The 57,671-nt window shown below is 65.9% G+C and carries 50 protein-coding genes (2 of these 50 running past the window's edge); 25 read left to right on the top strand and 25 right to left on the bottom strand.

Features of this window, described 5'->3' with window-relative positions:
• Positions 1 to 1,981, bottom strand: partial view of an NAD-glutamate dehydrogenase gene (locus A0W70_RS03825; RefSeq protein ID WP_217495382.1) — the start only. It extends 3,098 nt beyond the left edge of the window; 1,981 of the gene's 5,079 nt are visible here — the first part of the coding sequence; the start codon lies at positions 1,979 to 1,981; its stop codon lies beyond the left edge, outside the window.
• A 138-nt stretch (positions 1,982 to 2,119) separates the two neighbouring features.
• Between A0W70_RS03825 and A0W70_RS03820 the strand changes: the two genes are divergently transcribed.
• Entirely contained in the window at positions 2,120 to 2,776 is a 657-nt protein-coding gene (locus A0W70_RS03820) for a VOC family protein (protein WP_217495381.1), read from the top strand.
• Between the two features lie 85 nt (positions 2,777 to 2,861).
• The gene (locus A0W70_RS16950) at positions 2,862 to 3,017 is read left to right on the top strand and encodes a hypothetical protein (RefSeq protein ID WP_175443061.1); all 156 of its coding nucleotides are present in this window, start codon (positions 2,862 to 2,864) and stop codon (positions 3,015 to 3,017) included.
• 253 nt (positions 3,018 to 3,270) lie between these two features.
• Here A0W70_RS16950 and A0W70_RS03815 read toward each other — a convergent pair whose 3' ends face one another.
• Positions 3,271 to 3,999 (bottom strand): SDR family NAD(P)-dependent oxidoreductase, encoded by a 729-nt coding sequence (locus A0W70_RS03815; RefSeq protein WP_067560710.1) that lies wholly within the window; start codon positions 3,997 to 3,999, stop codon positions 3,271 to 3,273.
• Positions 4,000 to 4,180: 181 nt separating this feature from the next.
• Between A0W70_RS03815 and A0W70_RS03810 the strand changes: the two genes are divergently transcribed.
• The gene (locus A0W70_RS03810; RefSeq protein ID WP_067560708.1) at positions 4,181 to 5,950 is read left to right on the top strand and encodes an SLC13 family permease; all 1,770 of its coding nucleotides are present in this window, start codon (positions 4,181 to 4,183) and stop codon (positions 5,948 to 5,950) included.
• Positions 5,951 to 6,237: 287 nt separating this feature from the next.
• Here the strand turns inward: A0W70_RS03810 and trmFO are convergent, their stop codons facing one another.
• From trmFO to A0W70_RS03795, 3 genes are all read right to left on the bottom strand, one after another.
• Complete coding sequence (trmFO, locus tag A0W70_RS03805; RefSeq protein ID WP_067560706.1) at positions 6,238 to 7,629, bottom strand: methylenetetrahydrofolate--tRNA-(uracil(54)-C(5))-methyltransferase (FADH(2)-oxidizing) TrmFO; 1,392 nt, start codon at positions 7,627 to 7,629, stop codon at positions 6,238 to 6,240.
• Positions 7,630 to 8,166: 537 nt separating this feature from the next.
• Entirely contained in the window at positions 8,167 to 9,525 is a 1,359-nt protein-coding gene (gene nirK, locus A0W70_RS03800) for a copper-containing nitrite reductase (protein ID WP_067560704.1), read from the bottom strand.
• A gap of 121 nt (positions 9,526 to 9,646) precedes the next feature.
• On the bottom strand, positions 9,647 to 10,342 hold the full coding sequence (locus A0W70_RS03795; RefSeq protein ID WP_083330756.1) for an MliC family protein: 696 nt from the start codon (positions 10,340 to 10,342) through the stop codon (positions 9,647 to 9,649).
• A 201-nt stretch (positions 10,343 to 10,543) separates the two neighbouring features.
• Between A0W70_RS03795 and A0W70_RS03790 the strand changes: the two genes are divergently transcribed.
• From A0W70_RS03790 to A0W70_RS03780, 3 genes are all read left to right on the top strand, one after another.
• Positions 10,544 to 11,083, top strand: a complete 540-nt coding sequence (locus tag A0W70_RS03790) for a DUF2062 domain-containing protein (protein ID WP_067560700.1) — start codon at positions 10,544 to 10,546, stop codon at positions 11,081 to 11,083.
• A 298-nt stretch (positions 11,084 to 11,381) separates the two neighbouring features.
• The gene (locus A0W70_RS03785) at positions 11,382 to 14,594 is read left to right on the top strand and encodes a sensor domain-containing protein (RefSeq protein ID WP_175443060.1); all 3,213 of its coding nucleotides are present in this window, start codon (positions 11,382 to 11,384) and stop codon (positions 14,592 to 14,594) included.
• A gap of 85 nt (positions 14,595 to 14,679) precedes the next feature.
• Positions 14,680 to 15,567: an aldo/keto reductase gene (locus A0W70_RS03780; protein WP_070988304.1), complete on the top strand. Its 888-nt coding sequence runs from the start codon at positions 14,680 to 14,682 to the stop codon at positions 15,565 to 15,567.
• 18 nt (positions 15,568 to 15,585) lie between these two features.
• On the opposite strand, the gene A0W70_RS03775 is transcribed toward A0W70_RS03780, so the two are convergent.
• Positions 15,586 to 16,497, bottom strand: coding sequence for a MipA/OmpV family protein (locus A0W70_RS03775; protein WP_067560696.1), 912 nt, complete (start codon positions 16,495 to 16,497; stop codon positions 15,586 to 15,588).
• Between the two features lie 127 nt (positions 16,498 to 16,624).
• Between A0W70_RS03775 and A0W70_RS03770 the strand changes: the two genes are divergently transcribed.
• The gene (locus A0W70_RS03770) at positions 16,625 to 17,890 is read left to right on the top strand and encodes a peptidase MATCAP family protein (RefSeq protein WP_067560694.1); all 1,266 of its coding nucleotides are present in this window, start codon (positions 16,625 to 16,627) and stop codon (positions 17,888 to 17,890) included.
• Between the two features lie 51 nt (positions 17,891 to 17,941).
• On the opposite strand, the gene A0W70_RS03765 is transcribed toward A0W70_RS03770, so the two are convergent.
• Complete coding sequence (locus A0W70_RS03765) at positions 17,942 to 19,204, bottom strand: hypothetical protein (protein ID WP_067560692.1); 1,263 nt, start codon at positions 19,202 to 19,204, stop codon at positions 17,942 to 17,944.
• Positions 19,205 to 19,465: 261 nt separating this feature from the next.
• Between A0W70_RS03765 and A0W70_RS03760 the strand changes: the two genes are divergently transcribed.
• The 9 genes from A0W70_RS03760 to A0W70_RS03720 all read left to right on the top strand — a co-directional run bounded on the left by A0W70_RS03760 (position 19,466) and on the right by A0W70_RS03720 (position 29,993).
• Positions 19,466 to 19,708 carry an HP1242/YdcH family protein gene (locus tag A0W70_RS03760; protein ID WP_067560690.1) on the top strand — a complete coding sequence of 81 codons (243 nt, stop codon included), beginning with the start codon at positions 19,466 to 19,468 and terminating at the stop codon, positions 19,706 to 19,708.
• 180 nt (positions 19,709 to 19,888) lie between these two features.
• Complete coding sequence (locus A0W70_RS03755) at positions 19,889 to 21,328, top strand: sensor domain-containing diguanylate cyclase (protein WP_067560688.1); 1,440 nt, start codon at positions 19,889 to 19,891, stop codon at positions 21,326 to 21,328.
• Between the two features lie 136 nt (positions 21,329 to 21,464).
• Positions 21,465 to 21,947 (top strand): bacterioferritin, encoded by a 483-nt coding sequence (gene bfr, locus A0W70_RS03750; protein ID WP_067560686.1) that lies wholly within the window; start codon positions 21,465 to 21,467, stop codon positions 21,945 to 21,947.
• Positions 21,948 to 22,242: 295 nt separating this feature from the next.
• Positions 22,243 to 23,091 (top strand): cyanophycinase, encoded by an 849-nt coding sequence (locus tag A0W70_RS03745; RefSeq protein ID WP_067560683.1) that lies wholly within the window; start codon positions 22,243 to 22,245, stop codon positions 23,089 to 23,091.
• A complete protein-coding gene (gene cphA / locus A0W70_RS03740) occupies positions 23,088 to 25,706 on the top strand; it encodes a cyanophycin synthetase (protein WP_067560681.1) in 2,619 nt (872 codons plus the stop codon). Before A0W70_RS03745 ends, cphA begins: the two co-directional genes overlap by 4 nt.
• A gap of 146 nt (positions 25,707 to 25,852) precedes the next feature.
• Positions 25,853 to 27,016, top strand: a complete 1,164-nt coding sequence (iadA, locus tag A0W70_RS03735; RefSeq protein WP_067560678.1) for a beta-aspartyl-peptidase — start codon at positions 25,853 to 25,855, stop codon at positions 27,014 to 27,016.
• 42 nt (positions 27,017 to 27,058) lie between these two features.
• On the top strand, positions 27,059 to 27,916 hold the full coding sequence (locus tag A0W70_RS03730) for an alpha/beta fold hydrolase (RefSeq protein WP_067560677.1): 858 nt from the start codon (positions 27,059 to 27,061) through the stop codon (positions 27,914 to 27,916).
• Positions 27,917 to 28,230: 314 nt separating this feature from the next.
• Positions 28,231 to 29,541, top strand: coding sequence for a DNA (cytosine-5-)-methyltransferase (gene dcm, locus A0W70_RS03725; RefSeq protein WP_067560675.1), 1,311 nt, complete (start codon positions 28,231 to 28,233; stop codon positions 29,539 to 29,541).
• On the top strand, positions 29,538 to 29,993 hold the full coding sequence (locus A0W70_RS03720; RefSeq protein WP_067560673.1) for a very short patch repair endonuclease: 456 nt from the start codon (positions 29,538 to 29,540) through the stop codon (positions 29,991 to 29,993). Before dcm ends, A0W70_RS03720 begins: the two co-directional genes overlap by 4 nt.
• Before the next feature lie 271 nt (positions 29,994 to 30,264).
• On the opposite strand, the gene A0W70_RS03715 is transcribed toward A0W70_RS03720, so the two are convergent.
• Positions 30,265 to 32,544, bottom strand: coding sequence for a mechanosensitive ion channel domain-containing protein (locus tag A0W70_RS03715; protein ID WP_067560671.1), 2,280 nt, complete (start codon positions 32,542 to 32,544; stop codon positions 30,265 to 30,267).
• A 352-nt stretch (positions 32,545 to 32,896) separates the two neighbouring features.
• On the opposite strand from A0W70_RS03715, the gene A0W70_RS03710 reads away from it, so the two are divergent.
• Positions 32,897 to 33,157: a DUF5062 family protein gene (locus tag A0W70_RS03710; protein WP_067560669.1), complete on the top strand. Its 261-nt coding sequence runs from the start codon at positions 32,897 to 32,899 to the stop codon at positions 33,155 to 33,157.
• Between the two features lie 27 nt (positions 33,158 to 33,184).
• Positions 33,185 to 33,598 (top strand): alternative ribosome rescue aminoacyl-tRNA hydrolase ArfB, encoded by a 414-nt coding sequence (gene arfB / locus A0W70_RS03705; protein ID WP_067560668.1) that lies wholly within the window; start codon positions 33,185 to 33,187, stop codon positions 33,596 to 33,598.
• Positions 33,599 to 33,601: 3 nt separating this feature from the next.
• Here arfB and A0W70_RS03700 read toward each other — a convergent pair whose 3' ends face one another.
• Together A0W70_RS03700 and A0W70_RS03695 are read right to left on the bottom strand one after the other, a co-directional pair.
• On the bottom strand, positions 33,602 to 34,531 hold the full coding sequence (locus tag A0W70_RS03700) for a glycerophosphodiester phosphodiesterase (protein WP_067560667.1): 930 nt from the start codon (positions 34,529 to 34,531) through the stop codon (positions 33,602 to 33,604).
• Between the two features lie 71 nt (positions 34,532 to 34,602).
• Positions 34,603 to 35,049 (bottom strand): DMT family transporter, encoded by a 447-nt coding sequence (locus A0W70_RS03695; RefSeq protein ID WP_067560666.1) that lies wholly within the window; start codon positions 35,047 to 35,049, stop codon positions 34,603 to 34,605.
• 295 nt (positions 35,050 to 35,344) lie between these two features.
• Here A0W70_RS03695 and A0W70_RS03690 point away from each other — a divergent pair, with 295 nt between their 5' ends.
• On the top strand, positions 35,345 to 36,700 hold the full coding sequence (locus tag A0W70_RS03690; protein ID WP_067560665.1) for an alanine/glycine:cation symporter family protein: 1,356 nt from the start codon (positions 35,345 to 35,347) through the stop codon (positions 36,698 to 36,700).
• Between the two features lie 141 nt (positions 36,701 to 36,841).
• Here A0W70_RS03690 and A0W70_RS03685 read toward each other — a convergent pair whose 3' ends face one another.
• Positions 36,842 to 37,447: a CPBP family intramembrane glutamic endopeptidase gene (locus A0W70_RS03685; protein WP_067560664.1), complete on the bottom strand. Its 606-nt coding sequence runs from the start codon at positions 37,445 to 37,447 to the stop codon at positions 36,842 to 36,844.
• 294 nt (positions 37,448 to 37,741) lie between these two features.
• Here A0W70_RS03685 and A0W70_RS03680 point away from each other — a divergent pair, with 294 nt between their 5' ends.
• Positions 37,742 to 38,989: a sensor domain-containing diguanylate cyclase gene (locus A0W70_RS03680; RefSeq protein WP_067560662.1), complete on the top strand. Its 1,248-nt coding sequence runs from the start codon at positions 37,742 to 37,744 to the stop codon at positions 38,987 to 38,989.
• Between the two features lie 133 nt (positions 38,990 to 39,122).
• On the opposite strand, the gene A0W70_RS16945 is transcribed toward A0W70_RS03680, so the two are convergent.
• Positions 39,123 to 39,479, bottom strand: a complete 357-nt coding sequence (locus A0W70_RS16945) for a DUF4168 domain-containing protein (RefSeq protein WP_067560660.1) — start codon at positions 39,477 to 39,479, stop codon at positions 39,123 to 39,125.
• A 235-nt stretch (positions 39,480 to 39,714) separates the two neighbouring features.
• On the opposite strand from A0W70_RS16945, the gene A0W70_RS03670 reads away from it, so the two are divergent.
• Complete coding sequence (locus A0W70_RS03670) at positions 39,715 to 40,563, top strand: bifunctional nuclease domain-containing protein (protein WP_067560658.1); 849 nt, start codon at positions 39,715 to 39,717, stop codon at positions 40,561 to 40,563.
• Between the two features lie 4 nt (positions 40,564 to 40,567).
• Positions 40,568 to 41,176, top strand: coding sequence for a hypothetical protein (locus A0W70_RS03665; RefSeq protein ID WP_083330752.1), 609 nt, complete (start codon positions 40,568 to 40,570; stop codon positions 41,174 to 41,176).
• A gap of 31 nt (positions 41,177 to 41,207) precedes the next feature.
• On the opposite strand, the gene corA is transcribed toward A0W70_RS03665, so the two are convergent.
• Positions 41,208 to 42,383 carry a magnesium/cobalt transporter CorA gene (gene corA / locus A0W70_RS03660; RefSeq protein WP_067560654.1) on the bottom strand — a complete coding sequence of 392 codons (1,176 nt, stop codon included), beginning with the start codon at positions 42,381 to 42,383 and terminating at the stop codon, positions 41,208 to 41,210.
• A 216-nt stretch (positions 42,384 to 42,599) separates the two neighbouring features.
• Here corA and A0W70_RS03655 point away from each other — a divergent pair, with 216 nt between their 5' ends.
• Positions 42,600 to 43,070: a CopD family protein gene (locus A0W70_RS03655; protein WP_067560651.1), complete on the top strand. Its 471-nt coding sequence runs from the start codon at positions 42,600 to 42,602 to the stop codon at positions 43,068 to 43,070.
• A 51-nt stretch (positions 43,071 to 43,121) separates the two neighbouring features.
• On the opposite strand, the gene A0W70_RS03650 is transcribed toward A0W70_RS03655, so the two are convergent.
• The 9 genes from A0W70_RS03650 to A0W70_RS03610 form a co-directional block, all read right to left on the bottom strand.
• Positions 43,122 to 45,194 carry a HelD family protein gene (locus A0W70_RS03650; RefSeq protein ID WP_067560649.1) on the bottom strand — a complete coding sequence of 691 codons (2,073 nt, stop codon included), beginning with the start codon at positions 45,192 to 45,194 and terminating at the stop codon, positions 43,122 to 43,124.
• A 601-nt stretch (positions 45,195 to 45,795) separates the two neighbouring features.
• Positions 45,796 to 46,809, bottom strand: a complete 1,014-nt coding sequence (locus A0W70_RS03645) for an acetamidase/formamidase family protein (RefSeq protein WP_217495380.1) — start codon at positions 46,807 to 46,809, stop codon at positions 45,796 to 45,798.
• Between the two features lie 18 nt (positions 46,810 to 46,827).
• A complete protein-coding gene (locus A0W70_RS03640; RefSeq protein WP_067560646.1) occupies positions 46,828 to 47,901 on the bottom strand; it encodes a branched-chain amino acid ABC transporter permease in 1,074 nt (357 codons plus the stop codon).
• 32 nt (positions 47,902 to 47,933) lie between these two features.
• Positions 47,934 to 48,806: a branched-chain amino acid ABC transporter permease gene (locus A0W70_RS03635; RefSeq protein WP_075109827.1), complete on the bottom strand. Its 873-nt coding sequence runs from the start codon at positions 48,804 to 48,806 to the stop codon at positions 47,934 to 47,936.
• A complete protein-coding gene (locus A0W70_RS03630) occupies positions 48,799 to 49,545 on the bottom strand; it encodes an ABC transporter ATP-binding protein (RefSeq protein ID WP_217495379.1) in 747 nt (248 codons plus the stop codon). The genes A0W70_RS03635 and A0W70_RS03630 overlap by 8 nt, the downstream gene beginning before the upstream one ends.
• The gene (locus tag A0W70_RS03625; protein ID WP_217495378.1) at positions 49,529 to 50,242 is read right to left on the bottom strand and encodes an ABC transporter ATP-binding protein; all 714 of its coding nucleotides are present in this window, start codon (positions 50,240 to 50,242) and stop codon (positions 49,529 to 49,531) included. Before A0W70_RS03625 ends, A0W70_RS03630 begins: the two co-directional genes overlap by 17 nt.
• Before the next feature lie 142 nt (positions 50,243 to 50,384).
• The gene (locus tag A0W70_RS03620) at positions 50,385 to 51,635 is read right to left on the bottom strand and encodes an ABC transporter substrate-binding protein (protein ID WP_083330751.1); all 1,251 of its coding nucleotides are present in this window, start codon (positions 51,633 to 51,635) and stop codon (positions 50,385 to 50,387) included.
• Complete coding sequence (locus tag A0W70_RS03615; RefSeq protein ID WP_067560640.1) at positions 51,632 to 52,363, bottom strand: helix-turn-helix domain-containing protein; 732 nt, start codon at positions 52,361 to 52,363, stop codon at positions 51,632 to 51,634. The genes A0W70_RS03620 and A0W70_RS03615 overlap by 4 nt, the downstream gene beginning before the upstream one ends.
• A 688-nt stretch (positions 52,364 to 53,051) precedes the next feature.
• The gene (locus A0W70_RS03610) at positions 53,052 to 53,756 is read right to left on the bottom strand and encodes a helix-turn-helix transcriptional regulator (RefSeq protein WP_067560638.1); all 705 of its coding nucleotides are present in this window, start codon (positions 53,754 to 53,756) and stop codon (positions 53,052 to 53,054) included.
• A 173-nt stretch (positions 53,757 to 53,929) separates the two neighbouring features.
• On the opposite strand from A0W70_RS03610, the gene A0W70_RS03605 reads away from it, so the two are divergent.
• Positions 53,930 to 54,190 carry a hypothetical protein gene (locus A0W70_RS03605; RefSeq protein WP_139150692.1) on the top strand — a complete coding sequence of 87 codons (261 nt, stop codon included), beginning with the start codon at positions 53,930 to 53,932 and terminating at the stop codon, positions 54,188 to 54,190.
• Between the two features lie 225 nt (positions 54,191 to 54,415).
• Here the strand turns inward: A0W70_RS03605 and A0W70_RS03600 are convergent, their stop codons facing one another.
• The gene (locus A0W70_RS03600) at positions 54,416 to 55,066 is read right to left on the bottom strand and encodes a protein-L-isoaspartate(D-aspartate) O-methyltransferase (protein ID WP_245675803.1); all 651 of its coding nucleotides are present in this window, start codon (positions 55,064 to 55,066) and stop codon (positions 54,416 to 54,418) included.
• A gap of 213 nt (positions 55,067 to 55,279) precedes the next feature.
• Between A0W70_RS03600 and A0W70_RS03595 the strand changes: the two genes are divergently transcribed.
• Positions 55,280 to 55,777, top strand: coding sequence for a hypothetical protein (locus tag A0W70_RS03595; RefSeq protein WP_067560634.1), 498 nt, complete (start codon positions 55,280 to 55,282; stop codon positions 55,775 to 55,777).
• Positions 55,778 to 55,833: 56 nt separating this feature from the next.
• Here the strand turns inward: A0W70_RS03595 and A0W70_RS03590 are convergent, their stop codons facing one another.
• Both A0W70_RS03590 and A0W70_RS03585 read right to left on the bottom strand, forming a co-directional pair.
• On the bottom strand, positions 55,834 to 56,694 hold the full coding sequence (locus A0W70_RS03590; RefSeq protein WP_067560632.1) for an alpha/beta fold hydrolase: 861 nt from the start codon (positions 56,692 to 56,694) through the stop codon (positions 55,834 to 55,836).
• 265 nt (positions 56,695 to 56,959) lie between these two features.
• Positions 56,960 to 57,671, bottom strand: partial view of a hypothetical protein gene (locus tag A0W70_RS03585; protein ID WP_067560631.1) — the final stretch only. 1,265 nt of this gene lie beyond the right edge of the window; the window shows 712 of its 1,977 coding nt (coding positions 1,266-1,977); its start codon lies beyond the right edge, outside the window — the gene reads right to left on this strand; its stop codon occupies positions 56,960 to 56,962.

Here is a 57,671-nt window from a genome sequence, read left to right as displayed (position 1 = left end):
TGAACGCGGCCACCAGGTCGAGGTCCTGGATACAGATGTGATCGCCGTTTGGCATCCGGATGTCGTACGGCCCCCACTCGGATACCGCCCTAAGGCCCATGCGTTCGAGCATCGGCATCGCGTCGGAGAGCGGGATCGTGTGGTCGTGCTTGAATACTTTGAACCGGACGATGCCGGTGTCGTCGTCGACCGGGCGATAGAGGCTCAGGCCGATATCGTCGGGGCCGCCGAGACTGTCGATCTTCTCGACATCGAACGCCGCCACCGACGGCAGTACCTCGTCCATGTAGGCCGGGGGCATCGCCTGGCTGAACCGTTTGGCGAGTTCCATGCCCGGACGCTCGCCATGGCGCTCGATCAGGACCTCACGCAGGTCATCCTGCCAGGAGCGAACCGCGGCGACGATCCGCTGCTCGATCTCGCCGACATCGAAGTTCTCGATGCAGGGTCCGTCGGGGCGGACGATGAAATGCACCCGCACCATGCCGGACTCGCCGAACTGCAGCGTATAGTCCTCGCGCGCGCCACCGAGGGCGTCGCGCAGGATCGCCTGGACGGCCATCCGCACGTCCGTGTTGAAGCGTTCGCGCGGTATGAATACGAGGCAGGAGAAGAACTGGGCGACGTGGTCGCGCCGCACGAACAGGCGCGTGCGATTGCGCTCCTCCAGGTCCAGCACGCCGAGCGCGGTATCCAGCAGCTCACCGACCGTGCTCTGGAACAGTTCATCGCGCGGCAGGCTCTCGAGGATGTTCACGAGCGCCTTGCCGTCATGGCTGTCCGACGGGATCCCCGAGCGCTCCATGACGCTGTTGGCCTTGCCGCGGATGAACGGGATATCCCACGCGGAACGATGATAGGTGCCCGATGTGTACAGACCGACGAAACGGCACTCGCCGATGATATTGCCCTTCTCGTCGTAGCGGAGCACACCGATGTAATCCATATGCCCGCGCCGATGCACGGTCGAACGCGCGTCGGTCTTGGTGAATACCAGCGGCACCGGCGTATCCGCGAAATCCTTCAGCCTTTTCTCCAGCGCCGAGACGCTGCGCGTGCGGCCCTTCTTGCGCTGCTCGCGCAGAATCCCGAGCCCACTCTTCGCGTCGAGCTTCAGCACCCGGTCGCCATCGCTCTTGCCGACGCGGTACTCGCGATAACCGAGGAAGGTGAAGTGGTTGTCGATCAGCCATTCGAGGAATTCCCGCACTTCGCGGCTGTCTTCCTCGGGCATCGCGACCGGCGGATTCGCGTACTCTTCGATCAGTGCACGGGCACGCGCCCGCATGGGCTCGAAATCACTGACCGCGGAATCGACATCCTCCAGGGCGGTATTGATCGCGCTGACGAGCCGATTGGAAAGGGCTTCGGTTACCGGGCGCTCGACCCAGAACAGCATCAGTGATTCGGGCAGCGCCTCCTCGGACACATCCGGCGTGTAGTTGCGGCCCAGCAGTTGAGTTACACGCCCGCGCTGATCGCGCCAGGCCACCAGCTGCGGGTGCATCACCAGCTCGACCGAGACCTCGTTCTCCACCAGCGCCATGCGGATGGAATCGACCAGGAACGGGCGGTCGTCGGTGACGACGGCCACGAGGGCGTACGGCAGTTCCCAGCCCTCGCGCTCCGTGGTCGGCTCGAGGATCCGGACCTTGGATTCGCCCGGCGGACGCTCGAGATAGAAATCGTGCGCCCACTGCAGCATCGCGTTGAGGGTCTGCGACGACTGGCGCGAGAACTCTTCGGGGATGCCGCGATGGAACAGCAGCCGGGCCAGCGGCTCGAGCAGATCGACATTCCGGCTGCCGGCGTTTTCGCGGAGGTATTTGATCAGCGCGCCGAACGCGCCAGCGGCTTGCCTGCGATTCGTGGTAGTAATGACACGACTCCCTTTTCTTATGCCTGCAGCGGCCCGCACCGGAAGACCGATCGAATACGCCCGCGAGCGGGCGCCGCCTCCGGATGGCCCTTCGGGTTCCACGATAGCCCCACAATGCGGTCCTCGCCACCCCTCGCGGCGGTGGATTCGATGCGGGCCCGGGGCGCCAGCCCGGACAGGATCGACGCATCATTGCATCCGCGCGGTATGATGCCTGGCCATATCCGCCAGGGGGAGCACGTGGGGGTACACGCGGAATTCGATCACCTTGTCGTCGCCGCCGACACGCTGGAGCGCGGAACCGCCCACGTCGAGCGCTGCCTCGGCGTACGCTGCGTGCCCGGCGGACGGCATCCGAAACTGAGTACGCACAACACCCTGGTCGCACTCGGCGGCGATCGCTACATCGAAGTGATCGCGATCGATCCCCGGGCGGAGACGCCCGCCACACCGCGCTGGTTCGGCCTCGATGACCCCGCGGTCCACGCGGCGCTCCGGGAACGGCCGCGCCTGCTCACCTGGGTGGCCCGCAGCGATGATCTCGACGCCGCGGCGACCGCCTGCGTGCATGACCCCGGCCCGCCACGGCCGATGCAGCGCGGCGAACTGCATTGGCGGATCGCGTTCCCCGACGACGGTGCCCTCATCGAAGACGGACTCGTGCCACCGCTGATCGAGTGGGGCCGTGGCGTGTGCCACCCCGCGCAGCGGCTGCCGGACGCCGGTTTGCGCCTGCGGTCGCTGCACGGCGTGCATCCCGATCCGGCGCGCGTACGGGAACAGCTCGCGCCGCTGTCATTGACCGGTGTGCTGGCACTGGAGGCCGGGTGCGCCGGCGAACCCGCCCGCCTGCAGGCGGAGATCGAGACACCCGAGGGATTGCGCTGGCTGGACTAGGAGCCCTTTAACGCGGGTTCGTCGATCGCCAACATTATCGACAAGCCGACGCAACGCCCTCGAAACAGGATTGTCCGGAGTCATCATGTCCAACCCGATCCTCATCATCGTCGTGATCCTCGGCCTTGCCGCCGCCCTGCTGATCGCATGGATCGTGCGGCTGCAGCGCAAGAGCCGGGCCATCGAGAAAACGCTCGACTACTCGAAGATGAAGGAATGGAAGGACGACGATGACGACTGAGTCGAGCCGTGAAACTGTCGATTAAAGAGGTGCCTGAGCCGGCCTGAAGCGTTTCTTTCTCACGCAGAGGCGCGGAGAGCCGGGAGGAGATCGTTGGGGCTATGGGGCTGGATGTAGACGCATCGACGCGCGCATTCGCCTGACGGCGAAGACGCGCCTACACCCCACGCACACCCCGTAGGCGCGTTTGCGCGAAGCGCACGCGCGCACCCATCGCACAACGTCCGCATCGCGCGCGGTATGAGGTACCGCGTCAGAACTTTTCGCTCCACGGCCGCAGGTCGAGTTCCTGCGTCCAGGCGCTGCGGGGCTGGCGGTGGAGATGCCAGTAGCTCTCCGCGATGGCGTCGGGATCGAGGACCCCATCCGCCCCGCTTTCCTTCTGCGAGTGTCCCGGCTGCTCGGACTCGATCATGCCGTCGATGATCGTGTGGGCGACATGGATCCCCTGCGGGCCGAACTCGCGCGCCATGCTCTGCGACAGTGCCCGCAGACCGGATTTACCGACGGCGAGGTTGTGGAAACCGGCACCGCCACGCAGACTCGCCGTGGCGCCCGTGAAGATGATGGTCCCCAGCGATCCGTCCGCGCGCGGTCCCGCCTCGTGCATCGCACGCACGGCCGCACGGCCAACCAGAAAACCGCCCATGCAGCCGACGCGCCAGCAATGCTCGAAATCGCTGGCGGTGGTCTCCAGCAGGCCCTCGCGCACGAACGCACCGGCGTTGAAGACGACCAGGCGCGGCGCGCCCAGATCCTCCAGCGCCTCCCGGAACGCCTCTTCTACGAACGATTCCGAGGCGACGTCGCACGCATAGGCCTGGGCATCGGGCGCCCCTTTCGTGCGCAGATCGGGTAACAACTCCTCCACCCGCGTGGCATCGCGCGCGGCGACGCCGACCGCCATGCCGCCGCGCGCGCAACGCCTCGCGACCGCGGCCCCGAGCCCGGGACCAACACCGAAAATCAGCGCGGTTTCCATGCCTGTCTCCCCCTTGTGCCGCGAGCAACCGCTTGTATCCCAGTGTAATCCATCACGGCAGCAGGAGGGCGATAACAGCGATGGTCCTTTTCCCCGTGCGCCGCGGCGGGTAAGGTCCCGTCTCCCGGCGCGCATCAGTGCGCGCCGGCCGGACACGCGCGTAGCGGCGGAGGAGACGGCCGTGACCTTCGAGGCGGGACTGACGGTAGCCGTGGTAGCAGGCGTGCTGGGCGTACTATTCGCCACGCGTCTGGCCGCGGATATGGTTTTCCTCGCCGGTCTCGCGATCCTGATGGTCTTCGGCGTGCTCTCGCCCACCGAGGCCTTCGACGGCCTCGGCAATCCGGGCCTCGTCACCGTCGGCGTGCTCTATGTCGTGGTCGCCGGCCTGGAGGATACCGGCGGCATCCGCTGGATCGTGCAGCGCCTGCTTGGCCGCCCACGCTCGCTCGGCCACGCGCAGCTCAAGCTCATGTGGCCGGTGGCGGCGATGAGCGCGTTCCTCAATAACACGCCGGTGGTCGCCATGCTGATCCCGGCGGTGCGCGAGTGGGGACGCAAACACGACCTCGCCGCCTCCAAGCTGATGATCCCGCTGTCCTACGCCGCGATCATGGGCGGCACCTGTACGCTGATCGGCACCAGCACCAACCTTGTCGTCCACGGGCTGCTCACGGAGCAGGTCCCCGGCGCCAGCCTGCAGATGTTCGACCTGGCATGGGTTGGCCTGCCGCTCACACTGGCGGGCATCGCGTTCATCTACGGCACGTCGCGATGGCTGCTGCCGGAACGGCGGCCCGCGATCGCGCAGTTCAGCAAACCGCGCGAGTACAGTGTCGAGATGCTGGTCGACCGCGAAGGTCCCCTCGTCGGCCAGAACATCGAAGAGGCCGGACTGCGGCATCTGTCCGGCATGTATCTGATCGAGATCGACCGCAACGAGACCGTGCTGCCGGCGGTGTCGCCGCGCGAGGTGCTGCAGGGCGGCGACCGTCTGGTGTTCGTCGGCATGCCGGATTCCGTCGTCGAGCTGCAGAAGATCCGCGGTCTTACGCCGGCCACCAGCCAGGTCTTCAAGCTCGAGGGTCCGCGCTCCCAGCGCATGCTGTTCGAGGCCGTGGTCTCCGATCACTGCCGGCTGATCGGCCAGTCGATCCGTCAGGGCCGCTTCCGCGCCCGCTACAACGCCGTGGTCATCGCCGTCGCGCGCGGCGGCCGGCGGCTGCGGCAGAAGGTCGGTGATATCGTGCTGCGCCCAGGCGACACGCTGCTGCTGGAGGCACGCCCTTCGTTCATTGAACAGCAGCGCAATTCGCGCGAGTTCCTGCTCGTCAGCCGGCTGGAGGATTCCAGCCCGCCGAAATACGAACGCGCACCGGTCGCGCTCGGACTGCTGGTGCTGATGGTCGCGAGCGTGACGGTCGGCCTGCTGTCGATGCTCGAAGCGGCCATGCTCGCCGCCGCCGGCATGCTGGTCACCCGCTGCACGGGGGTCGAACGTGCCCGCCAGAGCATCGACTGGTCCGTCCTGCTGGTGATCGCCGCGGCCTTCGGCATCGGGACCGCACTCGAGTCCACGGGCGTGGCGGCGGCGACCGCGCATTGGCTGGTCGATCTCGCCGGCGGCGTACCCTGGATCAACCTCGCGGCGGTTTATGTGGGCACGGCACTGTTTACGGCGTTGATCACCAACAACGCTGCGGCGGTGCTGATGTTCCCCATCGCGCTGGCGGTGGCGGGCGATCTCGATGTCAGCCCGATGCCGTTCGTGATCGCCGTCATGCTCGCGGCCTCGGCGAGTTTCGCGACGCCGATCGGCTACCAGACCAATCTCATGGTGCTCGGTCCCGGGGGCTACCGGTTCATCGATTTCCTGCGCGTCGGGTTGCCGCTCAACGTGGTGACCGGCCTGGTCGCAATCCTGCTGATCCCGCTCGTGTGGAATTTCTGAGGGGCGGATCGTTTTCCGCTTCGGGCTATCCTCGGCGGATGTGGCCCATTCGGTCTCGACGTTTCTCACGCAGAGCGCGCGAAGGGACGCAAAGGCGCAAAGACGAGCCAGTAGTGCAGCCGCGTGGCCGGGGGTGCCGAAGCGGAGTCCAGGCAAGTGCCTTGTACAGAACCGCAACCTTGACTCGATGCAAACGCCCTCATCGCGAGCAAGCTCGCGATGATCAGCCCCCTTGTACAGACCCGTAACCCCGACCGCCGACTGGTTCCCTTCGGTCGCAAGCCGGCCTACGCGCTGATACGTGGATCGCGTTCCGCGGCCGGCAACGGATCGACCCCGCGAAGGAAACCGTCCAGCGATGCCAGGGCCCGCCCGGCATGCGCCGCCTGGCGCTCGCGTTTCTTCCGTTTTTTGCGGCGTCCCTCCGGCGGCGGCAGGGCCGGGAGTAATCCCATGTTGGATTTCATCGGCTGGAAATGGGCCGGATCCGCGTTCGCAATGTAGTGGCACAGAGCGCCGAGCATGGTGTCCTGCGGCAGCGTGACCGGTGCCTCGCCATTCATGGTCCGCGCCGCGTTCCAGCCGGCGAGAAGGCCGGAAGCGACGTTGCCGGCGTAGCCCTCGATACCGGTGAGCTGCCCGGCGCAGAACAGGTCCTCGCGGCCCCGGAAACGCAGGGTCGGGTCCAGCAGCCTGGGCGCCGAGAGGAAGGTATTGCGGTGCATCTGACCGAGGCGCTCCCACTGGGCATCGGCCAGCCCCGGGATCAGTGCGAAGACGCGTTTCTGCTCCTCGAACTTCAGATTGGTCTGGAAGCCGACCAGGTTGTAGAGCGTGCCGGCAAGATCGTCCTGGCGCAGCTGGACGCAGGCGTACGGGCGGCGGCCGGTGCGCGGATCGGTCAGGCCGACCGGCCGGAGCGGACCGTACGCGAGCGCTTCGCGGCCGCGTGAGGCGATCACCTCGATCGGCAGGCAGCCCTCGAAGAAGCGGTGCAGCCCCGCCTTCACGCCCGCGTCGATGGCGGCCTCGAAGCTCTTTAACGGGATGCGCTCGGCCGCCAGCAGGGCATCGACGAAGGCCTCGTACTCGTCGCGATCCAGCGGGCAGTTGATGTAGTCGCCACCGGCCTGGTCGCCGCGGTCCCAGCGCGACTGGCGGAAAGCGACATCCATATCGACGGAATCGCCCTCGACGATCGGCGAAATGGCATCGAAGAAAAACAGATGCTCCTCGCCGGACAGGGCCGCCAGCGCGTCCGAGAGAGCCGGCGAGGTCAGGGGCCCGGAGGCGATGATCGTCGGGCCATCGGGCAGTTCGGTGACCTCCTCGCGCACGATCTCGATGCCCGGGTGGGCCTCCAGGCGTGCGGTAACGCGTTCCGCGAACGCCTCGCGGTCGACGGCCAGGGCACTGCCGGCAGGGACCGCCGTGGCATCGGCACAGTCGAGCAGGAACGATCCCATGCGCCGCAGCTCGGCCTTGAGCAGACCGGAAGGGCGATCGGTTACGTCGGAACCGAGCGAGTTGGAGCACACGAGCTCGGCCAGGCGGTCGGTTACGTGCGCCTCCGTTGCCCGCTGCGGGCGCATTTCGTACAGGCGCACGTGCACGCCGCGCTCCGCCGCCTGCCAGGCCGCTTCGCAGCCGGCAAGGCCTCCACCGATAATCGAAAGCATCAAGTCGGACCGGGTGTCGCTGTCGGATGTTCCATTTTAGCAGCGCCGGCGGGTGGCCCGGCAGGCGCCGCTCAAGGAATCGCGGGGGAAGTTTGGTCTTACGGGCTCACTGCCGTAGTCCGCAGTTGCCGTGCTCCGCGTCCCTGGCGCCCTTCGCGCCCTGGCGAGAACCCCGAACCACCGGTCCGCAACACGACCATCGGACTCTTCGCCGTCCCTCAAGGCAAACGCCCAAAAAAAAGCGGGGCCACACGATATGCGACCCCGCCGGCAAATGACGCGGATCCCCGATACACTGGCACTGGCGCGGGGCTCACGCGTCTTCCTGCGTCGGCGCCCACACCGCCGACACCCCCTGTCCAAGCAAAGAGCTTGCCAGGTGGTGAAAACGGCGACACAAAGCGCGCAGGGCGGGAGCTTCGCGTCAAACACGACCCCGGCGGTGACCTTTTGGGTCGCCGTCGGGGTCGTTACCGGGTTGATTGTGTCGAGCTTTCGACAGAAGGTGACGACCGGCCGGCCGTCACCGTCGGCCTATCAACGGCCTTTGCGGAAGATCTCGGGGTTCTCTTCCCCCTCGGCATGGAGAAAACCGGCGAGCCCCTTCTCCGCGCGCGACAGGGCATGGTCGACCAGGATATACCGGCCCGGCACATCGAGACCGAACTCGACCATCGTCGCACCGCCGGGGGCGACCGTGGTCGTCTGGACGTCGCGCAGCGGTTCATTGGTGATGGCGCCCTGGTCGTAGACCCGATCAAAAATCTCGCCGATCACGTGGAACGAACTGGTGGCATTCGGGCCGCCGACGCCAAAGAAGATGCGGACATCCTCGCCCACTTCGGCCTTGAGCGGGTGTTCGGCCGTCAACGCGCCGACGGCCCCGTTGAAAGTGAAGTACTCCGCCCGTTCGTCCAGCAGTTTGTCGACGCTGAAGCCGAGATCCCCGCGCGTGCCGTGGTCCTCCACCGTGTACAGCTCGCCCTGCATGACATAGAACTCGCGATCGACGTCCTCCAGACCGCCCTCCGGTTCGATCACGGCCAGGCCGTACATGCCGTTGGTGATGTGATGCGCGACCATCGGTGTGGCGCAGTGGTAGACGTAGATACCCGGCTGCAGCGCCTTGAAGCTGAAGCTGGCCTCGCCGCCCGGCGGCACCTGGGTCAGTTCCGCACCGCCGCCCGGGCCGGTGACGGCGTGGAAATCGACCGAATGGGTCATGGTCGAGTCGGCCGGGTTCTTCAGCGTGACGTGGACGGTATCGCCCACGCGCGCACGCAGCATGGGTCCCGGAACGGTCTCGTTGAAAGTCCAGTACCGGTAGCTCGTGCCATCGGCGAGGCGGGCCTTCTTCTCGACCGTCTCGATGGTGAAATCGAGTTCGCGCGGCGCGCGGTCGCCGACCGGCGCCGGCAGATCGGCCGGATCCCGCACGATGCTCGGCAGGGTCTCGGCCTCGGCCGTGCGCGCGCCGACCTGGATCATGCCTTCCATGCCGGCCGCCTGGTGGCCGGGCACGGAGCACAGATACAGGTATTCACCGGCCTCGCCGGCCCGGAAAACGATCACCGAACTCGATCCCTGACCGGAGATCTGATCCGAACGCGCATCGAACTCCGGCACGACGATGTCGTGCAGCGCGCCGTCGCCATTGACCAGCGTGATCTGAACCACGTCGCCAGGCTCCACCTGGAGCGTGGGGTTGACCACCCCGTCGATGCCGCCACCGACGCCGGTGAAGATCATCTTTCCCTGACCGATCCCGGTCTCGAGTTTGAATGTGACATCGGGCTGGTAGTCGCTGGCCTGGGCCGGGACCACCGCCGCGAGGGCGAGAAGCGCAGCGCCGATCCATGCGAAGCGGCGCCGCCGAACTGCAGTAGCGGAAGACATGAGCACTTTTCCCTGGTATTCCGGGACGCCCCCTGGCGCCCCTCTACGCAGGACTCTATGCGGCCGCGCCCGCGCTTCCCTTGACCCGCGTCAAGCGCCGGTCCGCCGACGCGTCAGACGGCTACAGCCGCCGCGCGCAGCCGCTCAGCTGGCGCCCATCCAGGGTCAGGGTGGCGGTCAACGGGTGCGACTCACCGCTCATCGAATCGGTGCAGTCGGTCTCCGTCAGGCGCAGCCGCAGACGCTGACCGTCCGCCTCGCCCGTGTAGACCGTCGCACCGGAGCCGGTCCGCTCGCGCTCCGGCTCACGCGCCAGCAGCATCGCCTCCGCGCCGGCCCGGACGACCCGCAGCCACTCGCCCTGCACGACCTCGGCCGACCAGCCCGGCTCCTGGCCGAGTGCACGCACATCGACGCCCAGCAGGGCGGCCGCCTGCCACGGATCGGCCGCGTCCTGAGCCCGGCAACCGCTGCGGATACTGGCATCGATCTCGATCGTGGCCTCGCGGCCCCGCGGCTGGAACAGGGCCGCGCCATCGGTATAGCGGGGCTCGGAGGCCGAGCGTTCCCGCGCGAGGGTGAGCCGCCGGGTCCCCAGGTCTAGGCGGGCCGCTTCGTCATCGGTACGGGCGCTGAAGCGGAAGCCGTCCGGACAGGTATACACGCGGGCGAACGGTCCGTCGCGGCCCGCGACCGCCGATGTATCGCCCCCGGTCGTGGTGACGGTTGTGGTCGGGGTCACGGCGGCGCAGCCGGCCAGCAATCCCGGGAGCAGCACGGCGAGGGCCAGTGTTCGGGGAGACCACGAGCATGTCATATCGATTCGCCTCGGTTCGATCGCAGCGGGGAACGGGGATCGGCGCCAGTGCCGGGCGTGCCGCGACGCGGAATGGTACCAAGGTCGACCGCATCTTGCCGGTGGGGTCTGGGTGGCAACGCCAACCGCAAACCGGCGGCAGCAGGTATAATCCCGGCACTTTCCGTCCGCGGCGTCCACCCAACTGCCTCCAGGTACCCGATGTTCCGTTTCCTCCAGCCCTGGCTGCCGTCGCGCGAACGGGCCAACGCATGGCTTGAGCGCCACCCCTGGATTACCGGCGCGCTGGAACGCACCGGGTGCCTGCACGTTCACCGCCGGACCGTGGCTCGCGGCGTCGCCGTGGGCGTATTCGTCGGCCTCACACCGACGGTGGGCATGCAGACGCTGCTGATGCTGATCGGCTGCGTCGCCATCCGCGGCAATTTCCCGGCCGCATTCGTCGTCTCATGGGTCAGCAACCCGATCACGCTCGGGCCACTGTATTTCGCGTTCAATGAGCTCGGGGAGGCCGTCTTCGGCGGGGTGATCGGGCCGGAGATCGAGATCAGCGACCGGACCGACGCGGCCGCGGTCGGCCTGATCTATCTCATCCTCGGCAGTCTGTTGATCGCCGGCCCGCTGGCGGTCGCGGCCTACGTGGTATTCATCTGGAGCTGGCGCCTGCTCGTGGTCCGTCGCCGCCGGCATGCGCTACGCCACCGCAGGGAACGGGACCAGGGTGTCGATGGTCATAACTGATCCGGTGTCCTGGTGGGCCATGCGGCAAGATGGGCGTCGTCGGACCGGCACGCGAAATGCAGTACGCCTGTAGCGGGCGCACGTGCCGAATCGGTCCGCGACGCGGATTAGCCCCCAGACGCGCCGCGGGACATAATGCCCGTATTGTCATGCGAAGGCCGTACCGCGGGCGCCTGCCCCCGCGACCACTCCCAGCCGACAGGTTCCGCGGATGATTCGACCCATACGGTCCGGACACAGCCCGACCGACTCGTCGCCGTCCCGAATGCACGATCCGGTCCTCGACCGGATGGCATGCGTGCATGCTGACGGGACGCTGAGCGATACAAGCCCGCGCTGGCCCATGGCCGAGGCCGGTATGCACCTGGCCGAGCTGATCGCCGAAGCGGACCGCGCCGCGGTCGAGTCCGCGCTGCGCGCCGCGATCACCGGCGGTGACGCCGAGGCGCGCGCCCACCTGCGCGATCACCCCGTGGAACTCATCTGGCGCTTCAGCCGGATCGATGCAACCCGCGCCAGCCTCTCCGTGATCCCGCCGCCGCCGCCACCGGCGACGGCAGCCGCCGTCGCCGACGCCGTCGACGCCGGCATCGCGCTCAGCGACCGCGATGGCCGCCTGCGTTACGTCAACGAGGCCTACGCCCGGATCTACGGACGCCCGCGGGGCACCCTGCTCGGGCGCATTTTCGCGGACGTACTTCAACCCGAGGACCGCGAGCGTGCGCTCGCGCACCACCGCGATGTCCTCGCGAGCGGACCGGGCCCGGCCCCGGAGCCGATCGAATACGAAATCCAGCGCAGTGACGGCGTGTGGCGCATCGTCGACACACGCGAGACGCTGCTGGAGCTGCCCGATGGGCCGCATCGGCTGGCGACCGTCGTCGATGTCACCGGGCAGCGGGCGAATGAACGCCACCTGGCCGACACGGAGGCCCGGCTGCGCGATCTGATGGACACGATCCCCGGCGCGATCTACCAGTTCCGGCATACCGCGGACGGGGCGTACGTGATCGATCACCTGAGCGAGGGCTTGCGCGAGATCACCGGTTTCGATGGCGACGTGGACATGCGTGACTTCGACGCCTGGCGGCACTGGACGCCGCCCGAGGCACTCGGGCCATTCCTGGAAAGCATCGAAGCGTCGCGCCACCGGCTGACGCCGTGGAGCCACGAGTGGCCGATCGATGTCCCGGCGGGTCGGGTCTGGCTCTATGGCGCATCGCGACCGCACCGGAGGCCGGATGGCGAGACTGTCTGGAACGGCCTGCTGTTCGACATCACTTCCCGCAAGATCGCCGAGCAGCGCCTCGGACAGGCGGAGACCGACTACCGCCACGTATTCGAACACACGCGCGAGGGGATCTATCGCTCAACCCCCGAGGGGCGGCTGCTCGACGTCAATTGGCCACTCGTGCGCATGCACCGGTGCGAGAGCAAGCAGGAACTGATCGACCGCGTGCAGGATATCGCCACGGATTGGTACGTGGACCCGGAAGCGCGCGCGCGCATCCGTCGGGTACTGGGGCAACAGGATCACGTCGAGGATTTCCAGGCGCAGGCGTATCGGGTCGGCACCGGCGAGCGCTTCTGGACCAGTGAAAACGGCCGCGCGGTCCGCGATGCCGACGGCACGGTGCTCTACTACCAGGGCACGGTGCGCGACATCACGGATCAGCGTCGGGCGGCACGGTTCGCCACGCGTCGCGGCGAAATCCTCGAAATGGTCGCGCGCGGCGAGCCGCTCACGCGCATCGTCTACGAGATCGTCGGTACGCTGGAGGAATACCAGCCGCGCCTGACCGCCGCCGTCTGCCAGCTCCACGACGGCGTCATGGATGTGGAGGCGGCGCCGGCGCTGTCGAATGAGTGCATCGCCGCCATCCACGATGTCGCACCGAGCGAGATCGGCGGCGCGATCGCGGCGGCGATGCGCGGACCCGACGCGCGCCTCGACAGCGAACAGGGAACGATGCCGGGCGCCAGCGAACGGCTGCACGAGGCCATGGCGACGGCCGGGTACGCCGACATCATGGCTTTCCCGGTGCTGGATCAGGAGGGCGCCGTTCTCGGCGTCCTGATCGTGTTCGTGGCCACGCGCGAGGATATCGACGACAGCGTCCGTAATCTGCTCCACGAGATGTCCCAGATCACCTCGATCGCGTTCGAGCAGCATCAGCTGATGCGGAAACTGGTGGAGCAGGCCCAGTATGACCCGCTCACACAGTTGCCGAATCGGAGCCTGCTCGGTGACCGTCTGCGCCAGACGATGCTGGATGCGGGGCGCAAGGGGCACTTCGTCGCCGTCATCCTGCTCGACCTCGACGAGTTCAAGCTGGTCAACGATACGCTGGGCCACAATGCCGGCGACCAGTTGCTGACCGAGGTCGCCGCGCGCCTGCAGGACTGCCTCCGTGCGGCCGATACGGTCGCGCGATTCGGCGGCGACGAGTTCGTCGCCGTGGTGCCGATCACGCACGCCGAGGACGCGACCGAGGTCGCCGAGCGCATCCTCAACCAGCTGCAGCCCCGTTTCCGCATCAGCGACCGCGAGATCGCGGCCCGACCCAGCATCGGCATCAGCCTGTTTCCGCAGGACGGCCTGACCGCCGATAACCTGATCCAGGCGGCCGACACCGCCATGTACACGGCGAAACATGCCGGCAAGAACCAGTATCGCTACTTCGCGGAGTCGATGAACGATCAGGTCGCAGAGCGCCTGCAGATCGAGGCGCAGTTGCGCGATGCCCTGGAACACGGACAGTTGATCCTGCACTACCAGCCACGGGTGCAACTGCCCGACGGCGATTACTACGGCGCCGAGGCCCTGCTGCGCTGGGAGCACCCCGAGCGCGGTCTGCTGCAGCCGGGCGAATTCCTGCCGATCGCCGAACAGAGCGCGCTGATCGGCGACATCGACCGCTACGTACTGGCGCATGGCATCCGCCAGGTGGCGCAGTGGCAGGCGGCCGGTCATGACATCGTAGTGTCGATGAACCTCTCCGCGCGGCTGCTTAACGGCGAGGGGTTCGGCGCGGACGTGGCTCGGCTGATCCACGAGGCCGGGGCCCGCCCGACGGGCATCGAACTGGAGATCACCGAGAGCATGGTCATGCAGGACTTCGCGCATGCCACGCGCCAGCTGCGCGATCTCCGCGAACGCTGCCCCGGGCTGCGCGTCGCCCTGGACGATTTCGGCGCCGGTTACTCATCGCTGCAGTACCTGCGCGAACTCCCCATCGACACGCTTAAGATCGACCGCTCGTTCGTCGCCGACCTGGACACCTGCGACGTGGCCGATACCGGCCGGGCGATCGCCAAGACCATCGTCGAACTCGGCCAGAACCTCGGTATGCACGTGATCGCCGAGGGGGTGGAGACACCCACCCAGGTCGAGGTGCTGCTGTCCATCGACTGCCATGAGGCGCAGGGCTTCTGGTTCGCACGGCCCATGCCCGCGGACGCGTTCGCGGCCGCGCTCGACAGGGATCCGGCCCCCGATCCGGTGGAGTAAATTTTCCGGCAGACCCGGTCAACCGGTGCTGTAATCCGTGCAACAGGTCCGTGAGTGAACACGCACCCGCACGGGAGTACCGGTCATGGCGCAGACACCGCACGAAAACGCCTCAGGGGCTTCCGGCGGCACCGACGCACGCCACCCGTCCGCGTGGTATCGCACCATTCCCTCCTCGGGCGAGCGCCTGCCCATCATCGGGCTCGGTACGTACCGCGTGTTCGATGTTCCGCAGGGACAGCCGCTCGATCTGCAGCGCGAAGTACTGCGCCGCTTCCACGCGGCCGGCGGCCGGGTGGTGGACAGCTCGCCGATGTACAGCGAGTCGGAACGCGTGCTCGGCGAACTCGCGGCGGAGCTCGGGATCACGGACGACCTGTTCTTCGCCACCAAGGTCTGGGCCCGCGGGGAGAAGGAAGCGCGCGCCCAGTGGGAGCATTCGCGGCAACTGCTGGGCACCGCGGTGGTCGATCTCGAGCAGGTGCACAATCTGGTCGATCTGCGGCACCAGCTCGAGGTGCTCACCGCATACAAGGCCGAGGGACACGCGCGCCATATCGGCGTGACGCACTACCTCTCATCACGCCACGCCGACCTCACGGAGCTGGTGACCAGCGCGCCGATCGATTTCGTCGGCACCAATTACAGCCTGCTCGAACCCGCCGCCGAGGACCGCCTGCTGCCGGCGGCGATCGATCACGGGGTCGCGGTGCTCATCAATCAGCCGTTCGAGACTGGCAGCCTTTTCGGCTGGGTGCGCGGGACGCCGCTGCCGGAATGGGCGCGCGAATGGGGCATCGACAGCTGGGCGCAGTACCTGCTGAAGTTCATCCTCGGACACCCGGCCGTCACCTGCGTGCTGCCGGCGACCCGCAACCCGGCGCATCTGGCGGACAACATGCTCGCGGCGGCCGGACCGTTCCCGGACGAACGCGGGCGGGCGCGCATGCAGGCGCACTTCCAGGCGCTGTGAGGCACGCGCCCGGGGCGATCAGCCGCCGGTGGCCAGCGCCTCGCGCGGATCGACACGCACGGTCTCCTCGGATTGCCACAGGATCCAGCTGATCGCTACCCCGGCGCTGATGGCGTGGTCCGTCTCGACCAGCGGGCTGTCCTCGAAGGTCGCCCCCTGCAGATTGTCGTAGCGCAGGAAGGAGCCGACCCAGAACCGCTCGAAACGCTGGCTCGCGCTGACCAGCAGTGACAGGCCGCTGTAACCGGCGGAGGCACGGTACGCCGGGCGGTCCGGGGTCACGTCGGCCGCGCCGACATCGTAGTAGTAGGCGTGGAAATCCCGGCTGGCGAACTTGGGCCCGATATTGAAGCCGACATCCCAGCCATCGATCAGCCCCGGCGCGTTGTAGTTCAGCATCGGGTGGACCTTCCAGCCCTCCTGGCGGGTCGAGCCGTCGTTGATGGCTATCGCGGCGCGCACGGGCAACCGGAATTCCAGCCGACCGCTCTGCGTTTCCGCGAGCCGCACCTTGAGCGAGGGCCCGACTTCGATGATCGGGTCGAGTTCTTCCATGCCCGCACGGGGACCGTCATCCGTGCTGTCGACCGGAATGGCGCCGTCGAAGCTCAGATCGACCTCCACGTTGTCCGAGTCCCAGAGCATACCGCGGGCACCGCCGCGGTCCACGCGCAGGCGGTCGCCGCGGTACACGATATACGGGATCGGGAACGTGTAGTTCACCTGTTCATCGGCACCCCGATACGCCGGGAACGTCACCGGCGCGACCCCGACGCCCAGTTCCCAGAGCGGTTTCTCCGCGGCGTGGATGATGGGCACGGCCATGGCGAGCGCCACGCCGGCCAGCGGCCGGATAAGCGCGGCTATGGATCCGTCCCGGATCGCCGCCGCGCTGGCCGGCACGAGTGCGGAGAGAATGGTGCGGTGCATGGTGGAATCTCCGTTTCGCGGTCAGATGCCCGTGGGGCACCGCAGGATAGGCCCCGCCTTTGGACCGCACGGGGCGGACGAGCAGGCATGCGACAATACCGCGCGTTCGCCAACCGGGGAAGACGCCATGGACACGGTCCGCATCGGTCGCCTGATCGAACACCTGCGCGAGGCGGAAGCGCCCGTGCGGATCCTGCGCTACCTGGCGTGGCCGGCGTCCGCACGGGAGGCGTTCCTGGCTGGAGGGGGCGATTCACTGCCCCAGGTCGAGTACCCGCCATTCGATGCCGGGCCCAGCCTCGACGCCATCCGGCGATTCCGCCGTGAACTGGGCACACCCGACGACCCGGTCTCCCACTGGCTCGCACGCCAGGCCGACGCCATTGAGAGCGGTGCGCGACTGCTCGCGAGCGCCGGCACCGATGAGTTCCTGACCCATTCGCGGGCACTGTTCGGTGCGCCCGGCGACGTACAACCGGACGAGACCACCAGCACGCTCGGCCTTGCCCGGCAGTTCGACGGCATTATCGAATCGCTCACCCATGTCGATCTCGGTGCGCCGCCGCCGGCATGCCATCTCGCGGACAGTCTGGCCGAATCGATGCGCGCGGCCGTCAACGGTCGCTTCGGGGACGCCGCGCCGGCGGTGATCGTGGTCGATGAACTCTCGGCCAACGCACTGGCAGGCCCGGAGAATATCCGGATCCGGCGCAACGCCTGCTTCACGGACCGCGATGTGGACCAGTTGATCCAGCATGAGGCCTTCGTCCACGTGCTCACGTCCCTCAATGGACGGGCCCAGCCGGATCTGCCGATCCTTGGCCTCAGTCATCCCGGCACGACCCGCACCCAGGAGGGCCTCGCCGTATTCGCGGAGTTCATCACCGGCAGCATGGAGATCGATCGCCTGCGCCGACTCGCCGACCGGGTCATCGCGATCCAGATGGCGCTCGACGGTGCCGACTTCATCGAGGTCTATCGGTGGTTTCTGGAGCGGACCGGTCATCCCGAACAGGCCTTCGAGAACACCCGGCGCATCTTTCGCGGCGGCCGGGTAGAGGGCGGCATCCCCTTCACCAAGGACGGCGTCTATCTCGACGGTCTTCTGCGCGTGCACAACTTCATGCGCACGGCCGTCGCACTCGGACGAGCGGATCTGCTCAAGCTGCTGTTCGTCGGCAAACTGGATATCGAGGACATCCCCGCCCTGGCGGAACTGCGGGCCCGGGGATTGTGTCGAGCGCCGGACCATATGCCGCCCTGGGCGGAAGATCCGCGCTTCCTGATCAGCTACCTGGCGTACTCCTCGTTCCTGAACACGATCGACCTGACCCGGCTGCGCGAGCATTACTCGGCGCTTGCCGACGCCGCGCCGGCAAGCTCCCCCGCCTGACCCGCGACCGGGGTGACCGCGGGCGTGGGGTGGCCTGATGGCCCCAGGCGCTCAGCGGGTCGCCGCCTCCCGGTCGCCGGCGCCGATATCGAGCCCCGCCTGCTCGGGCCGCGGCGCCCCCTTCGAGCGCACGGGGGCGTCGTGGCGCGAGCGCTGCGCATTGCGCCGGTAGTCCGCGAGAATCGCGTCACGCACCATATCGAGGCGCCCGAGTTTTTCGTCCGCGGCGCCGGAAAGCCACAGCGTGACCTCCTGACGTTTGCGCGCGAAGTAGCTCAGGATGAAACGCTCGCTCTTGAGGTAGTAGCCGATCGCCTGCTCGGCGTTCACGCCCGGCGTTGCCCGCAGGGCCAGCTGGTGGGCCGCCATTTCCTGTTGCAGGCAATAGACGTTCATGAGGCGATACAGGAGCAGGCGCGTGCGCTGGGCGCGCTGGCGCCACTGGTCCTTCGGCACGTGCAGGCTGGCGTTCACCAGCACGTCGAGCCAGTGCATCAGGTCGTCTTCACTGACGAAGCTCTCGATACTGTCGCGGCGGCGGATGAGCGTATCGAGGCGCTGCAGGAGGTATTCCCGCTCCTGACGCGCCACCCGCGGACTGATGAGACGACGAAGCATCTGCCGCGGACGGCGGAGCTTTTCCTCCACGATCTCGATTTTCTCATCGAGTTCGCGGAACCGGCTCAGTTCGAGGTCGCACTGCGCCTGGCGCGCGCGCATGTCACCCTGGGTGATATCCACTTCCAGGAGTTCGTAACGACCGAGCCCGCCCTCGAGCGAGTGCAGGACCGCGCGGGCATGCTGGCGGGCGGCGCTGATGCGCTCGAGCAAGGGGCCATCGGCCACCCACGGCCGATCGAGCAGGGCCAGGGCCCGGTGCAGGCGGCCGACCTGCTCGGCGATCTCGCCCGCCCGGGCGCGCCCGCGCTCCAGCGTCTGACTGGATTCCGACAGCGCGTCGCCACGGAAATCGCCATTGGCCCAGGCTCGGCTCACGCGCTCGGTCATACGGTCGAGTTCCGCGACCGGACGCGCGCTCGCGGCCTCGGCCGTCTCCAGCGCTTCCCGACTCTCGGAATCGAGCCGGTCCGCGGCCTCGCAACGGCGCTCGAGTTCACGCGCACCCACCGTCCACGCGAGTTCGTTCAGGACGGCGTATTTCGCCGGATCGGTCTGCGAATCGACCGCATCGAACGGGATCGACGACGGCAGACGATCAACGGGCAGGTCGCGCAGCTGTTGGGCCGTCAGCCGGACCACGAGCCGGCGGAACAGGTTCTCGGATATCGGTTTATCGGTGTTCAGATCGTTCATGACCCACTCTCCCTGGTGCGCCGACCCGGTCAGGGAAACCATCCGGGTCGCGCCTGTCTGAACACGCAGCAAACCGCGTGCCAACTATATGTTCCAGCTGAAAATCGCGCCATGAAACGCCCGGCAGACATACCACGCGCTATCCCGCGCGGGCACGAGGAGAGGCTACACAGGGGCAAATACCCCGACAGACAACGCCGGGTCATGTCACTACAGTAGGGGCACTGGCAAACGTTACGCCCCGTAGAGGAGATCGCCAGCATGTATGGTGAGCATCACGCACTGATCGAGGATTTCCCCGACTATCGCGAGACCATTCATCGCCTGAAGGTGGAAGACGCCGAGTTCGCGCGTCTCATGACCGAATACAACCGCCTGACCAAGGAGATCGAGGGACTGGAGGCGCGCGATGAGCCGGTCACGGACGATTACATGGAGGCACGCAAGCGCGAGCGCGTCCACCTCAAGGACCGCCTCTACGAGAACCTGATGGCGGCGGTCTGACGGCAAGGCCACGGCGGGCCGGGGATCCCCGGCACCCGCCGGCGCCGGGATCACGCAGGCGCCGGATATTTCCAGGCACGAAAGTTGTACTCTACTGCGGGACGTGTCCCGCGATGGGCACGGCTATGCCCGTTCACGGGCACAAGCGACGATTTTTCGACGCTCCGCGGAGAGACCTTTTTGCCCTACCGGAAACTGTACTTCGTCGCAGCCCTGATCGGCGTGCTGGTCCTTGGCTTCATCGCCACGAGCGTGGTCGGGTATTACGTCGCCCGGGATTCCCTCGACCAGCGCATATCGAACGAGACGCTGCCGCTGACCAGCGACAATGTCTACTCGGAGATCGAGCAGGACCTGCTGCGCTCCGTGCTCATCGCCTCGCTCATGGCGCACGACACGTTCCTGCGCGACTGGACCCTTGAGGGAGAGAACGACCGCGCGAGCATCCTGCGCTACCTCAGTGAGATCCAGGACAAGCACGACACCACGACCGCCTTCTTCGTCTCCGAAGAAACCCGCCGCTATTACCACCCCGACGGGGTGCTGCGCACGGTCGAACGCGGCGAGCCGCTGGACGAATGGTATTTCCGCGTCCGCGCAATGGACGCCCCCTACGAGATCAACGTCGACCACGACACGGCGAGTCCGGATCGCCTGACCATCTTCGTGAATTATCGCGTCCACGACTATGCCGGCGATTACATCGGGGCGACCGGTATCGGCCTCGCCGTGGATTCGGTCGCGGAGCTGATCGAGAGCTACGAGCACCGCTACGGCCGGCGGATCTTTTTCATCGACCGCGAGGGGCAGGTGCAGCTGCGGGGCGAGAGCTACGATGGTCCAGAGCGCATCCGCGAGCACCCGGGCCTGCAGTCGGTCGCGACGCAGATCCTCACGAGCCAGAACGCGACGGCCCGCTATACCGACGCCGACGGGAACACCGTGCACCTCAACAGCCGCCTGATCCCGGAGTTCGGGTGGTATCTGATCGTCGAGCAGGCGGGGTCGCCCGCGAATTCGCGCATTCTGAACACCCTGTTCCTGAATATCGTGATCGCGCTGGTGTTCGCCGCCATCGTGCTCGTCACGGCATGGTTCACGGTGCGCGGTTATCAGGTGCGGCTCGAGGAAATGGCGACCCGCGATGAGCTCAGCGGCGCCGCCAGCCGCCAGGTATTTTCGACCCTGTTCGAGCAGGTCGTGCGCTGGAGCCGCAGAAGCGGTAGCCCGATATCGCTGATCGCGCTCGACATCGATGAGTTCAAACGCGTCAACGACGAGCACGGTCATGCCGCCGGCGATGCCGTGATCCGCATGCTCGCCGGCGTCATCAACGAGCATGTCCGGGAAGCGGATACCCTGTGCCGCTGGGGCGGCGACGAATTCCTGATCCTGCTCGGGGAGTGCACGCTCCATGACGCGGAGGCCATCGCGGAGAAGATCCGCGCCGCGGTGGCCGGCCACGGCACACGCCACGGCGGCGAGGAACTCGCCGTGACGGTCAGCGCCGGCGTGGCCCAGCACGCCCGCAACGAGGATCTCACGGCACTGGTCGCGCGTGCGGACGCGGCGCTGTACCGCTCCAAGGGGGCGGGGCGCAACCGTGTAAGCACCGACTGATCCCGTCCGTGGGACCGGGCTGCAGAGGCCGCCGTCTGCGCTGTCCATTGACCGCAGCGGATCTCGTCTATAGCTTCACCGGGGCAGGAACAATCGGCACATCCAGCCCAACGGCACGTGGCTCCGGGGAACAGACATGAAAGGCGACGCGAAGGTCATCGAATATCTCAATCGCGGGCTGCGCAGCGAGCTCACGGCGATCAATCAGTACATGCTCCACTCGCGCAAACTCGAGCACTGGGGCGTGAACGGGCTCGCGCAGAAGGAGATGCAGGAGGCCACCGAGGAGATGGGCCATGCCGATCGTTTCATCCGGCGGATCCTGTTCCTCGAGGGCGAACCGCAGATGCAGGAACTCGATCCGCTGCGCATCGGCAACGATGTACGCGAGGTGCTGGAGAACGATCTCGCGGCCGAGAAGGAAGCGCTCGCGCTCTATCGCGAAGCCGCTGGCTACTGCGAGAAAGCGCGCGATTATGCCAGCCGTGACCTGTTCACCGCGTTGCTGGCGGACGAAGAGGGCCATCACGACTACCTCGACACGCAGCTCGGGCTGATCGACTCGATGGGCATCGAGAATTATCGCCAATCCTGGATGGACGCCCCGGCCGGGGAATGAACCGGCCCGAATCCGGCGGCACCCGCGGTGCCGCCGGCCCTTTCCGCTGCCGCCGCCGCGCGACATCGCGCCGGACACCGCCGGCCCGGCCGTATTCAGTTTTTTCTTTGCCAAAAGCGGGCAAAAAGGGATAACCAATCCGCGCATCCTGGCCAACAATAAGGGGGTGCGGTTGGCACCCGCGCACCGGGCATGCCCGGCGGGTGCTACACTGGTCTGCAGAACAAGCCTCCTCCGTAGAAATCCTCCAACCGAATACACCTGAAGGCATCGCTGATGCGGCAAGCGGAAACCTATGACTACTGACCCCGATGACAATTACGGCACCCTGATCGCCATCGGCGGCGCGGAGGATCGCGAGCAGGAACTCGAGGTCCTGTCGAAGGTGTTCAGCTTCGCGCCCGAAGGCAGCGACGAGGTGACGGTGATCGCGACCGCGAGCGGCGTCCCGGAGGAAATACTGCCCGTCTACGAGGAGGCATTCGGGCGTATCGGCGCCAGCAAGGTCCATTGCCTGTCCGTGCGTGAGCGGAATGACGCGGCGGACCCGGAGAGCATCGAACTGATCCGGCGCTCCGGCGTGGTGTTCTTCACCGGGGGCGACCAGCTCCGCCTCACCAATGTCCTCGGCGGTTCGCCGATGCTCAAGGCGATCCGCAGCCACTATGCGAACGGCGGCGTAATCGCCGGGACGAGCGCGGGCGCGGTGGCCCAGTCGACGACCATGATCTACAACGGCGGCGCGGCGGACGCTCTCCACAAGGGCGCGGTCAAAATGAGTTCCGGCCTCGGCTTCGTCGAGGGGATCATCATCGACAGCCATTTCCTGGAACGCGGCCGATTCACCCGCCTGATGGAGGTCGGCGCGACCAACCCCGAATATCTCGGCGTCGGTCTGGGTGAGGATGCGGCGGTGATCATCCACCGCAATCGCGTGCTCGAGGCGATCGGCACCGGGCACGTCATCATCGTCGATACGCGCGATCTGGCCAGTTCCAACATCGCCGAGCTGGCGATGGGGGAAGCGGTCGCCATCGAGAACGTCGTGATGCATGCCCTGATCAGCGGTCACGGCTTCGACATCGACGAACGCCGCTACCTGGACCCTGAAGCACTGCAGACGAAGATGCGGGAGTTCGAATGAAAATACTTGAACATCGTGCCCTGCGCGGGCCGAACTACTACAGCCGCTACCTGACGATCTTCATGCGGCTCGACATCGAGGACCTGGAGGATCGGCCCAGCGACACCATCCCCGGCATCGTCGAACGCCTGCAGGAACTGATCCCGACCATCCATGATCATCGCTGTTCCGTTGGCCGCCCGGGCGGTTTCCTGGAACGCGTCCGCCGCGGCACCTGGGCCGGCCACGTGGTCGAGCACGTATCGATCGAATTCCAGAACATGATCGGCTTCTCGGTCGGCTACGGCAAAACGGTCGATTCCTACGAACCCGGCATCTACAACGTCTGTTACCGCTACCGCGACGAGGCCTGTGGCCTTGCGGCGGGACGCGAGGCGGTCGATTTCGTCCGCCGGCTCTTCGATGGCGACGAGATCGACATGGAAGCGATCATCACGCGCCTCAAGGAAGTCCGCGACGCCCACATGCTGGGCCCGTCGACGGCGGCGATCGTCAACGCGGCCAAGGCGCGCGACATCCCGTACCAGCGCCTGAGCGATGAGAGCAGCTACATCCAGCTCGGCCACGGCCATCTGCAGCAGCGCTTCCAGGCGACCGTGACCTGGGGCACGAGTCTGATCGGTTACGGCATCGCCGACGACAAGAACTGGACCAAGCAGATTCTTGGCGATGCGGGAATCCCGGTGCCGCAGGGCCAGATCTGTTACTCGTTCGAGGAAGCCCTGGAAGCCGCCTACTGGATCGGTTATCCGGTGGCCACCAAGCCGCTGGTGGGGAACCATGGCCGTGGCGTCAGTACCGACATCAACGACGACGCGGCGCTGCGCGAAGGCTATGACGCCGCCTATCATCGCCACGAGACGGTCGTGGTCGAGAAATACGTCAAGGGCGAGGATCACCGCCTGCTGGTCGTCGACGGCAAACTGATCGCCGCCGCACGCCGGCGCCCCGCGCACGTCACGGGTGACGGCGAGTCGACCCTGCAGGAACTGATCGACACGGAGAACCAGGACCCGCGCCGCGGTGTCGGTCACGAGAACCTGCTGACGCAGATCCACGTCGACGAACAGACCCACAGGCTGATCGCGCAACAGGAATTCACGCTCAACAGCGTCATCCCGGATGGCCATATCGTGTGGCTGAAATCCACCGCCAATCTCAGCACCGGCGGTACCGCGACTGATGTGACCGACGATGTACACCCGGAAGTCCATTACGCCGCCGAGCGCATCGCCCGGCTGATTGGCCTGGACATCATCGGCATCGACCTGCTCGCCGAGACCATGAGCAAACCGCTCGATGAGCAATCGGCGGGCGTCGTCGAAGTGAATGCCGGCCCCGGCTTCCGCATGCATACCTCGCCGACCCATGGTCAGGGCCGCGATGTCGGCAAACACGTGGTCGACATGCTGTTCCCGGATCCGGCCAACAACGGCCGCATTCCGATCACGGCGATCACCGGCACGAACGGCAAGACCACTACCGCACGCCTGATCTCGCATATCCTGCGCCAGTCCGGACGCAAGACCGGACTCGCCTGCACCGGCACGATCGAGATCGACAACCATGTCGTCATGCGTGGCGACTACAGCGGGCCCCATGCGGCCAGCACGGTGCTCAAGGAGCCGACCGTCGAGCACGCCGTGCTGGAGGTCGCCCGCGGGGGCATCATGCGCCGGGGCCTCGGTTTCGACGAGTGCGAAGTCGGTGTGCTGCTCAACATCGCCAGCGATCACCTCGGCGAGCGCGACATCCATACGCTGGATGAACTCGCCCGCTGCAAGACGGTCGTCATCGACGCCGTTCGCCAGGGCGGTACCGCCGTGATCAATGCAGATGATGAGCGCTGCCTGGAGGGTGCGCAGTGGGCCCGCGGCGACATCATCTACTTCACGATGGATCCCGAGTCGCGCCCGGTGCGCCAGCATGTACGTGAACATGGCGTCGCCTATACCGTGAAGGACGATCACATCGTCATGCGCCAGGGCCACGTCGAGGCGAAGGTCATCCACGTCGCCGATGCGCCCATCACGTTCGAGGGCCACGCCCGTTTCAACGTCGCCAACGCGCTGGCGGCAGCGGCCGCGGCTCATGGTCTGGGCCTGACCGCTGCCGACATCCAGATGGGCCTCCAGACCTTCCATCCGACGCCAGGCCAGAACCCGGGCCGGACGAACCTGATCGACGCCGACGGCGTGAAGGTCCTGATCGACTACGGGCACAACGTCCCGGCGCTGGAAGCGCTCGACACGCTCGTCAGCAACCTGAGCGCCCATCGCCGGATCTGCGTGGCGAGCGCGCCCGGCAACCGCCGCGATGAGGACATCTACGCCCTCGGCGGTCAGATCGCGAAGATGCACGACATGCTGTTCGTCTGCGAGACCCACCCGCGCGGGCGTGAACTCGGTGAAGCGGCGGGCCTGGTCAAGAGCGGCGCCGATGCCGAGGGCTCGTGCCAGTCCGAGATCGTGATGAGCGAGGAGGACGCCGTCGAGCGCGCGCTGGACGAGGCGAAGGAAGGCGACCTGCTGGTGCTGCTGGTCGATGACCTCGAGGGCGCGACCCACAAGGTGAAGAGCCGCAGCTTCCGCACCGCGACGCTGTCAGGCGGCTGACCGGTTCGCGGGCAAGGCCCGCTCCTACGGGAACCCACACCCTGTAGGAGCGGGCTTGCCCGCGAAAGTACCCGCAGTGCATCACAACATCACTGACGACTGGCAAGGCCAACCAAACCACCGATGAACACGCCCCGGCCCCCGCGATGACTGCCCCCAGCGAGCCGCTCCTGACCCTCCTGCGCGTCGGCACCATCCACACGCCGGAAACTGTCGACGCCACGGAGATCCTGATCGCCGACGGCCGGATCGCGGCACTGGGCAGCAACCTCTCCGTGCCGCCCGACTGGCCGGTCGAGATCATCGACGCCCCCGACCTCGCCGCCGTACCGGCCTTCATCGACCAGCACGCCCACGTCACCGGCGGTGGCGGCGAGGGCGGTTGCGGCACCCGCTGCCCGGCGATGAGCGCGGCCGACATCGCCTGCATGGGGATCGCCACGGTGGTCGGCGTTTTAGGAACCGACAGCGTCAGCCGCTCACCCGCCGATCTGCTCGCCGGCGTCCGGGGCCTTTGCGCGGACGGCATCGACGCCTACATGTACACCGGCGCGTATCGCGTGCCAGCGCCGACGCTGACCGGAGACATCCAGCGCGACCTGGCCTGGATTCCCGAGGTAATCGGCGTCGGCGAGATCGCCATCTCCGACCATCGGTCCAGCCAGCCCACGCAGGAAGAGATCGCGCGCCTGGTCAGCGAAGCGCGTGTCGGTGGCATGCTCGCCGGCAAGCGCGGCATCTGCCACTTCCACGTGGGCGACGGCCGCCGCGGCCTCGAACCGCTGCGCCGGCTGCTGTCGGAGACCGAGATCCCCCCGGATCAGGTCATCCCGACGCACGTGAACCGCCGGCACGAGTTGCTCGAAGAGGCGGCGGAGTACGCGAAGATGTACGGGGCGACCATCGACGTAACCGCCTTCGACGATTGCCCGGGCGATAGCGAGTTTTCCGCCTACAACGCGGTCGTCGAGCTGCTGCGGCGTGGTGTACCGGCCGATCGCATCACCCTGAGTTCCGACTGTAACGGCAGCCTGCCGGAGTTCGATGCCAATGGCGATTACGCCGGCATGCGCGTCGCCCGCAATACCGAACTGCTGGGCGCATGGCAGAAGCTCGTGCGCGATGGCGTCCTGCCAATCGGGGACGCGCTCGGGCTGATCACCGGCAATGTAGCGCGCGTGCTCGGCCTGCAGCACCGCAAGGGCAGGCTCGCCACCGGCTTCGCGGCCGATATCGCCTTGATCGATGCCGATCTGCAGCCGCGCCAGACGTTCGCCGCCGGGCGCCGGATCTTCCTGGACGCCGGCTGACGGTCGGCGGCCTGTTCGACGCCCGTACGGATCCCCGACCGCATGAACCACGACGCCGAGGAAATCGAACTCCCGGTGGGTCCGTTACGGCTCGCCGCGCGGGTACACGGTCCGGCCGATGGCGTCCCGGTACTCGCCCTTCACGGCTGGCTCGACAACGCCGCCAGCTTCGAGCCGCTGGCACCGCTGCTCGACGGCATCCGGCTGGTCGCGCTGGATCTACCCGGGCACGGGCATTCGGACCACCGGCCGGCGGGCTGCCATTACCACTTTATCGACTACGTGCATGATGTGCTCGGCGCCGCGGACGCCCTGGGCTGGGAGCGATTCGCGCTGCTCGGCCACTCGCTGGGCGGCGCCGTGGCCACGTTCGTCGCCGGAGCATGTCCCGACCGCATCACCCGGCTGACCCTGATCGAGGCGCTGGGCCCGCTCACGGAACACCCGAACGAGACCCCACGGCGACTGGCGCATGCACTCGACCGGGCCCGCGTGAGGAGCGATCGCCCGGCGCGAACCTATCCCGCGATTGAACAGGCGATCGAGGCCAGGCGAATGGCGGGCGGCCTCGATGAACCCGCCGCGCGCCTGCTGGTCGAGCGTGCCACGCTCGCGGTCGACGGCGGTGTCCGGTGGCGCAGCGATCGCCGCCTGCGCCTGCCGGCCCCCTATCGTTTCACCGAGGATCAGGTAGTCGCCGTACTGCGGGGCATCCGCGCACCGACGCGCCTCGTGGTGGGTGACCGCGGGCTGCTGCCCATGGAGCGCCCGGCGCTGGAGCAGCGGGTCGAGGCGATCGACGACCTCGCGATCGATCGTCTCGAAGGGCATCACCATCTGCATATGGAGACCCCGCGGCCGGTCGCCGATGCGCTCGGTCCGTTTCTGGCACGGGGATAGCGGCGCGCTCGCTGCGCGCAGCGGGACTGGTCCGCGCGTGAAATGGATGGGCCGGCGCGGCCCGACCCGTTGCAGTCAATGCGAATCCACGCAAGCTTCGGTCAGTTGACCGAATAGTCCTGCAGTTCGCCATCCTTGTAGGGTTGAAACCTGCATGCTGTCTTTATTCAACTCCTTCGAGCCGGTCTGTTCCGGAGATACCGCAGACGGGCATCCCCCGGTTACATCTCCTCGGCGGCGGCCGAGTTCCGTGGTGTACGGCGGGAATCGTTACGGACATAATGTCCGCAGTCTTTCCCACCGGTAGCTTGACCATGACCGATGCCCCCGACGCCGATCGCGCCCTGCGTTCCGCCCTGCAACTGTTCACGCCGACGGAACTGGCCCGGGGGCTCGGCGTCAGCGATCGCACCGTCCGGCGCTGGGTCCACGGGCGGCCGGCGATTCCAGCCCACTGGTCGGCGGCGATCGGCGGCCTGATGCGCGACTGGACGGCCAATGCCCCGGCGGGAGCCGGCGCATTCCGCTTCATCGACCTGTTCGCCGGCATCGGCGGCATCCGTCGCGGATTCGAAGACGCCGGCGGCCACTGCGTGTTCTCGAGCGAGTGGGACCGCTTCGCCCTGCAGACCTATCGCGCGAATTTCGGCAACGAGGATGAGGAGATCCACGCGGATCTGCGCGAGATCACGGCCCCGTCCGACGACACGGCCACGAACAGCCGCAGCATCCGCTCACGAATCCCGGATCACGACGTGCTGCTGGCGGGCTTCCCCTGTCAGCCCTTCTCGCTCGCCGGAGTGTCGAAGAAGAACAGCCTCGGGCGCGAACACGGCTTCCTGTGCGAGGCGCAGGGCACGCTGTTCTTCGACGTGGCGCGGATACTGGAGGTGAAACGCCCGCGCGCGTTCCTGCTGGAGAACGTGAAGAACCTCCGCAACCATGACGGCGGGCGCACGTACGCCGTTATCCGGCGCGTACTTGAAGAAGACCTCGGCTACCGCGTGTACGATCGCGTCATCGACGCGAAGGGCTTCGTCCCACAGCACCGCGAACGGATCTACATGGTCGGCTTCCGCGAGGACACGCCGTTTTCCTGGGACCAGTTGGCGTTCCCGGAGCCCACGGCCCGCACGCTCGGCGAGGTCCTCCACCCGGAAGACGGCAGCGAAGCCCCGGAGCGCCACTACACCGTCGGCGAGCGGGCCACCGTGGCCGAGCGCTACACGCTCAGTGAGCATCTTTGGCGTTACCTGCAGGACTACCGCCGCAAACACGAAGCGGCCGGCAACGGCTTCGGTTTCAGCCGGGTCGGACCCGCCGACACCACCCGCACACTCTCGGCCCGCTACCACAAGGACGGCTCGGAGATCCTGATCGACCGCGGCGAAGGAGAGCGGCCGCGCCGCCTGACGCCGCGCGAATGCGCCCGGCTGATGGGCTTCGGCGATGATTTCGCGATCCCGGTATCCGATACCCAGGCCTACCGGCAGTTCGGCAATTCCGTCGCCGTGCCGGTCATCCGCGAGATCGCCCGGGTGATGGTGCCGCAGGTGCTGGCGCAGATGCAGGCGGACCGCCGCTCGCCGCAGTACCCGCTGCCGATGGAGATGGTCACGGCATGACGGACATCATGGACGCGGCCACCCGAAGCCGCCTCATGGCCCGCGTCCGCGCCACCGACACCAAGCCCGAGATCGCCCTGCGCCGGGCGCTGTTCGCGCTCGGATTCCGCTATCGCCTGTACCGCAAGGATCTGCCCGGCAAGCCGGATATCGTTTTGCCGAAATACCACGCCGTCATATTCATCCACGGCTGTTTCTGGCACGGGCATGACTGCGAGCTGTTCCGGCTGCCGAAGACGCGCCCCGAGTTCTGGCAGGCCAAGATCGACGCCAACCGGGCCCGCGACGCCCGCAACCGCGCGCGCCTCGAAGAGGCCGGATGGCGTTCGCTGGAGATCTGGGAGTGCGCCATGCGCGGCCACGGCCGCTGGGAGTTCGATCAGCTCGTGCGCGCGGTCAGCGACTGGCTGGTCTCGAACCACGGCAGCACGGAGGTGCACGGACGCGCATGAGGGGTAATGCGCGCGTTCGCCTTCGGCGAAAACGCGCCTACGAACACCGCATCACGTACACCGGATGCATCCGCTATGCGCACGACCCCGTAGGCGCGTCTTCGACCGGAGCCACCGCACCGGTCGAATGCGCGCTGCCCGCCCAAAGCGCCGGATACCGGCCAAGCCCCGATGCGCGCGTTCGCCTGCAGCGAAAACGCGCCTACGGACACCGCACCACGTAGGCCCACCTGTCCGCTGCGAAGCGGAGAACATGCCGGCGGACGGCGTCTCAACCGTCATCACGCTCCGCCCCGTCGCCATCGGTGGCCGAGCCGTCTTCCGCGCGCTGATCCAGCAGCCGCAGGTTCGCCGCCGGGGCCGATCCATCCTTGTCGTGGCCGAAGTACACGGTGGTGTGCGGGAACGGGATCTCGATACCGGCGGCATCGAAATGCTGTTTGACGAGGCGATTGTAGGCACGTCCCATGCGCCACTGGTTGCCGGGCGTCGTCTTGATCCGGATCCGGATATTGACCGAGCTGGTATCGAACGCCGTGACGCCACTGATCTCCAGATCGTCCAGGATCTCGGGACTCATCTCCGGGTCTTCCCGCAGATCCTCGAAGGCGGCGATCAGGTGCTTGATGACCTCATCGGTGTTTTCGCGATACGCGACGCCATAGACCCCGACGTGGTACGCGAAATCGCGCATGTAGTTGGAAACCGTGTCGACGGAGGAGAACGGCACGATATGGAAGGTCCCGGAGAGGTCGCGGATCCCGACCGAACGAATGCTCAGACGTTCGGCCGTGCCGCTGATGCCGCCGGCATCGATCCAGTCGCCCGTGTTGATCGCGTTCTCCAGTTGGATGAACACGCCACCGATAATGTCCTGAACGAGCTTCTGTGCGCCGAAGCCGATCGCCAGACCGAGCACGCCGGCGCCGGCGAGCAGCGGGCCGATATTGATCCCGAGCTCGGTGAGCAGAATCATCCCGGCCATGGTCACGATCACCACCGCCGCGGCGTTGCGGAACAGGGCCAGCAGCGTGCGCTGGCGCGCGCTCGGCAGCCCGGTCCCGGTCTCCGGACTGAGCCAGTAATCAACCGCGCTCGCGATCGCGATCCAGGCGACGACGGCTACCACGAGGATCCCGAGGATCGATGCCAGCGCGGTCACCGCGGCCAACCCGGCGTCGGAGGCCAGCCAGGCGCCGAGATCGAAGACCTGCCAGCCATCGAGCACCAGCGCGACGACCAGCACGACGATCGCGAACCGAATGGCCTGGAGACCGCGCGGCACGAACGCGTTCAGGCGCGCTTCCAGCAACGGGAATTTCTCGCGGCTGGCCGCGGGGATCCGGATACCGCGGCTGATCGCACGTCCGATCACGGCACTGAGGAGAATGCCGAAGCCGATCGCCACCAGACTCTGCAGGGTCGCCCGCGCCATGAACGGCAACGCCTCTTCCGGGCGCAGCAGGAGCACCGCGTGCAGGGCGAGCAGATAAGCGATCGCCGGGAAATGCCAGATCCGCGCCAGCACCGCCGCCGCCACGCGGGTCGAGCCGAGCGCCGCGTGCTGCGACCAGCCCTCCAGCAGGCGGCGCACCCGGGCGCGGTTCTGGAGGACGATCGACAGCCCGTAGACGAATCCGATCGCCACCACGAGGACATAGAGGATCTGCGCCAATGCCGGGGACAGCACGGTGCGCACGAGCGGGACGGCCACGAGTGCGCCGTAGCCGACGAAGCTCGTGAGATGCGCCAGCCAGGCATTCCAGTACGCCGCCTCTTCACCACTGATCGGCAGTAGCCGGAGCCCGTCATAGCGAGCCGCGAACACCACCCGAATGAGCAGTTTGATGCCCTCGATCAATACGAACGCGTTGAGGAAAAGCAGCAGGCGCGTATCGGCGACACCGCTCTCACCGAGTGCAAACAGGGCGATCGCCCACCCTGCCAACCACCCGAGGGCAATCACGCCGGCATCGATCAGTACCGCCAGCAACACCCCCCAGAACCGGCGCAGGAGGGCCGCCGCACCCTGACCATTCGCCGCCCAGCCACCGACCCGCGCGAACAGCCGGCGCGCGAACAGCCGCAGGAGCAGGAATGCGGCCGCGGTGCCGAGTATCAGCAGGCCGAGGTCCCAGGCATCCTGCCCGACGGCGGCCCAGTCGATGGCCGGGCCGGAGCCGATTGATTGCAGCGCGGCGAGCGCCTGCTGGAACTGGCCGACGACCTGGCTGGCCATCGCCTGGCTAGCGGCGGCGATCCGTTCCGGCAGCGACGGGGCCGTGGTCGCGGTCTCCGGCGCGCCCTCGTGCTCGGCCGCCACCCGGCGGAGATCCTCGATCAGTCGCTGGCGGCTGGTCTCGTCCTCGAGCAGATCGGCCAGCGCGGCCGCGGAGGGTTTCTCCGGCTCCGCCGCCGCTTCATCGGTCGACTGCTGCTGGGCCTGCAGTACCTGCGCGGCGCCCAGCGTCGGCAGCGCCATGAGCACGAGAAAGGCCACCGGCACCCACAGGCGGGCGATGGGCTGCAGGCACGTCCGGATTACTGACATCGTTGCTCTCGCTTTTCGAACTGATTCGTTTTGCCGCCGCTCGCCAGCCGAGGTCTGACGGCGTAGGCCGGCTTGCGACCGAAGGGAGCCAGCCGGCGCCAGGATTACGGCCACTGCGCCGCGCATGCCGGCTGTTGCCTCGCGGCAAAAGCCGGCCTACGGTCTCACGGCGACGCAGCGGTTACTGCTGCAGCGCCCGCGCGGTCGGCACAGTGTAATCGCCCCGGCACTCACCCCGGCAAGGGGTGCCGGCAAGTGGTTCCGACAATTCCGCCGCATGCCGCCATCCGCCATGCGGCGTACCATCGGGGCTGCTGCACCTCGACAGCCGGCGGCAACGGGAGCGCTCACGATGAAAAAGAGCAAACATGAAGCGGAGCTGGTCAAGGAGGCACTGCGCCGCGGTATGGAGTACGGCGAGCAGCGGGGCGTGGTCGAGTTCGAGGCTACCGACTCGCAGGACGACAAACTCACCTTTGTCTACCGCCTGCTGGTGCACGACGGCCTGATCCAGCCGCTCGCCCGCGGCGACGAGTCGATGCCGAAGATCAAGCACAAGCTGGCCCAATGGGTGGCGAAACAGTTGCCCGAGGACCATCCGCTGCGCCAGTAGTGCGCCCACTGCCATCCCGGAGCGGACATGCTGCGTATCTCGCGCCAGGTCACCATCCCGGACAACGAGATCGAGATCTCGGCCATCCGCGCGGGCGGCCCTGGCGGTCAGCACGTAAACAAGAACGCGACGGCCGTGCATCTGCGCTTCGATATCCGCGCATCGTCGCTGCCCGAGGCACACCGGGAACGCCTGCTGGCGATGCAGGATCACCGGATCACGGCCGACGGCGTCGTCGTCATCAAGGCACGCGAGCACCGCAGCCGGGAGTTGAACATCGAGAGTGCCATGGAGCGGCTGCGCGCGCTGGTTCAGGCGGCCGGCACGACCCCGAAAGCGCGCCGGCCCACGCGGCCCAGCCGGCGGGCGCGCCAGCGGCGCACCGACGAGAAGAAGCAGCGCGGACGCATCAAGGCGTTACGGAAGGATCCGGGCGATTAGACATCAATCCGCGCGCCGGTCCAGCACCCGGTCGAGGCGCGCGGGAAAGTTCGTGAAAATCCCGTCGACACCGGCATCGATCAGCTCGTTCATGGTCGTCGTGTCGTCGACGGTGTAGACATGCACGAGCAGCCCCGCGCGATGGGCCCGGCGGACGAACGAGGCATCGACGACCCGTTGCCCGCCATCCTCGACATTGGGGCCGATACCCGCGGCATAGCCGGCGATGGCCCGGAAATCCGCCGCCCCGGCCGACGCCAGCGGCGGCGTGGCACCGGACGCCTCCACCAGATCGCCGTTCGCGTCCAGGCCGTACCAGAGCAGTTGGATGAGGGGCACGTTCGCGTTCAGTGCCTTGAGTGTTTTCAGGCTCTCCGCGCTGAATGACTGGAGCACGACGTTCCTGTGCTGGATCAGGTCGTGCGCCTCCAGCGTCTCGATCAGTTTTTCCTCGACACCCGGATACAGCTCCGGGGATTTGGTCTCGATGTAGTAACGACGATCGGTTCCGAAGGCCTCGAGGATCTCGTCCAGCGTCAGCAACTGCACCCCGGCATAGGCCGGATCCGCCTGGCCCGGGTGCGCCCGGTTGAACCACGAGCCGGCATCCAGCGCCTTGAGCTCCGCGAGAGTGTGCTCGCCCACCCGGCCGCTGCCGTCGGTGGTGCGATCGAGGTCCGTGTCATGGATGGCGACCAGGTGCCCATCCCGGCTCATCTGGATGTCCATTTCGAGATAATCGGCACCCGCCGCCACCGCCTGCTCGAAAGCCGGTCGGGTGGCCTCCGGCGCGGAACCACTGGCCCCGCGGTGCGCGATATTGGCGAATGCGGGGATACCGTCGCCGCTGCGCTGGTCGGCGGACTTGCCCACCCACGGCAGCGCCGCGACGGTCGCTACGAGCAGGGAGGCGAGGCGGTGACCTTTCGGCATCGGGGACTCCGGCAATGGGCCTATGCCTGCCCGTAGACGGTAACACGCCGTTTACGCGGCGGCGTGCGTCCTCACTTGTGCTGAATCAGGATTACCCCGGCGATCAGGAGGCCGACCCCGACTACGCGACTCAGGGTCAGCGGTATGGGTTCCACGCCGAGCCAGCCCCGCGTATCGATCAGCACCGCGCCGATGAACTGCCCGCAGATGATCGCGCCGAAGGTCGCCACGGTGCCCACGCGCGGCACGGCCAGGATGCTGGTCGTCACGAACAGGGCCCCGAGCAGACCGCCAATCCAGGCCCACCACGGGGCCGCCGCCGCATCGCCGAACGAAGGACGTCCAAACAGCCCCGAGGCGAGCAGGAGCGCCAGCGCGGCCGTCCCGAGCAGGAAGTTCCACAGGGCGCTTGCGATCGGCACCTGCAGCACGGCACCGAGTCGGGCATTGGCCGCCGCCTGCACGGCGAGGCCGGCGCCGACGAGCGCGATCAATACGGTAATCAGGGCCTGGGGCATATCAACGGGCTCCGGGGACGGCGGAATCAGGCGGCGGACACGGCGGCCGGGCTACGGTCGCGCACACTCCAGCCGATCTCGGCGCGGCATACTATCCGCACCGGCATGGTCCCGACCAGGGTGCCGTAAACAAGGCCCCAATGATAGGCTCTCGCGCCCGCTGCCGCGCGCCCGCCGATGAACCGATCCACCGCGTGCGAGCAGCGCCCTACAGGGCCCGCCCGACGTCGAGGGCGACCCCTGTATGCCCCTGTAATGCCGATGCGTTCGGCCCCAACCTTCCTGGAGCGAAGCGATGCAGGCTCTCACTGACGCCCTCAATGCCGTCAGCAGCTTCGTGTGGGGACCGGTCATGCTCATCCTGCTGCTCGGGACGGGCCTGTACCTCACCCTCGGACTGCGGGCGATGCCCATCCGCCGGCTCGGTTACGGGTTCCGGCAACTGTTCGCCGGCCGCCGCGAGCGGCATGAAGACGCCGGCGAAATCACGCCCTTCCAGGCGCTGTCGACCGCCCTGTCCGCGACCATCGGCACCGGCAACATCGCCGGCGTCGCGACCGCGATCGCCCTCGGCGGGCCGGGCGCAGTGTTCTGGATGTGGATCACCGCGCTGGTCGGCATGGCGACCAAGTACGGCGAGGCCGTGCTGGCCGTGAAGTACCGCGAGGTGGACGAGCGCGGCGCCTACGTCGGCGGCCCGATGTACTACATCCGCAACGGGCTGGGCGACAACTGGCGCTGGCTCGGCGCCGCCTTCGCGCTGTTCGCCATGATCGCCGCCTTCGGCATCGGCAACACCGTGCAGTCGAATTCGGTCGCGGACGTGCTGCAATCCAACCTCGCGATCCCGGCCTGGGTCACGGGGCTCGTCCTCGCCGTCCTCGTGCTGATCGTGATCCTGGGCGGCGTGCGGCGCATCGCGAACGTCGCCGAGAAGCTGGTACCCGCGATGGCCGTGCTCTACATCGGCGCCGCGCTGGTCGTGATCCTGCTCAACGCCGGCCAGGTGCCCGGCGCGCTCGGCATGATCGTCACCGACGCTTTCACCGGTACCGCCGCGACGGGCGGTTTCGCCGGCGCCGCGGTGCTCGCCGCCGTGCGCTTCGGTGTCGCGCGCGGCATCTTCTCCAACGAGGCCGGCCTCGGCTCGGCCCCGATCGCCCACGCGGCCGCCCGGACCTCGGACCCGGTCAAGCAGGGCACGGTGGCGATGCTCGGGACGTTCATCGACACCATCGTGGTGTGCACGATGACCGCACTGGTGATCATCATGACCGGCGCGTGGAGCTCCGGCGAGACCGGCGCGGCGCTCTCCGCGATGGCCTTCGGCGATGGCGTCGCCGGCGGCAACTGGGTGGTGACCTTCGGCCTCGTGATCTTCGCCTTCACCACGATCATCGCGTGGAGCTACTACGGCGAGCGCTGCGCCGAGTACCTGTTCGGCGTGAAGGTCATCACCCCGTACCGGTGGGTCTGGGTCATCCTGCTGTTCGTCGGCGCGGTCGGTAACCTCGGCATCATCTGGATCATTGCCGACATCCTCAACGCGCTGATGGCGATCCCCAACCTGATCGCCCTGCTGGCCCTGTCCAGCACGATCTTCGCCGTCACGAAACGGTACTTCGCCGACGAAGCCACCGCGCGGCAATAAGCCGCTATCCGCGTGGATTGGCGGCCGCCTCCCCCGGGAGGCGGCCGCTCCCGGATTCCGGCTTCGCCTCCATCCGGGCTACCGCGTCCGAGCGTTAATTCACCCCAGGGGGCGGCATTCCATGTTCTGCCCACAACCACATCATGATGCCGACTCACTCGGTCCATCGCGCCCGCGATCACCGGCCAGCAGCAGATACCCGATCGCGATCGCGTCGTAGAGGCCATGCACGATAGCCGGCAGCAGCAGGTTATCGGTAGCCTGATACAACACGCCCAGGTACAGGCCCATCGCGGTCGCCAGTACGAAATACGCCCGCGAGAGCGCGTGCATCATTCCGAACAGGACCGACGCCACGACCAAGCCCGGCCACGCCCCGAAAGACGCCGCCATCGCGGTCTGGATCACGCCGCGAAACAGCAGCTCCTCGCCGACGCCCGCAAGCGCCGACACGATCACGACGCCGGCGACGCCACGCCCGCGGAACACGGACTCGATCAGCGGCCGCACCAGCGCCTCGACATCCTCGAACCACGCCGCGCCGACGCGGGCGGAGACCGCGAGTGCGGCAAGCAGCGGCACCGTGCCCGCCACGGCAGCGAATACCAGCCCGGGTGATGCGCCGAACGCTTGCCACGGCTGCAGCCCGAGCGGGATGGCCAGCACGAGTGCGAGCGGAATCAGGGCCGCCTCGAACAACACGGCGATGAGGAACGGATCAGCGGCCAGCAGGCGGTTGCGGGTCATAGCGGAGTCATTGGCAGCGGCTTGAGGGAAATCACGTTGTCGGTGGCCTCTTCGGCCATGGGGATATGCCGGTCATACACCCCGTCGCGGTGCATGCGCGCCGCGACGGGCCAGTGTAGCGCGCCCCGCACGAGTGACGGGCAGCACAACCGCAGGCGCGCACCGCGAAACATTTATGGCGCGATAATTGCTCCGGAAGCGACTTATGCGCAGCGAATCAAAGTCCATCAATGGCCGCACGGCGAGCGCGACGGGCCCGCGCCGCGGGCCGCATACCGCCGCCGCGATCCAGTCATGAATCCCGACACCTCCAGCGTCTACCGCCAGATCTTCGAGCACCACCCGACGAGCCAGTTGCTCGTCGACGCGCGTTCGGGCGAGATCCTGCGCGCCAATGAAGCGGCCGTGGATTTCTTCGGGCAAACCGGCGCGCAGCTTGTAACCATGCGGCTGTCGGAACTGATCGCGGACCGGTCGGAACAGGGCGGACCCGCGATCCAGCATAGGCTCATGACTACACCGTTGCCCTTGATCTTATCCCCGCACATCGCCGGCAACGGATGCTCCGATATCGAGATCGAGGGCACGCGCCTGCACGGCGACGACGAACGCCCACTGCTGCACGTGACCGTCCGCGACGTGACCGAGCGCGTGCGCACCGAGCGCGCATTGCGCGACTTCGAGGAGATCTTCGAGGACGTACCGGTACCTTTTTACCGCGCCACCCCCGGTGCGAACGGCCGATTCCTGCGCGTGAATCCGGCGTTTGTCCAGTTACTCGAGGCGGACTCCGCCGAGGAGCTGCTCGGCCATGAAATCGCCAGCCTCTACGTCGATCCCGCCCAGCGCGCGAACTTCTCAAACGCGCTCATGCAGGACGGTGAGGTCTTTCGCTACGAGTTGCACATGCGAACCGTGAAAGGCCGGGAGATCCACGCCGCGGATACCGCGTTCCGTCACTTCGATGAATCGGGCCACCCCGTCTTCGACGGCGCGCTCGAGGACATCACCCGCCGCCGCGAACTGGAAGTGGAACTCTCCTACCAGGCCCGCTACGACAAACTCACGGATCTGGCCAACCGGCGTCACTGCGAGACGGTGCTGCAGACCGAGACCGAACGCAGCGACCGTTACGGGCAACCGCTATCGGCGCTCATGATCGATATCGACCACTTCAAGCGCATCAACGATGAGCGTGGCCATGCCGAGGGGGATCGGGTCCTGGAATGGATCGCCGGTGTACTGCGCAACCGGGTGCGCGAGACCGACCTCGCGGGACGCTGGGGCGGCGAGGAATTCCTCGTCCTGCTCCCATCGACGCCGGCGGCGAAGGCGCACCGGCTGGCGGAGGAACTGCGCCAGGCGGTCGCACGGGAGCCGGATGGCGGTAGCACCCCGGTCACGATCTCCGTCGGATATGCCGGCTACCAGCATGACGAGGGCAATGCGCGTTTCATGCAGCGCCTCGACCGCGCCCTTTATGCCGCGAAAGGCGATGGCCGCAATCGCGTCATCGCTGCTGAACCGCCTGGCCCACCGTAGGACGGGTCATCGGCACGCGCGAGGCGTGCACCTGCGCGGTTCATTCCGGGGCGCAGGGGCGGTTTACCCACCGGGCCCCGGAACGGCGGGCGACGGCCCATCGCCCACCGCCCGATCCGGTCGGTCGAGGGGGTTACTTGGCGGCTTTCTGGATTTTCTCGGCCAGTTCCTGGTCGTTCTGCGCGGCCCGCGCGATGGTGTTGAACTCCTGCACATCGAGGCCGGCATCCTCTACCGCGGAGACCATCTTCTGCTGGGCTTCCTGTTTCAGGGTGCTCGCCTTCTCCTGATCCGCCTGCTGGATCTTCGAGGCGTACTCCTGCTGCAGCTGCTGCACTTCCGCGCGGGCGTCCGCGAAGGACTCGATCTGGCTCTGGTCAAAGTCTCCGCCGCTGCTGGCGTTGCCATCCTGGGCCTGAATGCCCGGCGCGATGGCGATAAGCGCTGCGAAAAGGCCGAATGTCAGGGTCTTGCGGTTCATGATCGTCATTGTCGAATCTCCTGGGGTCGCGATGTTCCGGCTCGCTGAGCGATGGCCAGGCCCGCGGACGGTGTACCAGCCGATACAGCGATACACGCGACACTGCAGGAGACAGGATTGCCATGAATTTTCATCCGGATTACGGGATCGTAACCGTCCCGGCGGGCAGGATCGGACGACTCGCCGCAACCGCCCCGCCGGCGACTCTCCTATACTGGTAGCAGGAACATTCCGGGAAACGCTCATGTGGTCGCGCCTGGTGACAACGCGCGCAGCGCTGCTCGCGGCATTCCTGTTGATCGCGGCCCCGGCGGCGGCTGCCGCCGAGCGCGAACTGGCCGCGGCGGTCGACGAATTCGTAGAGGTCGAGGTCGCAACGGTCGGCATGGCGACGCCCCACGGCGTGCCCGTCGTACTCCTGCGGGAACCCGGCGGCGGCGAGATGATCCCGATTTTCATCGGCCACGATACCGCCCGCGCCATTATTCTCGCGCTGCGCGACGCGCAGCTCCCGCGTCCCATGACGCACGATCTCCTCGGCGACGTCATCGGATCCCTCGATGCGCGTCTGACCCGCATGTACGTGGATGACATCGCCGGCAACACCTTCCTCGGGATGCTCGAGCTGGAGGCCGCCGGGCGCGAGGAGCCGATCCGAGTCGATACGCGTCCCAGCGACGGCATCGCGCTCGCCCTGCGCACGGGGGCCAGCATCCATGTCGCCCCGGAGGTTCTCGAAGAGGCGCGGCTGATCAATTACCGCGGCCTGGACGAATCGGAACAGATCGTGAGCGCGGTCGGTATCACCGTCATGGCGCCGACGGCCGAACTGCGCGAAGCGCTGGGCCTGCCCGATCGCGAAGGCGTGGTCGTCACCGAAGCGGTCGGGACCGCCCGGGGGGCCGGCCTCGAACCCGGTGCGCTGGTACTGGCCGTCAATGGCGAAACACCCGACTCGCCGATGGGGTTCCTGCAGCTGGTCCAGAAGACGCCTGAAAGCGAGCGCGTGCGCATCCGTTACTGGCTGGACGGGACGACCCGGGAAGTGCGACTGCACACGGACGTGCCCGACCGGCCCGGGCAGAACCTGTAACGCCGTGCGGCCCACGCCTGCGGCCACGCCCACCGTCCGCTGGTGTCTCGCCGGGCTGGCGGCCGTACTGACCGCGGGCTGCACGAATACCGTCGTGCCGCCACCCGAGCCGGAACGACCAGTGGCCGCATTCCTGCTCGACGACGGTCGCCACGCGAGCCTGGTGGTGGCGCGCGGCGATGGGATGACCCGCTATGCCTGGGGCGACTGGGACTACTACGCGCTCAATCGGACGGGCCCCTTCCGGGCCTCCGGTACGCTGTTCGGGACCCACCTGGCCGGGCTGGGTCGCAGGCGGCTGCCGGGCCCGACTGAGGAGGCGCGGGTGCGCGAGCAGGTCGCGGTCCCGATCGAGGCCCTGTGGCGGATCGACGTCCCGGCCGAACGCGCCAGCCGGCTGCACGACCGCATCGACCAGCGTTTCCTGGACGCGCGCGGGACACTGACCGCCAACCCGCTGTACGACCTCGAGTTCGTCCACGATCCGAGGCCCTACAACGCGACCCGCAATTCCAACCATCGAGTCGGTGACTGGTTACGCGAAATGGGTTGCGAGGTCCATATGGCGGGGCCGTTCTCGAACTGGCGGGTGATGTCGCCCGCCGATCCGTGAACGCGGCGTGCCGAGCACTCAAACCCGGGAGTCAGTGACGGCCACCGCTTGCGCGGCGGCCTCCGAGCCACCCCTTGCGGCGGAACCAGAGCAACAGGATCCCACCGATCGCCACCATGCTCAGCAGCGCCGCCGGGTAGCCGTAGCGCCAGCCGAGTTCCGGCATATTCCACGGACCGGCCGCGGGATCGAAATTCATGCCGTAGATCCCCGCGATGAAGGTCAACGGGATAAAGACGGTCGCGATCATCGTGAGGACCTTCATGACCTCGTTCATGCGATTGCTGACACTCGAAAGCTGCACATCGACGAGACCGGACGCGACCTCGCGGTAGGTCTCGATCATGTCCATCAACTGGATCGTGTGGTCGTAACAGTCACGCAGGAAGATGCGGGTCTCATCGGCGACGAGCGGCGACTCCTCGCGCACCAGGGTATTCAGCATCTCGCGCTGCGGCCAGATCGTGCGCCGGGCGGTCAACAGATCGCGCTTGAGATCGTGGATATGCGCGATGTGGCCGGACTCCGGGCGTCCAACGACTTCCTGCTCCAGTTCCTCGACGCGCTCGCCGTAGGCCTCCAGAAGGGGAAAGAACGAATCGATGGAGGCATCGAGCAGGGCATACGCGAGATAATCGGCCCCACGCGAACGGATCCGCCCGGATGCCTTCGCGATCCGCGTGCGGACCGGCTCGAACACATCACCCGGACGCTCCTGAAAGGTAATGACGAATCCGTCACCGACAAAGAATGCCACCTGTTCGGTAACCAGCTGCCCCGCGTCATGCGGCAACGCCCCGTCCGTCGGGCCGGATGGCGCGGCCCCGGAAGGCGCCGCCGGAGCGTCCATCGGCATACGGGTCACGATGAACAGATGATGATCGTAGTCCTCGACCTTCGGTCGCTGACGGACATTGAGGGTGTCCTCAAGCGCCAGTGGATGGAGGTTGAAGCGCTCGCCGATCCTGCGGATCGTTTCCTGGTCGCCCAGGCCCGCGATATCGATCCAGTACACGGTGTGCCTGTCCGCCACGGCGGGCAGCGCATCGACCGACGCGACCCGCTGCCGGGTCATCCCCTCGGGGCCCCGGTCGGGGCCGTAAGTGATCACCCGGATCTCGGGCGCCGGTGCGTCCGGGTCGGCGATCAGCGTACCGGGCGCCGTCCCGGGCGGCGCGCGTCGTGAGCGACTCGCTCTGGATACCATCGGTCAAACTCCCTGCTGCCCGCGGCCATTCTTCCACGGGCATCGAAGACCGTACCAGTGGATTCCCTCGCGTGGCCCCGTTTCGGTAATGGGCCTGCTTGCCTGCTACGCTGGAGCCGTTCCCGCTCCCGGAGTTCGCGGGGATCGGGCGCCCGGTGCGCCTGCCATCACAGGCAGCCCGAATCGGCCACTGCTTACGCTGAAGGAGAGATCGCCATGCAACTGCTCCCATTTGCGCTCGCATTGCACGCACTGGCGGCGGTGTTATGGGTTGGCGGCATGGCCTTCGCGTACTGGTTCGTTCGCCCCGTCGCGGGACAGGCACTCGAAGCGCCGGGGCGACTGGCGCTGTGGTCCGGGATATTCGCACGCTTCTTCCCGGTCGTGTGGGTCAGCATCGCCGTACTGCTGGTGACCGGCTACTACATGGTCCTCGGTCCACTTGGCGGATTCGCCGCGGTCGGCCTGCATATCCACGCCATGCATGGGCTGGCGTTGCTGATGACGGCCATCTTCCTGCACCTGTTCTTCGCGCCCTGGCGGCGGTTCCGGCGCGCGGTCACCCGCATGGAATACGATCAGGCCGCCAGGGACCTGAACCGCATACGCTGGCTCGTCGCGACCAATCTGACGCTCGGCATCATCGTCGTCCTGATCGCCACCGGCGGCCGTTACTGGCCGTTCTGACCGCAACGCGCCAGGTACCGCTTGCCCGGATACGCACACCGGCGCGAACGCTCAGACAAAAGGCGTAACGGCCCCGGAATGCGTCAATACCAGCCGGTGCATCGCGCGCGTACAGGCGACATAGAGAAGATTGCGGTCCATCGGCGTCTGATAGTTCGTCGCATTCGCCTCGGGCACGATCACCTGGTCGAACTCCAGCCCCTTGGCCATGTGCGCGGTGCATACGATTACGCCGCGCGCGAACGAGCGACTTTCCTCCGTGAGCAGGTGGAGGCGATCGGCATGCCCCTGCAGCGCTTCATACGTCCGCCGCGCCTGCTTCTGCGTCTTGCAGATCACGCCCAGCGTATTGAAATCGGATCCGGTGAAGGCGGCCACCTCCGCACGAATCGCCTCGAGTTCTTTGGCACGGCTGCCGCAGGCGAGCACCCGCGGTTCCTCGCCATGCCGCTCGATTGGTTCCAGGTCCGGATTCGGGCTGATCCGCTGCGCGAACTGCATGATCTCGTAACTGGAACGGTAGCTCTTGTTGAGCGTCACCCGGGCCGACGTCCGGAAGGCGCGACCGATGTCCTCGGAGGTCGAGGCGTTGCAGGGATTCACTGACTGGTTGGCATCGCCGAGAATGGTCTTGCGGCAGTTGAAGAGCTTATCGATCACCGCATACTGCACCGGCGTGTAGTCCTGCATCTCATCGATCAGGAGGTGTTTCACTTTGCGGTATGGCGAGCGTATACCTTCCAGCTTCATCTTGAGATAAATGAGCGGGAACACATCCGCGTACTCGAGTTTACTGTTCTTGACCGTGCGGAACAGATCCGGTTCCCCGATCCACGTGTAGAACCCCTTATAGGTCTCGCGCAGCGTGGAACGCTGAAACATTTTTTCGACCGCCGCCTTCAGGTTTTTACGGTCATCGGGCATCAGATCGTAGTTGTACTGGTTACCGACCTTCTGCTCGACTTCGCGAACGACCTGGCGGATCCGTTCATTGCCGGGCATGGAACGGTGCTTGCGGAATATCTCGTCGAGCAGCCACGCCGGGACCAGACGCCGCGAGACCCATACATCCTCGGCCTGGAACTGCGTGCGCTCGACATGCGCGGCATAGCGATCGAGCTGTTTCAGGAAATCGGGTGACGCCTTGTACTCAAGGCGCCGTTTCATCGCCTCGTCGTCTTTCTCCAGCAGGGCGGCCGTCTGTTCGAAGAACGTCTGGAAACGGTACTGCCCGTCCAGCAGCTCATCCGCGACCGCCTCCATGCTGGTCTCGTTGACCGTTTCCTCACCGAGTTCCGGCAACACATTGGAGATGTAATCCGCAAACACCCGGTTCGGCGAGATGATGAGGATATCGTCCGAGGTCAACGTATCCTTGAAGCGATAAAGCAGGAATGCGATCCGGTGCAGCGCGATCGATGTCTTTCCGGAGCCGGCCACGCCCTGGATGATCAGTTCCTGCGCCTCGTCGTCGCGCACGATCCGGTTCTGGTCGCGCTGGATGGTCGCGACGATGTTCTTCATGCCCTCATCGGACGAACGGCTGAGTTCTTCCTGAAGCACGTCGTCCACGACATGGACGGCGCTGTCGATCATCAGCTGTATTTCATCGCCGCTGATCCGGAACTGGCGCTTCAGCTCGATCGTGCAGTCCACTTCCCCCTCCGGGGAATCATAACGGGCAGGACCGGTTTCGTAGTCATAGAACAGGGTGGCAATCGGGGCGCGCCAGTCGTACACGACGTTCTCGCGGGCCGCGTCATCGAAGAAGTGATGGATGCCGATATAGACGGGCGCGCCGCCATCGTCGTTTTGATGGGCCACATCAAAGCGACCGAAATACGGCGAGCGCTGGAGCTTCTGGATCCGTTTTTTCTTCTCCAGCAGGAAGTCGCCGCTGCGCACCGACTGTTCGATCGATTCGCGCGAGGCGATCTTCTCGATGTGGTCCATCTCGTCGCGGTTTTCCGAGAGGTAGGTCTTCTGCTCCTCGATATCGCGCGCGTAGTCCCTGATCCGGGCCGCCGTGGCATCCAGCGCGCGCTGCAGTCGGTCGTGCACGTCCGCGAGGCGCTCACGCTCCTCGATCTCGACCGCGCTTCTCGGGGTCTCGGACAGGCTCATGACTCGGGGCTTTCCAGGGGGCGACATCAACAATCAGCCCGGCGCAGGCCGGGGCGAGGAGGCGCGACGATAGCAACAATACCGGCAATGCGGAACGGGGCGACACGGTTCTGGAACGAGAAACGGGAAGTGGAGGTGCGAATCCCGGCGCGATCCACGGAGCCCCGCGATCACGCAAAAAAACAGAGCGGCCCATTGGGCCGCTCAAGGATACTGCCCCGGCGATACCGGGCTGCGGGTGGTCATCCCGGCAGACTGACAGGGTTACCGGCAAGCACCCTCAGCCCGACTGACCATGAACAACCGGGACGCCAAGGAAACTAGAGCTTTCGCCCGTCTGCGGCATCCCCCGAATGGGTGAGAGCCGGCATGGCCGTCACTCTGACGGCCCCGCTGATGCCGGATGCGGTGACCGCATGCGCAAGTTTCCATGGCAATCCGGCCAGCAGACGGTCGAGATCCGCCTGGCGGTGCGTGCCCGTCTTGTGCAAGGCGCGTTTGAGATGGGTCCGCAATGTTTCGCGCCTAACGCCCCAGTCCCGGCTTGACGCGCGGTCGACACCCCGGCCAAGCGGCCACGTGTTTCCGCCACCAGCACCTCCTATTTCCGGGCCAGATACTTTTTCGGTATCGCTGCACCGATCGTGTACTTCGGATCCACGAAGTTGCCCAGTTTGGCGACACCGCACTGGCTCAGCATCATATACGCGTCCCACTTGTCGAACCCGTAATCTTCAACCAGCCAGTAGACCAGTTCTCGATACGCGATCCGGGTCGCGTCCTCAAGTGGTCGTGCGCTGCCGATCGTCATGATGGTGTTCTCGGTCTCGAGTCGGGGCCACTGGTTCTGCCACCCCTTAATGACGTCGAAACGCACGGTGGTCACCGAAGGATACTCAACGGCAACACCACACACTTCACCCTCACCCTGACACGCATGACAGTCGCCAATGAAGAAACGCCCTCCTGTAACCTTGACGGGAAGATAGGTCACGTTCCCCGGGCAGATATCGGGCATGTCCATATTGCCACCGTGCTGGTCAGGCGTGAGCGCGTTGATCGAATCAATCTCGGGCGAACAGCTGATCGTCCCCACATGCGGTTTGTAGGGAAGCGTTACCCGATCACTCCAGTACACATTGTCATCATCCAGGTTGATTTTTCGTACCACTTCGGGAAGCGGATCATTCAGGGTCGCCGTGTAGTTTGTACCGGTGAGACCGCCGAACTCCGGAATCATGCAGCAGGTTCCGCGTGGATTCTCCCCACGTGGTTCCATCGACTCGATGTAGATCGCCAGCGCATCACCCTTTTCCGCTCCCTCGACCATGATTGGGCCACACTGCGGATTGATGAACGGCATCTCCAGGATTTCGGAAGGCTTGTCATCCTCCTTCTGGATTCGCCCCTCAAAGCAGTCCGGCGTCCAGAACACGACTCGGTCGCCCGGCTGGACCGTCATTACCGGCTCCGAGTACGGGCCGATCGTGTAATGATACGTTCCCTGCCGCTCTGGCGTGAGCTCATGCGTGGTACCGATCTTCCCGGCGGCCAACCCTCGCTGGTCCATGATCGCCGGCGTTTCCCACTGAGGCTTCATTGCATTCTTTGACATAGCGAACTCTCCTGTACCTTATTCATGCACCGCCGCTTTTGGACGCAATCGGCGCTTTAGGGCCGCACCTGCACGGCTGACCGTCTCCCATGACAGTTCTTCACGCGCGACGACACCACCCGGGCGCCAGATGAGAACCGCGATCAGCGCTATCGCGAGTGCCAGCGTTGACAGTCCTCCGACGCCGCCCGGAAGCAGGTCGGCCACCATTTCACTGTTTTCGATCCAGCGCAGAGACTGATAGAAAAGCGTAATCAGGAACGCACCGAGGCAGGCACCCGATATCGTCGCCGGGCCGCCAATGACGAGCATCGAAAGGACCACGAATGTCTCTTCAAGGAAGAAGGCGCCGGGCATAAATGCGGTGATGTAATGGGCATAAAGCCCGCCGCCGAGCCCTGCGATAAAGGCGCTCACAATTAATGCGATCCAGCGCACGAACATGATCCTGATGCCAATTGTCTGGGCGGCAATCAAGTCCTCACGGGAAGCACGTAACTGCAATCCAATTCTGGACTCCTTGAACAGGTAGCCAACAATGAGAGCAAAAATCGCCCACAATGCTGCCGTGGCAGCATAGGTATGGCGGTCGACCCCGAAGAGTGTCTGGGGGCCGTTCGTCAGTGCACTCCAGTGCACCAGCACGACATGGATTACCACGAGCAGCGCAAAGCCGGCAATGACCGCGGGAAAATCCGAGAGGCGCATCATCGGAAAGCCGATAACGGCCGCCACCGCGGCTGCAACCAGGGCGCCGCAGAGGATCGCCGGAACGAACCCGATATGAATCACCTCGAGGAACGGATACAACTCGGGTAGGCTCATCAGTTTCTGCGTAGTATCCATGGAAAAGATCACGGACGCATAGGCACCGATCCCCATGAATCCAATATGCGGAAACCACAAGATGTTCGTATTGCCCATGAACACCTGCAGTCCGACCACCAGAACCACGTGTATGAACAGTTCGGTCACGAAACCGCTCAGAAGAGGAGAACCGATCGCGGTGGTCACGGCCAGAATCAATGCGATCCCAGCGACCAGCAAACCGATCGTTGAGCCGTGGGAGAGCGACGCGCGCAGATCCGGCATGAGCGATTCTCGACTCGAAGTGTTGATGTTTGTCATTTGCTCCGCACCAAACCTTCTGGACGGGCGATCAGGATCACGATCACCAGAGCGAATATGAAGGCCTGCCGATAGCCCGTGAGGGCTTCCGGCATGAACGTGTTGATGACCACCGTGATAATCCCGAGCGCATACCCGCCGACCACCGCACCAAGCAGGCTGTGCATGCCGCCGAGCACAGTCGCGACGAATGCGACGATCAACGGCTGGAGGCCGATATCCGGCGTCACGGATCCACCGCGTCCCAGCCAGAACAGCGCGACCACACCGGCCAGAAAGCCACTGATCGCGAACGCCGCACTGATTACCATGTTTGCCGGTATCCCGAGCATGCGCGTCATGCGGAAGTTATCGGCGGCGGCGCGCAGGGCAATCCCGAGGACCGTTCGATTCAGCAAAACGGTGAACAGCACCAGCATCAGGATGCTCACGGCGATCGCGATCAACTCACGCAGAGCGATCATGTTGCCGGCGATTTCCACCGTGGTGGTGAACATATCCGGCATCGGCACCACCCGCGACCGAGGTGAGATGAACAGTTGCGCGCCCGTCTGTAACAGCATGCTCACCGCGAACGATGTCACGAGCATTGCGGTGAGCGATTTGTCGCGCACGGGCCGGAATGCGATTCGCTCCGTCAGAACGCTGACCAGCATCGCCGCCATCACGGCGATCACGGCCATCACAAGCCACGGCATCGCCGTTTCCCGCATGAGGTAGAGGGCGTATCCCACCACCATCACGAGATCCCCATATGCGAAGTTGACCAGGCGCAGAATCCCGTACACCAGGACCAGGCCCAATGCCATCAAGGCATACAGGCTGCCGAGATTCAGTGCGCTGATCGCGAGGCCAATTACGTCACTCACCAGCGCTCTCCCGCTGTGTCGCTGTATCGCCGCCGAGGAACACGCTCCCCATGTCGACACTCTCACCCAACTCTTCGGGCGTCCCGCTTGCCGCAATCTCTCCCATGTGGAGCAGATATACGCGCTCGGCGATTTCGCAGGTTTTGCGGACATTCTGCTCGACGAGCAGTATCGTCGTGCCCTGCTCGTGCAGGGTGCGGATCAGGTCAAAGACCTCGTCAACCAGGGCTGGCGCCAGGCCCAGCGATGGCTCGTCGAGCATCAGCAGGCGCGGGTGCGACATCAGCGCACGCGCGATTGCCAGTTGCTGCTGCTCCCCGCCGGACATAGTTCCCGCGCGCTGATTCAACCGTTTCTTGATGATCGGGAATCGCTCGCAGATCGCCTCAAGGTCCTGCTGATACTCCTGCCGATCCCCCCGAACGAACGCCCCGAGGCGCAGATTCTGCTCGACGGTCAATGCCGGAAAGATGTCCCGATTCTCCGGAACCATCGCAACCCCGCGCCGCACCACACGCTCGGGCGATAACCCCAGGAGCGATTCACCCTCGAGCAGGATGTTGCCTGCCGATGGCCGCACGACGCCGGCCACGGTGGACATGGTCGTGGTCTTGCCGGCGCCATTGGCGCCTACCAGTGCGACCAGTTCACCGTTGCCGACCTCGAGATCAATGCCCGTCAGCGCCTGGATTGCGCCGTAGCGTGCATCAACACCCTTGAGTTCAAGCATCGTAGGCATATTCTGCCCCGCGTCCTAGATAGGCTTCGAGAACCGCCGGATCCCGTCGGATTTCGGCCGGCGTACCCTCAGCGATCGATTGGCCGTAGTTGAGCACATGGATACGATGGCACAGGCGCATGATCAGCGGCATGTCGTGGTCCACGATGAGCAGCCCAAGGTCCCGTTCCTGCGGCAACGCCGTCAGCCGTCTCAGGAGTTCCTCGCTCTCGTTCTCGTCCAGACCGGCTCCCGGTTCATCGAGCATGAGGAACTGCGGGTTCATCGCCAGCCCGCGGGCCACCTCGACAATTCGCTTATGGCCGTAAGGTAAGCTGTCGGCGGCAGCCCTGCGCCAGGTTTCGATATCAAAGTACTCGATCAACTCGTCGGCGCGTCGCTGTGCCTGGCGTCTCGACGCACCAACTCCCATACTCGCCACGACAATGTTTTGCTCAACCGACAGGGCCGGGAAGATTCGGGCGCCCTGGAACGTACGGGCGACACCGGCGCGCGCGATACGGTGGGGTGGTCGTCCCGAGATCACGGTATCGCCGACCCGGACGACACCTGTGGTGGGTTGAAGCACGCCCGAGATGGTATTGATCAACGTGCTCTTCCCGGAACCATTAGGCCCGATGAGCCCGAGCACCTCTCCGCGCCGAAGCTGGATGCTCACTGTATCCAGCGCAGTCAGTTCATGAAATTTCTTGGTCACGCCCTGGACTACAAGTCCAGAACCCGAATCTTCCGCTCCGCTGAATCTGGCCATTTCGGGGACCGGCTCGCTGTTGTTCAAAGGATCGAACCAAGGCCGGGGCGGCCGCGGTATGCGGCCGCCCCGGCAACCACCAGGACGTCTATTCCTGACGCTTCATCCATTCCTTGAGATACGGCGGCGTCGGCACATTGCTCGGCGTCCGCCAGCCGATGAAGGACGTCGTGGCATCCTGGAGTTCGACCATAGCAACCGACTTGAGCGGCTGGTGCCCCGTGTCGGCCGAGGTCCAGTCCATCGTGCCGGTCAGGAGTTCGAAGTCGTTCTCCTCAAGTGCCTTCGAGACGGCCTTGCCTTCGACGGTTCCGGCGATTTCTGCTGCCCGAGCCATCGACATGACGGTATCCCAACCCGTGGCGACGAACGACGTCTTCGGGCGCTCACCGTGTTTTTCCTCGTAGAGTTTGAGGAACTCATCCATGCCAGGGGCCGTGCCTTCCTTCATGTAACTGTGGGTGGCGAAGTAGACATCACTGCCGAACTGCGTGCCCAACGCATCCCACAAGCCCGGGTCATCATACGAGTCGCCGCCAACGATCGGCGCATCAATACCCGCCTGACGGATCGTACGAATAATCATGCTGAGATCGGGTTGATACGAGGAGATGAAGATGACATCGAGCTCTTCGCCCTCGAGCTGATCTTTCATCGTCGAGAGCTGGGCGGAGAAATCACCGGAGCCTTGGGTATACTCGGACTCATGGATGACATTGCCACCGAGATTCTCGAAATGCTCAATGAAGTACTTCGAGAGAGTGGTCGTGTAGTCGATGAACGTGTCGGTGACAACGTAGGCGTCATCCCAGTCACGCTCGCCGTGGGCATACTCGGCGGCGGCGGCACCCATGACGGTATTCCACATGGCCATGGTGTACTGCAGATCCCCGAGCGTGGCCGAACCGTGCTTCGGAGACGAGCCGCAGGTCGACATTCCCACGATGCCGTTATCCTGCGCGACCCGCTGCGCAGAGCCACCGAAATCGAAGTCACACGGTGCCACGATGAAGTCGGCACCGTCGCTGACCAATTGCACCGCGTTGTTACGCACGGTTGACGGATCGCTCTTACCGTCGAGATTGCGCCATTTCACCTCGCGCCCGAGTACGCCTCCCGTTTCGTTGAGATGCTCAACGGCGAGTTTCGCCCCTTCAAGAGTCGGGACATCGAGAGCCGCCTGGATACCGGTCGTACACAAACTGCCTCCAAAGTAGACCGGATCTTCCTCTGCCTGAACAAGCCCTGTCGTGACCAATCCGCCGGCAAGCAATCCGCCGGCAAGCAGACTGATCAGTCGGGTACGGTCACCGTTGTGACGCTGCCTGTTTCGTTTCATGGTTCTGTCCTCCCCCCGAATGGGTTGCTGGACTGTGACGTTGAGGTCCGCGCCGGAACGATCGCGTCATCGCCGGGTGTGGACCTGGATGGACTCTGTTCCTGATGGTCGTCTCTGCGCCGCTGCAGATGTGTCATACGTGTCCCCGCAGCGCTCTCCTCCTGGGCAAGGCTGATCGAGATCACGCGCGCGTCGCCCTCACCAACCGACACGTAGGCGTGGCGCATGGAGCTGTCAAAGTAGATGCTATCGCCCGGATTCAGTGCGACTGGGCCGTAGTGTTCGCTGTGAAATTCAACCCGCCCTTCGAGCACGAGCAGAAACTCCTCTCCCTCGTGCGTACTCCAGTCGACTTTGGGTGGCGGCTGCCGCGTTTTCACATCAATTACCAGCGGCAGCATGTGTCGGCCGACCATTTCGGTCGAGTGCACCTGATAGTCGTAGAACTCGGTAGGGAACCGATCGACCTGATCGGCAGTGGTGCGCACGAGGCGCCCGGTGGGCGGCGGGTTGGTGTCCGTGTCTTCCAGGAGATGATCGAACAGGACGCCCAGGCCGCGTGCGATCTTGAGCATGGTGTTGATGGTCCCGCTGACCTGTCCGTTCTCGACCTTGCTCAGCGTAGATACGGAAACTCCTGAGCGCTCACTCACCTGCTGCAGCGTCAGCCCGCGCTCCTGGCGGAGTGTTTTCACACGCGACCCCAGGTTGGAAAGCGGTTGGTCCATGGTGAATCCCTTTTGGACGCGGGCCTCGCGCTTTCGGCGTTTGCCGTAACGCGGGTTACTTTTCGAAATGTAGCAGAATTTTCTAAAACGAAAAATACCGCGATACTGGAGCTTCTGTCTACCGCGCTCCACACCAAGCTGGGCTATCCGACCTGCAGCGTCGAGAACCCCCTCTTTCACGGCCAGAACCTGCCGCCGTGATGTGCATCTGCCGCTGAAGGCCACTCCTGGCATCGGCTATCGCGGGAAGGCATAAGCTGAAGGAGAGATCACTATGAAACTGCTGCGCTTCGCGCTCGCCCTGGACGGATGGACCACCGTGGCATGGGTTAGCGGCATGGCCTTTGCGTAGTGGTTCTTGCGCCCGGTCGCCGGTCAGGTCCTCGAAGCACCCGCGCGGCTCCCGTTTGCTGTGGTTCCGACTGGCTTCGCCGCGACGCCGTCCTCCTTTTTCGGGACAGGGATGCGAGGCGCGGCACGGAATGAGGGAAAAAATAGAGCGGCCCGTTGGGCCGCTCAAGGATACTGCCCCGGTGGGACCGGGCTGCGGGTGGTCATCGCGGCAGACTGACAGGGTGACCCGGAAGCCCCCTCAGCCCGACTGACCATGAACAACCGGGACGCCCGGAACCGTAGGGCGTGCGCCCGTCCACGGCATCCCCAAAATGGGTGAGTGCCCGCGTGACCGTCACTCCGACGGCCCTGCCGATGCGGACGCTGTGACCGCATGCGCAAGCTTCCATGGCGAGCCGGCCAGCAAACGGACGAGATCCGCCTGGGGGTGCGTGCCCGTCTTGTGCAAGGCGCGTTTGAGATGGGTCCGCAGCGTCTCGCGCCTTACGCCCCACTCCCGGCTGAGCGCCGCCAGATCATGTCCGCGTGACAGCGCACAGGCGAGATGGGCTTCCGAGGCCGTCAGCCCGTACAGCATCACGAGCACCTCGTGATTGAGGACACCGGCATCGTTGAGGTTACTGATAAAGACCGCGGCGGTCGCGCGCGGCCACGGACCATGAAAAACCGATCGGTGCGGCGGTACCGGCGTGGCGACCACGAGCACTCGTGGCTGGCGGTCGCCGGGCGTCAGGGGCATGGCCTCGGGGACGGGCGGGCAGCTCGTGCCGGCCCTTGCATGCACCAATGCGAGCAGATCGCGCAGCCGGGCCCGATCTTCCGCCTGGACTGGCGCCAGGCGCCCCTCGGACTGGGTCAATCCACAACGGCACGCCAAGACGGACTCGGCCTTGGGATTGGCGTGCAGGACCTGTTGCTGCTCGTCGAGCAGCACCACGCCGACGCCAAGCGATTCCAGCGCTCCTTCGGCCGTCGCCTGCTGCTGATCCGCCAAATCGAGCAGATGGCCCATACGCGCGGCGCGCTGGATGTGCAGCACGAAACGCCGGATGTACGCGGCCTCGTGTTCAGAGAAGGTCCAGCGGCGCGATCGCGCTGGAGGCCGAACTTGATCGTGAACTCGTGGTCCCGCATGGCGAGACCACCACGGACATGATGGGTGTCCTGCGGTGCCAGATAGTCGGCGAAGAATTCCCTCCGACGCAGTCGCCGATGATCGACGAACGCTTCGCCGGGCACGATGAAGCCTGCGGGCTTGTCGCGGAGAAAGTGCAGATAGACGTCCCTGTGGACGAGGTACTCACCGTGCGCCTGCTGGAGGTCGGGATCGAGGTTGTAATGGACGTTGGAGCGGATCGGCGGACCGCGCTCATTGATCACGCGGAATATGCCCGATTTGGCATCGAGCGTGCGTGCCAACCCAGCCAGGAATATCCGCCAGTGCCCCAGTTCCGTCGCCGATTCGTACACTGACTCTACCAGGTCCGAAAAGGCATCGAGATCACCACTTCTGGATGATCGCATCGGCTGCATTCCTTACCGCCCTTCGGGCGGTCGGTCCCCCGCAAAGGGCCCGCACCGCAAATCCACGCGGCCTAGGGCCGTTTCGCGGAGTCCATGCGCAAAGCATGCCAGAAAATCCGCCGCACCTCCTCCAGACCGGCATGCCGGAGACCTTCACGGCAGCCGCGTCAACGATCACCCGTGCTGCAACGGCACGAAGGCGACCGGGAGCACGGCCTGGCGTTCCACGCGCCCGTCCGCGGACTTCGTGATCCGGAGCAGTTCCTGGCCCATGCGCCCACTGCCGACCGGGATCACCATGCACCCGCCGGGCGCAAGCTGCTCGACCAGCGCCGGCGGCACATCGGTGGACCCCGCGGTGACGATGATCCCGTCAAAAGGCGCGGCCTCGAGCCAGCCTTCGCGGCCATTGCCCGTGCGCAGATGGATGTTCGCGTAACCGAGCCACGTGAGCGTGGCCTCGGCCATGCGCGCGAGCTCGGGCAGGTATTCGATCGAGTAGACCTGGGCCACCAGTTGGGCGAGCACGGCGGCCTGGTAGCCACACCCCGTACCGACTTCGAGGATCCGGTCACCGGGCTCGGGATCGAGCAGGTCGGTCATCAGGGCGACTATGAACGGCTGCGAAATGGTCTGCCCGCCGCCGATGGGGAGGGGCCGATTATCGTACGCCCGATCCGCCAGATCATCGGGCACGAAGGCGTCGCGCGGGACGGCGCCGAGCGCTTCGAGGACGCGCGGATTCAGCCGGGTCCGGCCGGTTTGCCGGCCGGTCGCCCGGGTTTCCGCCACGATCGTTTCGATCATCTCGTCGCGGGCATCCACGGCAGGGACTCCGCTTCACGGCGCAAGGCGACCCGTTGGCAATGGGCCGCGCACGATCATCAGCCTCTGGCGGATATCATAGCGCGGCATCCCGGTCGCTGCAGACGGGTGGCGTTGCCGCCGGCTGACCGGAGCTGACCCGGATTTTCCCTAATTGCGAATGACTCGCATTCATAGTAGATTGAGCGCAGTTTCGACGCAGGGGACACTGCGATGTCCGGCGATGCCGTAGGCTGGATGACCGAACTCGATCCGCGGGCGCGCCGCCTCGTCGCCGCGTTCCGGAACGCGGCTTCCGCACTCCAGGAAGAACACGATTTCGGGGCCGCGGTGGAAGACGATCTGGCCCAACTGGTCGGATGGCGGCGATGCCGGACGGTGATCCCGCAGTTCCGCACGCTGATGGAGACGATCGGTCTGCACGCGCGGCGGGAGATCCGGTTCCATGTACCGTCGTGCCCCTGTCTGGGGGCGGACGAAGCCGCATTCATCCGCCTCCATGCCCGGGCCACGGCCGGTGCGCTCGCCGAAGCCGAGGCGATCGCGCACGACATGGTCGAACCGCACGCGGTCATGACGCTGTTGCATTACGCATCCCTGCTCGCCCCCCATTGCCCGGGCGCACCGTTGCGCGAGCAGACCGGCGGCAGCGAATCGGTTTCCGGCGATGGCATCGGGCCCGGAAAGCCGGCCGGCCGGCGCCTGCATTGATGGGCTGATCCGGGCATCGAGCACGCAGGGACCCGCGAGCGACCACAACGTGCCCTTCAGGGTGTCGTGTAGCCGTCCAGCACCTCGCCCGGTCGCCGGAATACTTCGAAATGGGCCGCTCCGGGCCACTCGATCAAGCGGGCCACGGGCAGGTTCCGCTCCAGCCAGCGGCCCATATCGACGGGCGCATTGGCATCACACGCCCCGTGCCAGATGAACGTCGGCGCCCGCACTTCCGTGACGTCGAAGAACCAGGGCGCGACAAGGGCGCGGACATCCCCGAACATGCCCGCCAGGCCCGCGCGCATGGCCTCCCTGAGGTTTCGCCGGTACGGGTCGACGACGTCGTTCGACTGGAGGATCTCGCGATCCGAATCCGAAGCCCCGCCCAGCAAAAGCTCGTAGCCGTCGCCTGACGCCGCGATCGCAGCTTCGAAAGTCTCCTCGAAAGCGGGCAAATCCGACTCGGCCAATTCCCATAACTGGCGGTAACCGTCGGCCATGCCCTCCTTTCCGACCCGATTGAACGGTGCCACGCTGCTGATCAGGCCCAGGCGCCGGACACGCTCCGGCTGGCGCGCGCCGCAGGCCATCGCATACGGACCGCCGCCGGAGAAACCGAGCACATCGAACCGCGACACGCCCAGGTTATCGAGGAGCGCCTCGATATCGCCGACCTCATCGCCCAGCGCGCGCTCCGGCAGCGGTGCCGTATCGCCATAGCCGGGCCGGTCCACTGCAATGATGCGGATGCCACGCGCCGCCGCGGCCCGCGCGAACAACGCGCCTTCGAGGCGCGATCCCGGCGTGCCGTGGCAGTAGACCAACGGCCAACCGCGCGGGTCACCGAACTCGCACCAGCCGACCCGGCGGCCATCGCAGCGGTAGATCAACTCATCGCTGCCTGCTGTGCTCATCTTCCGGGCATCCCTGGCTGTTCCCCTGCTTGCTGCACGTGCGCCATCGTTCGGATAGCGGCTATTCGACCCGAGGGGACGGATCGCGTCAAACCGCTCCCCGGAGAGGATGTCCGCAACCGCACCGAAACGGCGTCCCCGCGGCTGCAGCATCCACCCGTCCGCGCCAGCGGCAGCATTCGTGCACCGATTTGCCCGGGGATGCACCATAAAAAAGGCCGCGATCCCGGAGGATCGCGGCCCGCGTTCACGCTGTAGCGAATGTCTACTGCTGGGCAGGACGCCGCATGCCGATCGCGATGGACTGGAAGGTCTCGTCCGATCCTTCCTGGGTGTAGGTCGCGATCACGAACACCTCGCCATCCGGGCTGACGGCACCAAGTGCCACATCACCGGGTTGGTCGGCGATTTCAAGCTTGCAGTCGGTGGCCACACCGTAACCGACGGAAGCGCTCGTATCTTCGATCACATCCCGGCTCAGATTGCTATTGGTGCCGTCGAACGTGAGCACGGCTTCGCGGAAGCTGGCAGCAGGAATGCCAATGGTGCCTGCTGCACCGTCGACATCGACACTGAACGCCTCGTTCTCGACCGCGATCTGCTCCGGGGCCGCACCGGACATGACTGCGGTCAGCCAGACCGTGTTGTACGTTCCGTCGAGCGTAGCCTGGTCACAGGACTGTCCCTGCGGCAAGGCGATGAACAGCTCCTCGGCGAAAACACCGACATCCTCCGAACTGACCTGCAGCGCCATCATCCGGGCATCGGGGGCAACGAAACCGCGCGTGCGGTAGTCTTTACCGGACACATCCACCGAGCCGCCAATCCGACCGGTGCTCCCAAGATCGAAGCCATTCAGAGCCAATACACCGGCCAGCGAGAAACCGTTGAAATTCTGAACGGCGGTCGAATCGGTCGAAAGCGTTGTCCCGGGACCCACCTGGGAAAAGAACTTCCGCAGCGCACCACCCGCACCA

Origin of the sequence: Halofilum ochraceum, assembly GCF_001614315.2 — a bacterium.
GTDB classification, from domain to species: domain Bacteria; phylum Pseudomonadota; class Gammaproteobacteria; order XJ16; family Halofilaceae; genus Halofilum; species Halofilum ochraceum.
Note: the sequence above shows the minus strand (reverse complement) of the source record. Positions and strands in the feature narration are given on the sequence as shown.

What these genes read in the sequence shown, in the direction of transcription:
- A0W70_RS03710 (WP_067560669.1), top strand. Translation starts at nt 32,897, where the DNA reads ATGAAAAAGAGCAAACATGAAGCGGAGCTGGTCAAGGAGGCACTGCGC.
- bfr (WP_067560686.1), top strand. Translation starts at nt 21,465, where the DNA reads ATGAAAGGCGACGCGAAGGTCATCGAATATCTCAATCGCGGGCTGCGC.
- A0W70_RS03685 (WP_067560664.1), bottom strand. Translation starts at nt 37,447, where the DNA reads ATGACCCGCAACCGCCTGCTGGCCGCTGATCCGTTCCTCATCGCCGTG.
- A0W70_RS03670 (WP_067560658.1), top strand. Translation starts at nt 39,715, where the DNA reads ATGTGGTCGCGCCTGGTGACAACGCGCGCAGCGCTGCTCGCGGCATTC.
- trmFO (WP_067560706.1), bottom strand. Translation starts at nt 7,629, where the DNA reads ATGCTTTCGATTATCGGTGGAGGCCTTGCCGGCTGCGAAGCGGCCTGG.
- A0W70_RS03645 (WP_217495380.1), bottom strand. Translation starts at nt 46,809, where the DNA reads ATGTCAAAGAATGCAATGAAGCCTCAGTGGGAAACGCCGGCGATCATG.
- A0W70_RS03760 (WP_067560690.1), top strand. Translation starts at nt 19,466, where the DNA reads ATGTATGGTGAGCATCACGCACTGATCGAGGATTTCCCCGACTATCGC.
- A0W70_RS03680 (WP_067560662.1), top strand. Translation starts at nt 37,742, where the DNA reads ATGAATCCCGACACCTCCAGCGTCTACCGCCAGATCTTCGAGCACCAC.
- A0W70_RS03730 (WP_067560677.1), top strand. Translation starts at nt 27,059, where the DNA reads ATGAACCACGACGCCGAGGAAATCGAACTCCCGGTGGGTCCGTTACGG.
- A0W70_RS03620 (WP_083330751.1), bottom strand. Translation starts at nt 51,635, where the DNA reads ATGAAACGAAACAGGCAGCGTCACAACGGTGACCGTACCCGACTGATC.
- dcm (WP_067560675.1), top strand. Translation starts at nt 28,231, where the DNA reads ATGACCGATGCCCCCGACGCCGATCGCGCCCTGCGTTCCGCCCTGCAA.
- A0W70_RS03640 (WP_067560646.1), bottom strand. Translation starts at nt 47,901, where the DNA reads ATGCCGGATCTGCGCGCGTCGCTCTCCCACGGCTCAACGATCGGTTTG.
- arfB (WP_067560668.1), top strand. Translation starts at nt 33,185, where the DNA reads ATGCTGCGTATCTCGCGCCAGGTCACCATCCCGGACAACGAGATCGAG.
- corA (WP_067560654.1), bottom strand. Translation starts at nt 42,383, where the DNA reads ATGGTATCCAGAGCGAGTCGCTCACGACGCGCGCCGCCCGGGACGGCG.
- A0W70_RS03770 (WP_067560694.1), top strand. Translation starts at nt 16,625, where the DNA reads ATGGACACGGTCCGCATCGGTCGCCTGATCGAACACCTGCGCGAGGCG.
- A0W70_RS03605 (WP_139150692.1), top strand. Translation starts at nt 53,930, where the DNA reads ATGATCGACGAACGCTTCGCCGGGCACGATGAAGCCTGCGGGCTTGTC.
- A0W70_RS03795 (WP_083330756.1), bottom strand. Translation starts at nt 10,342, where the DNA reads ATGACATGCTCGTGGTCTCCCCGAACACTGGCCCTCGCCGTGCTGCTC.
- A0W70_RS03615 (WP_067560640.1), bottom strand. Translation starts at nt 52,363, where the DNA reads ATGGACCAACCGCTTTCCAACCTGGGGTCGCGTGTGAAAACACTCCGC.
- A0W70_RS03765 (WP_067560692.1), bottom strand. Translation starts at nt 19,204, where the DNA reads ATGAACGATCTGAACACCGATAAACCGATATCCGAGAACCTGTTCCGC.
- A0W70_RS03745 (WP_067560683.1), top strand. Translation starts at nt 22,243, where the DNA reads ATGACTACTGACCCCGATGACAATTACGGCACCCTGATCGCCATCGGC.
- A0W70_RS03715 (WP_067560671.1), bottom strand. Translation starts at nt 32,544, where the DNA reads ATGTCAGTAATCCGGACGTGCCTGCAGCCCATCGCCCGCCTGTGGGTG.
- A0W70_RS03690 (WP_067560665.1), top strand. Translation starts at nt 35,345, where the DNA reads ATGCAGGCTCTCACTGACGCCCTCAATGCCGTCAGCAGCTTCGTGTGG.
- A0W70_RS16950 (WP_175443061.1), top strand. Translation starts at nt 2,862, where the DNA reads ATGTCCAACCCGATCCTCATCATCGTCGTGATCCTCGGCCTTGCCGCC.
- A0W70_RS03700 (WP_067560667.1), bottom strand. Translation starts at nt 34,531, where the DNA reads ATGCCGAAAGGTCACCGCCTCGCCTCCCTGCTCGTAGCGACCGTCGCG.
- A0W70_RS03655 (WP_067560651.1), top strand. Translation starts at nt 42,600, where the DNA reads ATGCAACTGCTCCCATTTGCGCTCGCATTGCACGCACTGGCGGCGGTG.
- A0W70_RS03720 (WP_067560673.1), top strand. Translation starts at nt 29,538, where the DNA reads ATGACGGACATCATGGACGCGGCCACCCGAAGCCGCCTCATGGCCCGC.
- A0W70_RS03590 (WP_067560632.1), bottom strand. Translation starts at nt 56,694, where the DNA reads ATGAGCACAGCAGGCAGCGATGAGTTGATCTACCGCTGCGATGGCCGC.
- iadA (WP_067560678.1), top strand. Translation starts at nt 25,853, where the DNA reads ATGACTGCCCCCAGCGAGCCGCTCCTGACCCTCCTGCGCGTCGGCACC.
- A0W70_RS03650 (WP_067560649.1), bottom strand. Translation starts at nt 45,194, where the DNA reads ATGAGCCTGTCCGAGACCCCGAGAAGCGCGGTCGAGATCGAGGAGCGT.
- A0W70_RS03815 (WP_067560710.1), bottom strand. Translation starts at nt 3,999, where the DNA reads ATGGAAACCGCGCTGATTTTCGGTGTTGGTCCCGGGCTCGGGGCCGCG.
- A0W70_RS03775 (WP_067560696.1), bottom strand. Translation starts at nt 16,497, where the DNA reads ATGCACCGCACCATTCTCTCCGCACTCGTGCCGGCCAGCGCGGCGGCG.
- nirK (WP_067560704.1), bottom strand. Translation starts at nt 9,525, where the DNA reads ATGTCTTCCGCTACTGCAGTTCGGCGGCGCCGCTTCGCATGGATCGGC.
- cphA (WP_067560681.1), top strand. Translation starts at nt 23,088, where the DNA reads ATGAAAATACTTGAACATCGTGCCCTGCGCGGGCCGAACTACTACAGC.
- A0W70_RS16945 (WP_067560660.1), bottom strand. Translation starts at nt 39,479, where the DNA reads ATGACGATCATGAACCGCAAGACCCTGACATTCGGCCTTTTCGCAGCG.
- A0W70_RS03780 (WP_070988304.1), top strand. Translation starts at nt 14,680, where the DNA reads ATGGCGCAGACACCGCACGAAAACGCCTCAGGGGCTTCCGGCGGCACC.
- A0W70_RS03695 (WP_067560666.1), bottom strand. Translation starts at nt 35,049, where the DNA reads ATGCCCCAGGCCCTGATTACCGTATTGATCGCGCTCGTCGGCGCCGGC.
- A0W70_RS03595 (WP_067560634.1), top strand. Translation starts at nt 55,280, where the DNA reads ATGTCCGGCGATGCCGTAGGCTGGATGACCGAACTCGATCCGCGGGCG.
- A0W70_RS03630 (WP_217495379.1), bottom strand. Translation starts at nt 49,545, where the DNA reads ATGCCTACGATGCTTGAACTCAAGGGTGTTGATGCACGCTACGGCGCA.
- A0W70_RS03790 (WP_067560700.1), top strand. Translation starts at nt 10,544, where the DNA reads ATGTTCCGTTTCCTCCAGCCCTGGCTGCCGTCGCGCGAACGGGCCAAC.